At 47.4% G+C, this 57671-nt stretch carries 53 protein-coding genes (1 of these 53 running past the window's edge); 48 read left to right on the top strand and 5 right to left on the bottom strand.

Annotation, left to right across the window (positions count from 1 at the left end; all coding sequences use genetic code 11):
• The 13 genes from OCV96_RS14635 to OCV96_RS14575 form a co-directional block, all read left to right on the top strand.
• A protein-coding gene (locus OCV96_RS14635) for a homocysteine S-methyltransferase family protein (RefSeq protein ID WP_262594806.1) crosses the window boundary here: on the top strand, positions 1-1549 show its 3' portion. It extends 968 nt beyond the left edge of the window; the window shows 1549 of its 2517 coding nt (coding positions 969-2517); its start codon lies beyond the left edge, outside the window; it ends in the stop codon at positions 1547-1549.
• A gap of 52 nt (positions 1550-1601) precedes the next feature.
• A complete protein-coding gene (ilvB, locus tag OCV96_RS14630) occupies positions 1602-3218 on the top strand; it encodes a biosynthetic-type acetolactate synthase large subunit (protein ID WP_022312896.1) in 1617 nt (538 codons plus the stop codon).
• Between the two features lie 21 nt (positions 3219-3239).
• Positions 3240-3728 carry an acetolactate synthase small subunit gene (ilvN, locus tag OCV96_RS14625; protein WP_022312897.1) on the top strand — a complete coding sequence of 163 codons (489 nt, stop codon included), beginning with the start codon at positions 3240-3242 and terminating at the stop codon, positions 3726-3728.
• Positions 3729-3854: 126 nt separating this feature from the next.
• The gene (ilvN, locus tag OCV96_RS14620) at positions 3855-4373 is read left to right on the top strand and encodes an acetolactate synthase small subunit (RefSeq protein WP_022312898.1); all 519 of its coding nucleotides are present in this window, start codon (positions 3855-3857) and stop codon (positions 4371-4373) included.
• Positions 4374-4467: 94 nt separating this feature from the next.
• A complete protein-coding gene (gene ilvC, locus OCV96_RS14615; RefSeq protein ID WP_118503785.1) occupies positions 4468-5487 on the top strand; it encodes a ketol-acid reductoisomerase in 1020 nt (339 codons plus the stop codon).
• Positions 5488-5740: 253 nt separating this feature from the next.
• The gene (locus OCV96_RS14610) at positions 5741-7546 is read left to right on the top strand and encodes an ABC transporter ATP-binding protein (protein ID WP_262594785.1); all 1806 of its coding nucleotides are present in this window, start codon (positions 5741-5743) and stop codon (positions 7544-7546) included.
• 122 nt (positions 7547-7668) lie between these two features.
• Positions 7669-8295: a Holliday junction branch migration protein RuvA gene (gene ruvA / locus OCV96_RS14605; RefSeq protein WP_118503787.1), complete on the top strand. Its 627-nt coding sequence runs from the start codon at positions 7669-7671 to the stop codon at positions 8293-8295.
• A 15-nt stretch (positions 8296-8310) separates the two neighbouring features.
• Positions 8311-9300, top strand: a complete 990-nt coding sequence (gene ruvB / locus OCV96_RS14600; protein WP_262594784.1) for a Holliday junction branch migration DNA helicase RuvB — start codon at positions 8311-8313, stop codon at positions 9298-9300.
• Positions 9301-9426: 126 nt separating this feature from the next.
• On the top strand, positions 9427-9828 hold the full coding sequence (locus OCV96_RS14595) for a cell division protein ZapA (protein WP_022312903.1): 402 nt from the start codon (positions 9427-9429) through the stop codon (positions 9826-9828).
• Positions 9829-9900: 72 nt separating this feature from the next.
• Positions 9901-12126 (top strand): peptidase U32 family protein, encoded by a 2226-nt coding sequence (locus OCV96_RS14590; protein ID WP_262594783.1) that lies wholly within the window; start codon positions 9901-9903, stop codon positions 12124-12126.
• A gap of 19 nt (positions 12127-12145) precedes the next feature.
• The gene (locus OCV96_RS14585; RefSeq protein WP_262594782.1) at positions 12146-13471 is read left to right on the top strand and encodes an FtsW/RodA/SpoVE family cell cycle protein; all 1326 of its coding nucleotides are present in this window, start codon (positions 12146-12148) and stop codon (positions 13469-13471) included.
• Complete coding sequence (locus OCV96_RS14580; RefSeq protein ID WP_262594781.1) at positions 13458-14957, top strand: peptidoglycan D,D-transpeptidase FtsI family protein; 1500 nt, start codon at positions 13458-13460, stop codon at positions 14955-14957. The genes OCV96_RS14585 and OCV96_RS14580 overlap by 14 nt, the downstream gene beginning before the upstream one ends.
• A 20-nt stretch (positions 14958-14977) precedes the next feature.
• Positions 14978-15418 (top strand): NUDIX hydrolase, encoded by a 441-nt coding sequence (locus OCV96_RS14575; RefSeq protein WP_022312907.1) that lies wholly within the window; start codon positions 14978-14980, stop codon positions 15416-15418.
• A gap of 25 nt (positions 15419-15443) precedes the next feature.
• On the opposite strand, the gene OCV96_RS14570 is transcribed toward OCV96_RS14575, so the two are convergent.
• Positions 15444-16496 carry an HD-GYP domain-containing protein gene (locus OCV96_RS14570; protein WP_118503793.1) on the bottom strand — a complete coding sequence of 351 codons (1053 nt, stop codon included), beginning with the start codon at positions 16494-16496 and terminating at the stop codon, positions 15444-15446.
• A gap of 124 nt (positions 16497-16620) precedes the next feature.
• On the opposite strand from OCV96_RS14570, the gene OCV96_RS14565 reads away from it, so the two are divergent.
• The 5 genes from OCV96_RS14565 to OCV96_RS14545 are packed head-to-tail and all read left to right on the top strand — an operon-like array spanning position 16621 to position 19123.
• The gene (locus OCV96_RS14565; RefSeq protein ID WP_117466318.1) at positions 16621-16944 is read left to right on the top strand and encodes a hypothetical protein; all 324 of its coding nucleotides are present in this window, start codon (positions 16621-16623) and stop codon (positions 16942-16944) included.
• Positions 16938-17903, top strand: a complete 966-nt coding sequence (locus tag OCV96_RS14560; protein ID WP_262594780.1) for a DUF2953 domain-containing protein — start codon at positions 16938-16940, stop codon at positions 17901-17903. The genes OCV96_RS14565 and OCV96_RS14560 overlap by 7 nt, the downstream gene beginning before the upstream one ends.
• A gap of 23 nt (positions 17904-17926) precedes the next feature.
• Entirely contained in the window at positions 17927-18352 is a 426-nt protein-coding gene (locus OCV96_RS14555) for a GerW family sporulation protein (RefSeq protein WP_022312911.1), read from the top strand.
• 55 nt (positions 18353-18407) lie between these two features.
• Positions 18408-18551 (top strand): hypothetical protein, encoded by a 144-nt coding sequence (locus OCV96_RS14550; RefSeq protein ID WP_022312912.1) that lies wholly within the window; start codon positions 18408-18410, stop codon positions 18549-18551.
• A gap of 11 nt (positions 18552-18562) precedes the next feature.
• Complete coding sequence (locus OCV96_RS14545; protein ID WP_117466314.1) at positions 18563-19123, top strand: hypothetical protein; 561 nt, start codon at positions 18563-18565, stop codon at positions 19121-19123.
• A gap of 87 nt (positions 19124-19210) precedes the next feature.
• On the opposite strand, the gene rpmB is transcribed toward OCV96_RS14545, so the two are convergent.
• Entirely contained in the window at positions 19211-19396 is a 186-nt protein-coding gene (gene rpmB / locus OCV96_RS14540; protein WP_022155072.1) for a 50S ribosomal protein L28, read from the bottom strand.
• Between the two features lie 262 nt (positions 19397-19658).
• Here rpmB and OCV96_RS14535 point away from each other — a divergent pair, with 262 nt between their 5' ends.
• From OCV96_RS14535 to OCV96_RS14490, 10 genes are all read left to right on the top strand, one after another.
• Positions 19659-20018 (top strand): Asp23/Gls24 family envelope stress response protein, encoded by a 360-nt coding sequence (locus tag OCV96_RS14535; protein ID WP_022312913.1) that lies wholly within the window; start codon positions 19659-19661, stop codon positions 20016-20018.
• Positions 20019-20031: 13 nt separating this feature from the next.
• Positions 20032-21714, top strand: a complete 1683-nt coding sequence (locus OCV96_RS14530; protein WP_022312914.1) for a DAK2 domain-containing protein — start codon at positions 20032-20034, stop codon at positions 21712-21714.
• A 525-nt stretch (positions 21715-22239) separates the two neighbouring features.
• A complete protein-coding gene (recG, locus tag OCV96_RS14525; RefSeq protein ID WP_262594779.1) occupies positions 22240-24303 on the top strand; it encodes an ATP-dependent DNA helicase RecG in 2064 nt (687 codons plus the stop codon).
• An 88-nt stretch (positions 24304-24391) separates the two neighbouring features.
• Positions 24392-25261, top strand: coding sequence for a DegV family protein (locus OCV96_RS14520; RefSeq protein WP_227064432.1), 870 nt, complete (start codon positions 24392-24394; stop codon positions 25259-25261).
• 151 nt (positions 25262-25412) lie between these two features.
• Entirely contained in the window at positions 25413-27335 is a 1923-nt protein-coding gene (locus OCV96_RS14515) for a DNA gyrase/topoisomerase IV subunit B (protein ID WP_227064433.1), read from the top strand.
• A 46-nt stretch (positions 27336-27381) separates the two neighbouring features.
• Positions 27382-29622 (top strand): DNA gyrase/topoisomerase IV subunit A, encoded by a 2241-nt coding sequence (locus OCV96_RS14510; RefSeq protein ID WP_227064434.1) that lies wholly within the window; start codon positions 27382-27384, stop codon positions 29620-29622.
• A 31-nt stretch (positions 29623-29653) separates the two neighbouring features.
• The gene (rsmD, locus tag OCV96_RS14505; protein WP_118505217.1) at positions 29654-30202 is read left to right on the top strand and encodes a 16S rRNA (guanine(966)-N(2))-methyltransferase RsmD; all 549 of its coding nucleotides are present in this window, start codon (positions 29654-29656) and stop codon (positions 30200-30202) included.
• Positions 30203-30222: 20 nt separating this feature from the next.
• A complete protein-coding gene (gene coaD / locus OCV96_RS14500; protein WP_227064435.1) occupies positions 30223-30732 on the top strand; it encodes a pantetheine-phosphate adenylyltransferase in 510 nt (169 codons plus the stop codon).
• A 14-nt stretch (positions 30733-30746) separates the two neighbouring features.
• A complete protein-coding gene (locus OCV96_RS14495; RefSeq protein WP_022313509.1) occupies positions 30747-31346 on the top strand; it encodes a hypothetical protein in 600 nt (199 codons plus the stop codon).
• Between the two features lie 77 nt (positions 31347-31423).
• The gene (locus OCV96_RS14490) at positions 31424-32860 is read left to right on the top strand and encodes an N-acetylmuramoyl-L-alanine amidase family protein (protein ID WP_227064436.1); all 1437 of its coding nucleotides are present in this window, start codon (positions 31424-31426) and stop codon (positions 32858-32860) included.
• Here the strand turns inward: OCV96_RS14490 and OCV96_RS14485 are convergent.
• Positions 32815-33771 carry a nucleoside recognition domain-containing protein gene (locus tag OCV96_RS14485; protein ID WP_227064437.1) on the bottom strand — a complete coding sequence of 319 codons (957 nt, stop codon included), beginning with the start codon at positions 33769-33771 and terminating at the stop codon, positions 32815-32817. The genes OCV96_RS14490 and OCV96_RS14485 overlap by 46 nt on opposite strands.
• A 75-nt stretch (positions 33772-33846) precedes the next feature.
• On the opposite strand from OCV96_RS14485, the gene OCV96_RS14480 reads away from it, so the two are divergent.
• The 9 genes from OCV96_RS14480 to hisIE all read left to right on the top strand — a co-directional run bounded on the left by OCV96_RS14480 (position 33847) and on the right by hisIE (position 41990).
• Positions 33847-34557: a pseudouridine synthase gene (locus tag OCV96_RS14480; RefSeq protein ID WP_118669112.1), complete on the top strand. Its 711-nt coding sequence runs from the start codon at positions 33847-33849 to the stop codon at positions 34555-34557.
• An 18-nt stretch (positions 34558-34575) separates the two neighbouring features.
• Positions 34576-35160: a hypothetical protein gene (locus tag OCV96_RS14475; protein WP_117465691.1), complete on the top strand. Its 585-nt coding sequence runs from the start codon at positions 34576-34578 to the stop codon at positions 35158-35160.
• A gap of 26 nt (positions 35161-35186) precedes the next feature.
• On the top strand, positions 35187-36209 hold the full coding sequence (locus OCV96_RS14470) for an RluA family pseudouridine synthase (RefSeq protein ID WP_227064438.1): 1023 nt from the start codon (positions 35187-35189) through the stop codon (positions 36207-36209).
• 18 nt (positions 36210-36227) lie between these two features.
• On the top strand, positions 36228-36764 hold the full coding sequence (locus tag OCV96_RS14465) for a Holliday junction resolvase RecU (protein WP_227064439.1): 537 nt from the start codon (positions 36228-36230) through the stop codon (positions 36762-36764).
• 119 nt (positions 36765-36883) lie between these two features.
• Positions 36884-38029, top strand: a complete 1146-nt coding sequence (gene hisZ / locus OCV96_RS14460; RefSeq protein ID WP_117465689.1) for an ATP phosphoribosyltransferase regulatory subunit — start codon at positions 36884-36886, stop codon at positions 38027-38029.
• A complete protein-coding gene (gene hisG / locus OCV96_RS14455) occupies positions 38029-38685 on the top strand; it encodes an ATP phosphoribosyltransferase (protein WP_118505207.1) in 657 nt (218 codons plus the stop codon). The genes hisZ and hisG overlap by 1 nt, the downstream gene beginning before the upstream one ends.
• A 49-nt stretch (positions 38686-38734) precedes the next feature.
• The gene (gene hisD, locus OCV96_RS14450) at positions 38735-40027 is read left to right on the top strand and encodes a histidinol dehydrogenase (protein WP_118505205.1); all 1293 of its coding nucleotides are present in this window, start codon (positions 38735-38737) and stop codon (positions 40025-40027) included.
• Positions 40028-40060: 33 nt separating this feature from the next.
• Complete coding sequence (hisB, locus tag OCV96_RS14445; RefSeq protein WP_022313519.1) at positions 40061-40648, top strand: imidazoleglycerol-phosphate dehydratase HisB; 588 nt, start codon at positions 40061-40063, stop codon at positions 40646-40648.
• Between the two features lie 55 nt (positions 40649-40703).
• A complete protein-coding gene (hisIE, locus tag OCV96_RS14440; protein WP_262594778.1) occupies positions 40704-41990 on the top strand; it encodes a bifunctional phosphoribosyl-AMP cyclohydrolase/phosphoribosyl-ATP diphosphatase HisIE in 1287 nt (428 codons plus the stop codon).
• On the opposite strand, the gene OCV96_RS14435 is transcribed toward hisIE, so the two are convergent.
• Positions 41968-42267 (bottom strand): hypothetical protein, encoded by a 300-nt coding sequence (locus tag OCV96_RS14435; protein ID WP_262594777.1) that lies wholly within the window; start codon positions 42265-42267, stop codon positions 41968-41970. The genes hisIE and OCV96_RS14435 overlap by 23 nt on opposite strands.
• Before the next feature lie 212 nt (positions 42268-42479).
• Between OCV96_RS14435 and OCV96_RS14430 the strand changes: the two genes are divergently transcribed.
• Genes OCV96_RS14430 through OCV96_RS14405 form a run of 6 tightly spaced genes read left to right on the top strand, consistent with a single transcriptional unit; the run spans position 42480 to position 49566 of the window.
• Positions 42480-43430, top strand: a complete 951-nt coding sequence (locus OCV96_RS14430; RefSeq protein ID WP_262594776.1) for an AAA family ATPase — start codon at positions 42480-42482, stop codon at positions 43428-43430.
• On the top strand, positions 43427-44563 hold the full coding sequence (locus OCV96_RS14425; protein ID WP_022313523.1) for a DUF58 domain-containing protein: 1137 nt from the start codon (positions 43427-43429) through the stop codon (positions 44561-44563). The genes OCV96_RS14430 and OCV96_RS14425 overlap by 4 nt, the downstream gene beginning before the upstream one ends.
• 26 nt (positions 44564-44589) lie before the next feature.
• The gene (locus OCV96_RS14420; RefSeq protein WP_262594775.1) at positions 44590-45783 is read left to right on the top strand and encodes a hypothetical protein; all 1194 of its coding nucleotides are present in this window, start codon (positions 44590-44592) and stop codon (positions 45781-45783) included.
• Between the two features lie 22 nt (positions 45784-45805).
• Positions 45806-47680 (top strand): TIGR03960 family B12-binding radical SAM protein, encoded by a 1875-nt coding sequence (locus tag OCV96_RS14415; RefSeq protein ID WP_262594774.1) that lies wholly within the window; start codon positions 45806-45808, stop codon positions 47678-47680.
• Positions 47681-47731: 51 nt separating this feature from the next.
• Positions 47732-48463, top strand: a complete 732-nt coding sequence (locus OCV96_RS14410) for a TIGR03936 family radical SAM-associated protein (protein WP_262594773.1) — start codon at positions 47732-47734, stop codon at positions 48461-48463.
• The gene (locus OCV96_RS14405; RefSeq protein ID WP_227064446.1) at positions 48460-49566 is read left to right on the top strand and encodes a ribonuclease E/G; all 1107 of its coding nucleotides are present in this window, start codon (positions 48460-48462) and stop codon (positions 49564-49566) included. The genes OCV96_RS14410 and OCV96_RS14405 overlap by 4 nt, the downstream gene beginning before the upstream one ends.
• 44 nt (positions 49567-49610) lie before the next feature.
• On the opposite strand, the gene OCV96_RS14400 is transcribed toward OCV96_RS14405, so the two are convergent.
• Positions 49611-49835 (bottom strand): helix-turn-helix domain-containing protein, encoded by a 225-nt coding sequence (locus OCV96_RS14400; protein ID WP_119623712.1) that lies wholly within the window; start codon positions 49833-49835, stop codon positions 49611-49613.
• Between the two features lie 302 nt (positions 49836-50137).
• Between OCV96_RS14400 and OCV96_RS14395 the strand changes: the two genes are divergently transcribed.
• The 5 genes from OCV96_RS14395 to OCV96_RS14375 all read left to right on the top strand — a co-directional run bounded on the left by OCV96_RS14395 (position 50138) and on the right by OCV96_RS14375 (position 57558).
• A complete protein-coding gene (locus OCV96_RS14395; protein ID WP_227733584.1) occupies positions 50138-50716 on the top strand; it encodes a TetR/AcrR family transcriptional regulator in 579 nt (192 codons plus the stop codon).
• 56 nt (positions 50717-50772) lie between these two features.
• Positions 50773-53217 (top strand): glycoside hydrolase family 2 protein, encoded by a 2445-nt coding sequence (locus OCV96_RS14390; RefSeq protein WP_227733585.1) that lies wholly within the window; start codon positions 50773-50775, stop codon positions 53215-53217.
• A 67-nt stretch (positions 53218-53284) separates the two neighbouring features.
• Positions 53285-54643 carry a glycoside-pentoside-hexuronide (GPH):cation symporter gene (locus tag OCV96_RS14385; protein ID WP_227733586.1) on the top strand — a complete coding sequence of 453 codons (1359 nt, stop codon included), beginning with the start codon at positions 53285-53287 and terminating at the stop codon, positions 54641-54643.
• Positions 54644-54646: 3 nt separating this feature from the next.
• Positions 54647-57049, top strand: coding sequence for an alpha-galactosidase (locus OCV96_RS14380; protein WP_227733587.1), 2403 nt, complete (start codon positions 54647-54649; stop codon positions 57047-57049).
• Between the two features lie 158 nt (positions 57050-57207).
• Entirely contained in the window at positions 57208-57558 is a 351-nt protein-coding gene (locus tag OCV96_RS14375; protein WP_227733588.1) for a hypothetical protein, read from the top strand.
• Positions 57559-57671 lie beyond the last annotated feature (113 nt).

Here is a 57671-nt window from a genome sequence, read left to right as displayed (position 1 = left end):
TGACGGCTTTTTTGTTGTGGGAGAACGTATCAATCCTACCGGCAAGAAAGCACTTCAGGCACAGCTTCGTGAGGGCAGCTTTGAAAAGGTGATACAGTTTGCCGAAGAACAGGAAGCCTGCGGTGCCAAGGTACTGGATATCAATATGGGCATGAGCGGTATCGACGAGAAAGCCAGCATGCTTCGGGCTCTGGAGGAAGTCAGCGGTGTCACGAACCTGCCTCTTTCCCTGGATTCCAGCTACGTGGAAGTCTTAGAAGCTGCACTGCGTAATTATCCCGGACGTGCTCTGGTCAATTCTGTATCTCTGGAGACGGAAAAATTTGAAAAACTACTTCCCATTGTAGCCAAATACGGTGCTATGTTTATCCTGCTTCCTTTGTCGGATGCGGGACTGCCCAAGGATATAGAAGAGAAGAAAGAGATTATTCACAAGATTTATGACCGGGCACTTTCTCTGGGAATGTGCAAAGAAGATATCGTGGTGGACGGTCTGGTGGCAACGGTAGGTGCCAATCCGAAAGCTGCACTGGAAACGTTGGAGACCATCCGCTATTGCAAAGAGAACGGTTTTGCCACGATCTGCGGTCTGTCCAACATTTCCTTCGCCATGCCGGAGAGAAGTTTTGTTAATACCGCATTCCTGACGCTGGCAATTCAGGCGGGACTGACCATGGCTATTGCCAATCCTTCCCAGGAACTTCTGATGAGCTGTGCTTTGGCTGCGGATCTGCTGTTGAACAAAGAAGAAGCCGCTCTTCGCTATATCGAGTACGCCGGTGGCGTCAGGGAGCGCAGAGAAGAGAAAGAAGCGGAACTGGCAAAAAAACTGGCACTGCTGGAAAATCAGGGAACAACCGCCAAGACAGGCACTGCCGGCAATGCCGCCAAAGAAGCGACTGCTGATAACGGTCCGCAGATCAATGAAATGCAGGACAAGCTGAAGACGGCGGTACTGAAAGGCAACCGTAACGGCATTGTAAAGATCACGAAGGAAGCATTGGAAAGCGGAGAGAAACCTGCGGAGCTATTGAATCAGGTACTGCTCCCTGCCATTAATCAGGTAGGTGAATTCTTTGATCAGGGCAAGTATTTTCTGCCGCAGCTGATTGCCAGTGCGGAAGCCATGAAGAATTCCATCGAGGTGCTGGAACCGTTGCTGCAGACCGGAGGCACCGGAGAAGAAATGCCGGTGGTGGTCATTGCCACGGTGGAAGGAGATATCCATGATATCGGCAAGAATCTGGTGGCACTGATGTTAAAAAACCACGGATTCCATGTGATCGATCTGGGCAAGGATGTGCCGCAGGCGAAAATTCTGGAGTCGGCGAAAGAACATCATGCGGAATTTATTGCCCTGTCAGCACTGATGACCACCACCATGCAGAGAATGCGGGAGATCGTGGCAGCCGCAAAAGAAGAAGGCATCACCGCCAAGATCATCATCGGCGGCGCTGTCATTACGCAGGAATATGCGGATGAGATCGGTGCCGACGGCTATTCCAAGGATGCGGCGGATGCCGTGAAACTGGCCAAAAGCCTGATGTAAAAGAGTCTGAAACAACAGAAATAATGGAGTATAGATAAAGGAGCAAAGCAAAATGATTGGAGCAGATGCGATTATTAAATGTCTGGAAGCAGAGGGGGTAAGTACTGTTTTCGGATATCCCGGTGTTGCCATATGTCCTTTTTTCAACAGCATTCTGGATTCTGACATCAAAACGGTGTTGATCCGTACAGAACAGAACGCGGCCCATGCGGCCAGCGGTGTTGCCCGTATGACCGGAAGACCCGGTGTATGTGCGGTGACCTCCGGCCCCGGTGCCACCAATGTGATCACCGGTATTGCCACGGCATTTGCTGACAGTATCCCCATGATCTGCATTACCGGTCAGGTCAACAGTGAACTGCTGGGCAGTGATGTGTTCCAGGAGGCGGATATTACCGGCGCCGTGGAATCTTTTGTAAAATACAGCTATCTGGTGAAAAATGTAAATGATATTCCCAGAGTGTTCAAGGAAGCATTTTATATTGCCAATACCGGTAGAAAAGGGCCGGTATTGATCGATATTCCCATTGATATCCAGAATGCAACGATCAAAAATTTCCATTATCCGGAAGAAGTGAATCTACGTACCTACAAGCCTACCGTAAAAGGACATGCCGTGCAGATCAAGAAGGTTATCAAAGAGCTGGAGCGGGCGAAACGTCCCATTATCTGTGCCGGAGGAGGAGTCCTGCTCAGTGAGGCCGAGGAGGAGCTGCGCAGCTTTGCGGAAGAACACGGTATTCCCGTGGTGTCCACCATGATGGGTATCGGTGTTATGCCTACCGAACATCCGCTTTATTATGGAATGGTGGGCAATAACGGTAAGACTTATGCCAACCGTGCCATGAATGAATCGGATCTGCTGATCATGGTGGGAGCCAGAGTGGCAGATCGCGCGGTCAGTCAGCCGGATCTCATCACAAGAAACAAAGTGCTGGTGCACATTGACGTGGATCCTGCGGAGATCGGCAAAAATGCGGGTCCTTCCATTCCACTGGTAGGTGATGCAAAACACATCTTCCAGGATTTTCAGAAAGAAGAATTTGACTGTAACTACGAGGAATGGCTCACTACATTGAATGAATATCGCTCTACCATGGAGAAGAAGAGAACCCCTAATCCCGATTATGTGGATCCTGCAGCATTTATCACAAGACTTTCCGAGAAGATGCAGGAGGACGGTGTCTATGTGGCGGACGTGGGACAGAATCAGATCTGGTCCTGCGGCTATCACATTGTGAAAAAAGGCAAATTCCTGACCTCCGGCGGTATGGGAACCATGGGTTATTCTATTCCGGCAGCCATGGGAGCCAAGACAGCGGCCATGGATAAGCAGGTTATTGCGGTATGCGGTGACGGTTCCTTTCAGATGTCCATGATGGAGCTGGCTACGATCAGACAGCACAATATCCCGGTAAAGATCATCGTGCTAAAGAACAATTATCTGGGTATGGTAAGGGAATACCAGCACTATACCTACAAAGATCATTATTCTGTCGTGGATCTGTCCGGAAGCCCGGATCTGGAGAAATTATCTGCGGCCTATGATATTCCGTATCTGCGATTGAACAACATGGAACACGTGGATGAGATTCTGGACGCTTTTCTGGCGGAAGACAATACCATGCTGTTAGAATGTCTGATCGATCCGATGGATCTGGTAAAATAACGGAAGGGAGCTGTACTTAAAATGAAGAGAATATATTCCGTATTGGTAGAGAACCGTTCCGGTGTTCTGTGCAAGGTAGCCGGTCTGTTTTCCAGAAGATGTTTTAATATTGACAGCCTTGCCGTGGGAGAGACCGATGACCATGCAGTTTCCTGTATGACCATTGTAAGCTCCGGTGATGAGCGTACCCTAGAGCAGATTGAAAAGCAGCTGAATAAGAAACTGGATGTCATCAAAGTGAAGACTTTGTCCCAGGAACAGTGCTATACCCGGGAATTAATGTTATTAAAAGTTAAATATAACAAGAATAATCGTAGGGATATTATAGAAATCTGTGACATTATGAAAACAGAGATCGTAGATATGTCAAAACACTTTATGATGCTGCAGATTTGCGATGCTCCGGAGAAAATCGACACTCTGATCAAGATGCTTCAGACCATCAGTATTGTGGAAGTAGCTCGAACAGGAACCTTGGCATTATCAAAATGCACAGAAAATGATGATTAAAATACATCAATCATAATGTTAAATTCACTAATTGACATTCTGCAGTCATCTTGCTATATTAAGAATACAGTTGCTGCTCCGTCAGGGAGGACGGCTGTAGAAATACGAAAGGTATGGTAGATATTCATGCAGAAAAAAGTATTTCAGCTGTTAGTTGACAACACTTCAGGTGTGTTGAGCCGTATTGCCGGATTGTTTTCCCGTCGCGGTTACAACATCGAAAGTATTACGGCAGGTGTGACCGCCGATCCCCGTTTTACCAGAATCACCATTGTGACATCGGGAGATGACGATATTCTGGAACAGATCGAGAAGCAGGTGGGAAAGCTTGTGGATGTCCGGGATATTAAGGAACTGGACCCGGATGACAGCGTGTACCGCGAACTGGTACTGGTCAAGGTGAAAGTAGATCCCGAAAAGCGTCTGGAGATTCGCCAGGGGGTAGAATTCCTTGCCAACAATTTCCGTGCGAAGATCATTGATGTAGGTGCGGAGAATCTGATCGTTGAATTTACCGGTAATCACAGCAAGGTCAATGCGCTGATCCAGCGTTTTACGGAAGAGTACGAAGTGCTGGAGCTTGCCAGAACCGGTATCACAGGTCTGGGAAGAGGTATCGAGAACGTTACCTATATTGAAGATTGAGGACTGACAGGCGTAAGACCTCACACTTTATGTTAGCTCTAGGGAAGATCCCTATCAGTTATAAATTTTATGTCTCATAACGGAGGAGAAGAAAATGGCTAAGATTTTTTATCAGGAAGATTGTAATCTCTCTTTATTAGAGGGTAAGACTATCGCAATTATCGGCTACGGCAGCCAGGGTCATGCACATGCACTGAACCTGAAGGATTCCGGATGTCATGTTATCATCGGTCTGTACGAGGGCTCCAAGTCCTGGGCAAAGGCTGAGGCACAGGGGTTCGAAGTATTCACCGCTGCAGAAGCTGCAAAGCGTGCTGACATCATCATGATCCTGATCAATGATGAGAAGCAGGCTGATCTGTACAAGAACGACATCGAGCCCAACCTGGAAGAGGGCAATATGCTGATGTTCGCTCATGGTTTCAACATTCATTTCGGATGTATCGTACCTCCCAAGAACGTTGATGTTACCATGATCGCTCCCAAGGGACCCGGACATACCGTAAGAAGTGAGTATCAGGCTGGTAAGGGTGTTCCCTGTCTGATCGCTGTAGAGCAGGATGCAACCGGTAAGGCTCAGGATCTGGCACTGGCTTATGCACTGGGTATCGGCGGCGCAAGAGCAGGCGTTCTGGAGACCACTTTCAGAACCGAGACCGAGACCGATCTGTTCGGTGAGCAGGCAGTTCTGTGTGGCGGCGTATGTGCTCTGATGCAGGCTGGTTTCGAGACTCTGGTTGAGGCTGGTTACGATCCCAGAAATGCATACTTCGAGTGTATCCATGAGATGAAGCTGATCGTAGATCTGATCTACCAGAGTGGTTTCGCAGGCATGAGATATTCTATCTCCAACACCGCTGAGTATGGTGACTACATCACCGGCCCCAAGCTGATCACCGAGGAGACCAAGAAGACCATGAAGAAGATCCTGTCCGATATTCAGGATGGTACTTTTGCTAAGGAATTCCTGTTAGATATGTCTCCCGCAGGCAAGCAGGTTCACTTCAAGGCTATGAGAAAGCTTGCTGCTGAGCATCCTTCCGAGAAGGTCGGCGAAGAGATCCGTAAGCTTTACAGCTGGAACAACGAGAGTGATAAGCTGATCAACAACTAATCAACTGTAAAAAATCCAATGCTATGACAAAAGGGCTGTGTAAGAATGTAAAAGTTCTGACACAGCCTTGTTTTGACAAAAAATCAGTTGTTTTCAAAGGAAAACCGCAAAAACAAACTGGAAAATACATATTAATTGCGATAAAATGAATAAGTAAGCCCGAAAAATAGAAACGTGGCATTGAAACATGAAACAGATCTGTGGACAGGAAAAGACATAAATGCGCAGATCACGGAAAGGCATGAAAAGCGGTATGAAAGATTTTGAAGCAAAAACCTCTCCCAGGCAGAAAATGGATACCGAAAGCTGGTTTATCGAATGTTACCGGAACAATCAGGGGCATCCTCTGCGGACGTTAATGCATCTGTACAAGGGAAATTATCATAAATTTGTTCTGGCAGTCATCTGCTTTTTTGCAAAGCATGCCTGCGTCTGGGTACTGCCGATCATTACAGCCAATATCATCAATGATGTGACATCCCACAACCCGGATACTTTTCGGAACATTATTTTTTACAGTATTCTGGAAGCAGGGCTGATCCTGCTGAACATTCCGATGAACTATCTGTATACTTCCTACAAGAGTCTGGCCACCCGCTATGCGGAGACGGGACTGAGGAAAGCATTGATCCGAAAGCTTCAGCAGTTATCCATTTCCTATCATGTGGAGACTCAGTCCGGGCGATTGCAGTCCAAGATCATGCGTGACGTGGAAGCGGTAGAGGGGCTTTCCACACAGTTATTTTTAAGCATTCTGAACATTGCGCTGAATATCGGTGTGGCGCTGGTGGTCACCATCAGCAAGAGCCGGATCGTATTTATCTTTTTCCTTTTGACCACACCGGTAGCAGCCATCACCATGGTCACTTTCCGGAATATCATGAAAAAGCGGAACACTGAATTCCGTAAGGAAATGGAAGAGACTTCCGCCAGAGTCATGGAAATGGTGGAACTTGTGCCTGTGACCAGAGCACATGCCCTGGAGGACGAAGAAGTGGCAAAAATGAGCGGCCAGCTTTTTGCTGTGGCGGAAAAAGGCTACAAACTGGATCTGATCCAGGCATTGTTTGGCTCGGTGGGCTGGGCAGTATTCCAGATCTTCCAGGTGATTTGTCTGGCATTTACCGGATATCTGGCCATTGGCGGCAAAATTCAGGCAGGCGATATCACATTGTACCAGAGTTATTTTGCCACGGTAGTCAATCAGGTGTCCTCCATCGTCACCCTGCTGCCTACCATTGCCAAGGGTATTGAATCCGTCAATTCCATCGGTGAAGTATTGTTATCTGAAGATATCGAAGATAATGAGGGCAAGGAAAAACTGGAACAGGTGACCGGTACTTTTGATTTTGAGGACGTATGTTTCCATTATAAAAATAACGAACATAATGTATTGAACCATCTGAATCTTCATGTGAAATCGGGAGAGACTATTGCACTGGTGGGAGAATCCGGCGCCGGAAAGTCTACGATCCTGAATCTGGTCATCGGTTTTAATCAGGCGGAAAGCGGAAAAGTCCTGATCGATGGCAAGGATATCAGTAAGATCGATCTACGCACCTACCGAAAGCACCTGGCTGTAGTTCCCCAGACTTCGATCCTGTTCTCCGGAACGATCCGTGACAATATCACTTACGGTTGCGAAAATGTGTCGGAGGAAGAACTGCAGAAAGTGATCAAAGCTGCCAATCTGTCGAATCTGATTGCATCACTGCCTAAGGGTCTGGATACCATGGTGGGAGAGCACGGCGGCAAACTTTCTGGCGGTCAGAGACAGCGTATCTCCATTGCCAGAGCACTGATCCGGAATCCGAAGGTGATCGTACTGGATGAAGCCACCTCGGCTCTGGACAGTATTTCAGAAAAGCTGATCCAGCAGGCGCTGAACAATCTGACAGAAGGGCGTACCACCTTTATCGTGGCCCACAGACTGTCCACCATCCGGGATGCCGACAGGATCGCGGTCATTGCAGACGGTCGCTGCGCAGAGTACGGCACTTATGAAGAACTTATGGCTCTGCAGGGAGAATTTTATCAGTTGAAACAGATTCAGAGCTGATGGAAATCAGAAAACAGAAAAGTTGCTTGAAACATATGTTCGGCTATGGTATGATAAACATATCGTAGCCGATTTTTACAGGTTACTATTTGCAGGACAGGAAAGACGAGGACTTAGTATATATGTTTGCATATGTGAATGGCTTTTTGGAAGATGCCACGGTAGATAACGCTGTGATCGATGTCAACGGATTTGGCATCAATGTAAGGATTTCTGCGGATACAGCCTCCAGGCTGCCGGGAATCGGAGAAGAAGTTCGGCTTTACACTTATACCTATGTGAAGGAAGATGCCTTTTTACTATATGGTTTTCTCTCCCGAAGTGATCTGGAAATGTTCAAGCTGTGCATTACAGTCAGCGGAATCGGTCCCAAGGGAGCGCTGGCAATATTATCGGTCATGGATGCAGATGCTCTGCGGTTTGCCATTATGTCCGGGGATGCCAAGGCAATCTCCAGGGCCCCGGGAGTGGGAGCCCGGACGGCGCAGCGCCTGATTCTGGAATTAAAAGATAAGCTCTCCATTGATGATACACTGATCTCCAGAGAGATCGCCGCAGGCGGAGCCCAGGGAATCCTGACTGCCGGCAGCCTGCACATTGACAGTGAGAAGAAAAAGGAAGCCGTGGAAGCACTGGTGGCACTGGGATACGGACAGGCAGAGAGCCTCAAGGCTGTCAATGCCCTTGAGGATGTGGAGACCATGGATTCCGGCGCGATTCTGAAAGCTGCCCTGAAAAAATTGTTTTAAGGAACCGGATAAATTATGCCTAGAAGAATGATAGAGACAAATATCACAGAAGAAGATATCAAACTGGAAGGCTCTCTGCGGCCCCAGACACTGGACGACTATATCGGCCAGTCCAAGATCAAAGAGAACCTGAAGGTGTATATTACCGCAGCAAAGCAGCGCGGAGATGCACTGGACCATGTGTTGTTCTATGGACCTCCCGGACTGGGCAAGACCACGCTGGCAGGAATCATAGCCAACGAAATGGGTGTGCATATGAAGGTGACCAGTGGCCCTGCGATTGAAAAGCCCGGTGAAATGGCGGCGATCCTGAACAATCTGGAGGAGGGAGATCTGTTATTCGTGGATGAAATCCATCGGCTGAACCGTCAGGTGGAAGAGGTACTGTACCCGGCCATGGAGGATTACTGCATCGATATTATGATCGGAAAGGGTTCCAGTGCCAGATCTGTGCGTCTGGAGCTGCCGAAATTCACTCTGGTGGGAGCGACCACCCGTGCCGGACTTCTGACTGCACCTCTGCGGGATCGTTTCGGCATGATCCATCATCTGGAATTTTATACCATAGAGGAATTACAGCAGATCATCATGCATTCCGCCCGGATCCTGGACGTGGAGATCGAACTGGCCGGAGCAAGGGAAATGGCCAGAAGAAGCCGCGGTACACCGAGACTGGCGAACCGGATCTTAAAACGTGTCCGTGACTTTGCACAGGTTAAATACGACGGGATCATTACCGAGGAGGTAGCCAGAACGGCATTGGATCTGATGGATGTCGATAAGATGGGACTGGACCATATCGACCGCAATATTCTGGTCACGATCATTGAGAAATTCGACGGAGGTCCCGTGGGGCTGGATACCCTGGCAGCTGCCATCGGTGAAGATGCCGGTACGATAGAGGATGTCTACGAACCCTATCTGATCAAGAACGGATTTCTGAACAGAACACCCAAAGGCCGTGTAGTCACAGATCTTACCTATCATCATCTGGGACTGAATTGATACGTGCAGCTTACGAAATTTTACTTGCCACCCTATACATTCTGATATATAATAAATCTTGTATTATATTTTTGCGTAAATGGCATATATTGTGTTTTTCAAAAGAGTGTTAAGAGGGGTGTGGAGATGTCACCTAAGACAGATACAGAAGTGATCATAGGCGGAAAAGTATTTACTTTAAGCGGCTATGAAAGTGAAGATTATATGCAGAAAATTGCTTCCTACATCAACGGAAAGATTACCGAATACGGGAAGCTGGACGGCTTTCGCAGACAACCTCTGGATAAGCAGAACATTCTGCTCCAGTTGAATATTGCAGATGATTATTTTAAAGCCAAGAAGCAGATCTCCATTCTGGAGGAAGAACTGCAGGGCAAGGAAAAAGAGCTTTATGATCTGAAGCATGAACTGATTTCAGCACAGATCAAACTGGAAAATGCAGAAAAGCAGGGGAAGGAACTGCAAAAGCAGTTAAATGAAGACGCCAAGAAGATTGTACGTCTGGAGACAGAATTAAAAGACAAATAAATTGATAGCTGTCCGTTTTCGGGCAGCTATTTGCTTATATGAATCGAATGTAATAGAGGAAATCTGAAATCTATGAAAGCAGCAAAAAAAGTAGAATTACTGGCACCTGCCGGAAATGCGGAAGCCTTTTACGGGGCTATCCATGCCGGTGCGGATGCTATATATCTGGGTGGCAGCCGTTTCGGGGCCAGAGCTTATGCGGAAAATTTTTCGGAAGAAGAACTGGTTGCCTGCATCCGGTATGCTCATCTTTTTCAGCGAAAAGTATATCTGACGGTAAACACACTGGTAAAAGAATCGGAATTTTCCGGACTGTATGAATATGTATTGCCCTATTACCGGGCCGGACTGGATGGGGTGATTGTCCAGGACATGGGAGTATTTGCATATCTCAGAGAACATTTTCCAGGGATGGAACTCCATGGAAGCACTCAGATGACCATTACAGGGGAATATGGGGCAGCTTTTCTGAAGGAACAGGGGGCCTGTCGTGTAGTTCCCGCCAGAGAGCTGAGCCTTGCGGAGATCCGCAGGATCAAGGAAGTCACAGGGCTTGAGATCGAATGCTTTATCCATGGAGCCATGTGTTATTGCTATTCCGGACAGTGCCTGTTCAGCAGTATTCTGGGGGGCAGAAGTGGCAACAGAGGACGTTGTGCCCAGCCTTGTCGCCTGCCCTATACCACTGGAAAACATCCGAAGGAATGTTATCCTTTAAGCCTGAAAGATATGTGTACCATTGAATATATTCCGGAGCTTCTGGAGGCAGGGATCGACTCCTTTAAGATCGAAGGCCGTATGAAGAAGCCGGAATATGCCGCCGGAGTTACGGCAATTTATCGCAAATATATTGACCGGTATTATGCGGATTCCAAAGCTCCTCAGAAGATTTCTGCGGCAGATATGCATACGCTTTCCTGCCTCTATATTCGCAGTGAGAGACAGGATGGTTATTATCACAAGCACAACGGCGGGGAGATGGTGACTCTGGACAGCCCGGCTTACAGCGGTAGTGATGAGACTTTGCTTCAGAATATCCGGAAGGAGCATCTGGAACACAGGCTGACCCTTCCGGTATCCATGCAGGCTGAATTCCTGACCGGGGAGACCGCAAAATTGTATTTGTGGACCGGAGAGAGTGCCGTCACCGTAGAAGGGAATGTGGTAGAAGAAGCTTTCCGACAGCCCATCACACAGGAAAATATAGCAAAACAGCTGGGGAAACTTGGCGACAGTCACTTCCATCTGGAGGACTCCCTCGGAATCCGGGTAAGTGACAATGCTTTCTACCCGTTAAAAGCTATCAACGAGTTACGCCGAAAGAGACTTTCCCTGCTGGAAGAGCAAGTGATCCTTGCAAACGGCTTCCCTTATGAGAGAACTTCCGAAAAAGTTCCGACACTGGCTGACGATGGTGATTTTCGGAAAAACGATAGTATAAAGTCTCAAAAATCCGATGAAAAATGGGCTGTCACGATACGGACCCCGGAACAATGGCAGGGCTTTTGCGGTTCATCCTTCTGGAAAGATCCGGTCAGAACCGCCGGACAACTCAGACTCTATCTGGATGCGGATTTCCTGTTACAGGATCCGTCCGCTGCGGAGAAGATTTTGAGAAGCCTTACTGAAAAAGAGATCCAATCTGTGATCGCTCTGCCGAAGATCCTGCGCCTGCGGGATGGGCAGTATCTTGAAAAATTACGGAAATTGCTGCTGGAAAATCTGGCATATATAAATGGCTTTCAGGCAGCAAACATGGAACATATCGCGTTATTAAAACAATGGAATTTTACCGGAAAAGAAATCTATGGGGATCATAGTCTGTATCTCTGGAACCGAACCAGCCGGGATTTCTGGAAGGCATTCTTAGACGGCTATTGTCTGCCGTTGGAGCTGAATGCCGCAGAGCAGAGAGACATTCTGGATCCTGCGTTTCCTGCGGAAAAAGTAATATACGGCAGGATCCCTATGATGGTCACCGCCAACTGCGTGCAGAAGACCACTGACCGGTGTCAGCCGCAGGAGAATCCGAAGGCATTGGATCTGATCGACCGCTATCATAAAAGATTTCCGGTTCAGCGGAATTGTACCCACTGTTTTAATGTGATCTATAACAGTGTTCCGCTTTCCTTGCACAAGGAATTATGTAAATGGAGCGGCCTGGTGACCGGACGGTTGGATTTTACCACGGAAAATGAGACCGAGACTTTGGAAGTCCTGGAGTATTTTGCCGGTACCCGTAAGGAATTGCCCTATGGGGAATATACCACCGGTCATGAAAAACGTGGAGTAGAATAGACAGAAAGGTTTTGGATTCATGCAGGAATATGTGATTGAATTATCCAAATATTTTATCGCCTTTTTTATGGTGTTATATACGGCAAGCTGTTTTTATACCTTTCGGTATCCGGTGGGAGAGAAGCATCGTGGAGTATTTATTTTACAGGATCTTTTGATGTTTCTGGTGCAGGTCCTCTGTTTTCTGAACCTGTCCCTTGTCAGCGGAGATTTTCAGTATTTGTTTTTCTTTGCATTTATACTGATCTTTCTGTTTGCTACGATCACGATGGTATCGCTGATCTACGAGAATATTAACAGGCTTTTGCTGAATAATATGTGTATGCTTCTGGGAATCGGTCTTTGCATCGTATCGAGATTATCTTTTGACAAGGCCATCCGGCAATATGTGATCGTACTGGTATCTCTGATCTTTTCCCTGCTGGTTCCGTATCTGCTGGGAAAGATCCACTTTTTTAAGAAGATCACCTGGCTGTATGCCACGTTGGGAATTGCGCTGCTCAGTACGGTGCTGATCCTGGGAGAGGTGACCCATGGTTCCAAGATTTCATTTTCCCTGGGAGGAATCACGTTCCAGCCTTCGGAATTCGTCAAGATCCTGTTCCTGTTCTTTCTGGCGGGAGCGTTGTGGGAAAATGTCTCCTTCCAGAGAGTCGTTCTGACGGCGATCATTGCGGGAGCCCATGTGGTGATCCTGGTAGTATCCAAGGACCTGGGAAGTGCTTTGATCTTTTTCGTTGGCTTTGTTTTTGTGGTTTTTACTGCCACAAGAAATTATCTGTATCTTCTGGCAGGACTTGTCGGCGGAGGTGCGGCTTCTTATCTGGCTTATCAGCTGTTCGATCATGTACGGGTCAGAGTACTGGCCTGGCAGGATCCCTGGAAATATATTGACAATAAAGGCTATCAGATCACCCAGTCATTATTTGCCATCGGCAGTGGAAGCTGGTTCGGCATGGGACTGTTAAAAGGTAATCCCACAGCGATTCCTTATGTGGAAGCGGACTTTATCTTTTCTTCCATCTGCGAGGAACTGGGCGTGATCTTCGGAATATGTCTGATCCTGATCTGTGTCAGCAGTTTTCTGGAAATGATGCGGGTGGCAGTATGCATTCATGACAGATTCTATCAGCTGATCGTATACGGCATCGGTATTATGTATATTTTCCAGATATTCCTGACCATTGGCGGCGGTACCAAGTTCATTCCGCTGACCGGAGTGACACTTCCTTTCATCAGCTATGGAGGAAGTTCCGTCATGACGACCATGATCATGTTTTTCATTATACAGGGAATCTATATTCGCCTGCAGAAGGAAGGAGAGCGCAGAGGTGGCAGAAAATAAGGCGCAGAATACGCAGAAAAATACACAGAAAAAAGATGCCGACCGCAAAAAGGACGCCCGGAACAGAAAACGTATGGGCAACCAGCGGGAAATCTGGCTTTCTGCCGGAAGCATCGGTGTCCTGTTCTTGTGCCTGTTGGTCTATCTGGGTCATTTTGTGGCAACCAGCGAACAGGATATGATCAACAACAGTTATAATTCCCGTCAGCAGATTCTGCTGTCCCGCAATTACCGCGGATCCATTTATTCCAGGGATGGGGATGTTCTGGCAGAGACGATACTGGATGCGGATGAAGAGGAGACTCGAAACTATCCGTATAAGAATCTGTTTTCTCATATCGTAGGTTATTCCACCCAGGGACGCATGGGAGTGGAGGCTCTGGCCAATTACTATCTGATCAACACCAATACCTCCCTGAGCAATAAAGTGAAAAACGATACTGCCGGGAAAAAGAATCCCGGAGATAATGTATATACCACACTGGATGTCCATATCCAGCAGGTGGCCAACGACCAGCTGGATATTTACCGTGGTGCCATCATTGTAACGGAAGTGTCTACCGGCAAGATTCTGGCAATGGTGTCGCATCCCGATTTTGATCCGAATACCATTCCGGAGATCTGGGATGATCTGATCGACAATGATTCCAGTACAGTACTGTTGAATCGCGCCACCCAGGGACTTTATCCGCCCGGATCCACCTTCAAGATCGTAACGGCATTGGAATATATCCGGGAGAATCCCACCACGTATCAGAATTATTCTTATAACTGTAATGGTTCTTTCCGGGTGGGAGACAGCAAAATCAGTTGTTATCACGGTTCCAGTCACGGACAGGTCAGCTTTCAGAAGTCCTTTGCAAAATCCTGTAACTCGTCCTTTGCCAATATTGGAATGAGCCTGGACAGAGAGGCTTTTCAGGAGACACTGAATGACCTTTTGTTCAATAAAGATCTGCCACTTACGTTGAATTATGCCAAAAGCTCGGCTATCGTCTCCGAAAGTACACTTTCCGCGGAAATGATGCAGACCTCCATCGGTCAGGGTAAGACCCAGATCACACCGGTGCATCTGAATATGATCACCTGTGCCATTGCCAACGATGGTGTTCTGATGAAGCCCTATGTCATTGATCATGTGGAAAATGATGAAGGTACTGTGGTAAAAAGCTTTAAGGCATCGGAATACGGCCGTCTGATGACAGAGGACGAATCTGCGATTCTGAAACAGTTGATGACCGATGTTGTGGAAGAGGGAACTGCTTCCAAGTTAAGAGGTTTAAACTATACGGCTGCCGGTAAGACAGGTTCTGCGGAATACAATAATATCAAAGGTGACAGCCATGCCTGGTTTACCGGTTTTGCTCCCGCAGAAGACCCGGAAGTCTGTGTCACCATTATCGTAGAGGGTGCAGGAAGTGGCGGTGATTACGCAGTTCCCATTGCAAGACGTCTGTTTGATGCTTACTTCAACCAGAAAGAGTGATCGGAGGAGTCAAAAGAATCATGATAGAGGCTACCAGTTGCGGTGGCGTTGTGATCTTCCGTGGGAAGATCCTGCTGCTGTATAAGAACATTAAGAATAAATATGAAGGCTGGGTATTGCCGAAGGGTACCGTCGAAGCCGGGGAGACCCATGAGGAGACCGCACTCAGGGAAGTGCTGGAGGAAAGCGGTTCCAAGGCATACATTGTAGATTATATCGGCAGAAGCGAGTATTCTTTTACCGTACCGGAAGATGTGGTGGAGAAGGAAGTCCACTGGTATCTGATGGGAACGGACAGCTATTACAGCAAGCCCCAGAGAGAAGAGTATTTTGTGGATTCCGGCTTTTACAAATATCATGAAGCATATCATCTTCTGAAATTTGCCAATGAAAAGCAGATTCTGGAAAAAGCCTATGCGGATTATCAGGAAAGAAAAAGGAATAATCAATGGAAAAATTGATTATTCCTGCTTTTCTGAAATATTTTTAAACATTCTTGACGATTTCCAGATCTGGTCTCTGCAAGAGATCTACAAATTCGTTTTTATCATTTTTTAAAATGGGACGGGAGTATTTGTTGGGATGAATGATCAGTACTTCCCAGATGCTTCCGTCATTCAGTTCCACGCTGGTTCCGATCTGGGCATCTGCAATACGTTTCATGATCGGCATCAATAATTCCACGTCATATTTATCCAGACTCTTTTCGAAATTCCCAAGAATCTGTAACGGTGTCAACGCATTACGGTAGGTTCTGGGAGACGCCATGGCAATATAGGCATCAATAATGGCAATATACCTTGCGAAGACATCAATTCTCTGTCCGGACATATGGTAAGGATAGCCGCTGCCATCGAGTCGTTCGTGATGCATGATCACAGCATTTTTCACATGCTCATTCAGATCCTGATTACGTACGGTGGTATAACCGACTACAGGATGAGTCTTGATAACTTTGAATTCTTCATCCGTCAGTTTGCCGGGCTTCCATAACAGTTCATAGGGCAGCTGCAGCTTGCCGATATCATAATAGAAACCGCAGAGAATCAGGGTATTTTTCTCTTCTTCGCTCATTCCCAGCCAGTCAGCGAAGGTCCCCGCCAGAAGAGCGGCATTCAGTCCCTGGGTATAGGTGAGTTCATCCTCACTGGGCATCAGATTGTACAGATAGTCTAACAGTACCGGGCCGGAAGTAATATAATAATACAATTCGTTGTAAATTGTCAGCAGAATAATATCCGCCGGTTTTCTTCCCATGATCAGCAGTTGTTTCATGGCTAATTTATATTGTCCCAAAAACAACGGATAAGCACGTTCGAATGCTTTGAAATTAGAATCAAAACGAATCTTAGCATAATGTGTAGTGGCGAAATCAACATCTTCCATTATGGTGACACATACCAGATTGTACCGTTTCAATTTCTCAATGATCTGCGGAGTGATGGTGGTTCCTGCAGGGTAGATCACACGATCCTGATCCAGAATGTCCTCCCCCAGGACCATATCCGGCTGTAACTCCATTTTCGTAATAACCTTCAAAGCTGTATCCTCCTCATTCGTACTAATTCAAGTATAAAATATCATGCTAAAAAGTCAAGTAACAAAATTGTAATATAAAGGAAACTATGCTATACTAGGAGAAAAAGATTTAAGGAACTTGTGTATGGCAGGAAAGCTGAAGTTTGCGCAAAATCTCTATCTTGGAGAGGGCATCGCGCCGGAAAAACTGGATAAACTAAAAAAGAGGCTGAATAAAAAGCCTCTTCTGGCCAATGTATATCTGATCACTCCGGCCAGAAATCCCGCGGATCAGCTGGATATTTTTGATGCCAGACAGTTGGTACAGCCTCATTATAAGGACGAAGAATTTCTCGTTCTCGGTATGGCTTCCGGCTACGAGGATGCGCTGCAGCTGATCGAACGGATCACCGGAGAGTGCCTGAAAGCCAGAGGGGACTGTAATCTGCGGGAGTATTTACTATGTTGACGATTCTTTTTAAAATATTGAGTATTCTTGGGATCGTGCTTCTGATCCTGTTGGAAATCGCACTGGTGGTAATTTTCCTGGTTCTGTTCTTTCCGATTTCTTACAAAGCTGCCGGAAAGCGGACGGCAGAGGAATTCTTTATCACCGCGAGAGTAAAATGGCTGTTCGGTCTATTGCGGATGAACTGCGATTATCCTGATCCCGGGAAAATTTGCGTAAAGTTTTTATTCTTTACGCTATATGATTCTTCCGTAGAGAAGCCGGAGAAAACAGACCGGACATCGACGGAAACGACAGGGAACGAGAAAACACCCGCTTCTGCGGAGCAGACAACAGAAGAACATACCCCGGAATCTGTCGGGACGCCTAAGCTGGTCGAAGCAGAAGATCCCACGGCATTCTCGGCAACGGCCGCAGATGTTGAGTCTGCTGCGGAAAGGGAGGATTCCAGAATCCCGGAAACGGGAACGCCGGAGCCAGCGGGAGAAGCTCCCGGGAAGACTACGGATCGTCTGTACGCATTTTTTACAAGAATCCGGTACACAGTCCGAAAGATTTGTGATAAAATCAAAAATATTCTGGAAAACATTGCATTTTACAAGAACCTGTGGAATGACCCGGATACCCAGGGAATTTTGAAACATGCCGGGAAACGTTTCGGACATATCTGGAAGCGGCTGCGCCCGAGAAAGCTTACGGTCAATGCCACGGTCGGCACCGGTTCTCCGGATACTACGGGATATCTGTATGGTATCTACGGAATGGTGCTTCCGAAGCTGGGAAAGGGGATCTGCATTACCCCGGATTTTGAACAGGCGATTCTGGAAGGGGATTTCAAGGCTTCCGGACATTTTACCGCGGCCTGTGTATTATTCCATTCCGTCCGACTGCTTTTAGATCGGCGATTACGGGAATTGTTGCATAAAATCAGACAATATCAGAAGACACAGAAAAAATAACAGTGTAAAACAGGAGGTTTGTTATGGCAGACAAAGAGAATCAGTTTCAGGGCGTTGTAGAATCCCTGTTGAAGGGTATGGATACCGTGTTATCCACTAAAACCGTAGTCGGTGAGGCTACAAAGATCGGCGATACGATCATCCTGCCACTTGTGGATGTCACCTTTGGTGTCGGTGCCGGAGCCGGCAATAATTCTGAGAAAAAATCCGCATCCGGAGCCGGAGGCTTAGGCGGTAAGATGACCCCCAGTGCGGTTCTGGTCATCAAAAACGGTTCCACCAAGCTGGTAAATATCAAGAATCAGGATACAGTCACCAAGATTCTGGATATGATTCCCGATATCGTAGATAAATTTACCCAGCCGAAGGAAAAAGAAGAAATGTCCGATGCGGAAGTGGTAGATATCGCATTTCCTGAAGAGGAAGAGAAAACTACAGAAGACAAGTAATATTTAAAATACTCTGCATATAATAAAGTGAGAACAGTCTGGATCCGTTTGATAGATGAAGAAGATCATTGGTCTGATACTCTTTTTTGTGGCTGTCGGCATGCTGCTCATGCTTGTGATCCATAACCGTTTTATCGGCTTGATCATGGTAGCACTTTTATTATTTGCAGGGTATTATCTTTTCTGTGGTTGCGAGTAAGAGGGTGCAGTATGATTGATTGGGAAGAGGTCATTAAGGCAGAGAGTACCGAAGAACTGAAAGAAATAAAACTGTGGCTTTTCCAGGAAAATATGCGTCTGAAACAGGAACGCTCAGAGCTGGAGCAGGAGCGTACGGAACTGGAACAGGCCCGGAACAAATTTCTGGATGAGCGGGTGAAACTGCGGGACGAGCTGGATGAATTAAACCGCCGTACAATCATGGAACGGAAACGGCTGAAGGAAGAGAATCTGTTTTTTGAGAAGAAAATGGCCATTTTACAGGAGGGGTTCCGACAGCTGGAAGAAGACCGGAAGAAGTTCGAACAGGAACGGCAGATACTCATAGAGGAAGCCAGAGAACAGCAGGCCACAGGGCAGGATCCCGGAGAAGGCAGTTTTACAGCGGTACAGCTTTTATTCCGGGGAGTCAATAATCCGCTGGCTTTACGGAAGAGATACCGGGATCTGATCAAGATCTTTCATCCGGACAACCTGTTCGGTGACGGTGAACTGGCCGGACAGATCAACAAGGAATATCTGAAACGGAAACAGGAAGAGCGGTTCTGGTAACTGCATGGAAAATTACAAGCAAAAAATTAAGCCAGAAATGATGAATTTCATTTCTGGCTTTTTAAAATCCAATATTATCGCAGAAGATTAAGCTCTTTCAACTTTACCAGATTTTAAGCAGCTGGTGCAGACATGCATTCTTCTAGCTCCGCCGTTAACCTTGCACTTAACGCTCTTAACATTAGAGTTCCAAATTGCGTTGCTTCTTCTATGAGAATGGCTTACGTTGTTACCAAAATGAACGCCCTTACCGCAAATATCACATTTAGCCATCTTGACACCTCCTCGATCTAACGCGCATCTTACGCTTACTTTTAAACAAATTTTTTCAATAAAATACATGTGAAATGCTCACAACATTGATATATTAACAGAAAACCAAAATAAAAGCAAGCAAAAAATATTTATTTTTTTTATTTTCTTGTTTCTTTTTCAAAGGAAAGCTGTTAAAATACATTTATATATGTCTGAACTGTAGATTTTCAGGCAGACATATCGGAAGAAACAAGTGATCCGAATATGAAGGAGGTTCTATATGAAAGGTTCTTCTATGAATACCCATATGGGAAATATTGTCATTGATAATGAAGTCATTGCACAGTATGCCGGCAGCGTGGCGGTAGAGTGCTTTGGTATCGTAGGTATGGCCGGAGTCAGCATGAAGGATGGTCTGGTAAAGCTGCTTAAGATGGACAGCATCACCAGAGGCATCAATGTGTCCCTGGACAACAATAAACTGGTTCTGGACTTCCACGTGATCGTAGCTTACGGCGTCAGCATTCTGGCTGTCACCGACAATCTGATCAGCAACGTAAAATACAAAGTGGAAGAGTTTACCGGTATTGAGATCAAAAAGATCAACATCTTTGTTGAAGGTGTAAGAGTGATTGATTAAGGAGGAAGTAATTGTGGCTTTACAACAAATCGACGCTAAGATGCTTTCCAAGATGTTCTTAGCCGGCGCCAAGAATTTAGAGAATAAAAAGGAATGGATCAACGAACTGAACGTATTCCCCGTTCCTGACGGAGATACCGGAACCAATATGACCATGACGATCATGTCTGCTGCAAGAGAAGTGTCCGCACTGGGCGAGGATGCAGATATGGCTGCCCTGTGCAAGGCTATTTCCAGCGGTTCCCTGCGTGGTGCCAGAGGTAACTCCGGTGTTATCCTGTCCCAGCTGTTCCGTGGCTTTACCAAGAGCATCAAGGAAGAGCAGGTTCTGGATATTCCTGTTCTGACCCGTGCATTTGATAAAGCGGTGGAGACCGCATACAAGGCTGTTATGAAGCCGAAGGAAGGTACGATCCTTACGGTAGCAAGAGGTGCTTCCGATAAGGCAAAGGAGCTGTGTGAAGATGGTGCAGAGGATCTGGAGCAGTTTTTAGGATCTGTGATCGAACATGCCCGTTACGTACTGAGCCAGACGCCTGAGATGCTGCCCGTATTAAAGCAGGCAGGCGTAGTGGATTCCGGCGGACAGGGTCTGGTAGAAGTTTTAAGTGGTGCGTATGACGCATTCTTAGGTAAGGAGATCGATCTGACCGTAGCTCCCGCAGCTACTGCGAAGGCAGAGGATACCAAGAGTTCTCTGGAAGTACAGGCAGAGGCAGAGATCAAGTTCGGTTATTGCACCGAATTCATCATTCTGTTAAATAAGCCTTTCAACGTAAAAGCAGAGATGGATTTCAAGGCATTTTTAGAGTCCATTGGTGATTCTATCGTATGTGTTGCGGATGACGATGTGGTCAAGGTACATGTACATACCAATGATCCCGGTCTGGCTATCCAGAAGGCATTGAAGTATGGTGCATTATCCAACATGAAGATCGACAATATGCGCTTAGAGCATCAGGAGAAGCTGTTCAAGCTCTCCGAAAAAGAAGCAGCGCAGAAGAAAGCGGAAGAAGAGAAGGCTGCACAGCCTCCCAAGGAAGTAGGATTTCTGGCAGTCTCTGTAGGTGACGGCCTGAGTGAACTGTTCAAGAGCCTCGGTGTGGATTATATCATCGAGGGCGGACAGACCATGAACCCCAGTACGGCTGATATTTTAGATGCAGTGGACAAGGTAAATGCAAAGACCATTTTTGTCCTTCCGAATAATAAAAACATCATTCTGGCAGCCAATCAGGCAGCGGAACTGATGACTGACAAGGAGCTTTTAGTCATTCCCACCAAGACCATTCCTCAGGGTATCACTGCTGTGATCAACTTTGTTCCTGAGCTGTCTGTGGAAGAGAATGAAGAGACCATGCTTCGTGAGATCAAGAATGTCAAGACCGGCCAGGTTACCTATGCGGTACGTGATACCGTGATCGATGACAAGGAGATCAAGAAGGATGACTTCATGGGTATCGGTGATCAGGGTATTGTAGCCGTTGGCACCGATATGGTAAAGGTGACCCGTGATATGATCGCCGAGCTGGTAGATGAGGATTCCGAACTGATCAGCGTATACTATGGCTGTGATGTAGCAGAAGATGCTGCCGAAGCACTGCGTGCAGATCTGGAAGAGGCTTATCCTGCATGCGATATTGAACTGCAGTATGGCGGACAACCTATTTATTACTATACTGTTTCTGTAGAGTAAATGGAAAGTTAGTTAAATACATTGGCAAAATCCACGAACTCCCGGAGCATGCGATACACATGTCTCGATGTAAGGTCTCCGGATGTGAATTTTCTACGAAAAGTGATGAGTAGTTCTCGTCATGACGGGGCCGCCTACAGTCGACATCCATGTCGACAATCGGCTGACGCGGACATCGTGTCCGCTTTCCCCCTGCCTTTCAGCACTTTTCTAGAAAATATCAACATCCTCCGACAAACATCTTCGACATGGCACCGCATACGCCGGGAGTTCTACGTTTTGGAAAGCTTTCAAAAACCCGTAGCCCCGGCTGGGTATAAGAATAAGCAGTGCCGTAAGCAGACGTCGGTACCATAGCGTCCCAGGGGACGCATTGCGGTCGTACTGTGACCGCTTATGTACCGCTACGCTCTGCGACAGGAGCGCATCGTACTAAAGTACGAGCGTGCCGCGTTTCTTATACCCTGCCAAGGGCTACGGGGATATTTCGCTAAATTTCAATTTAAATAGAAAAGAGGGACTGGGATGAGTGATGCAATACCTGTGAACAGAATAAAAGGTGTGGGAGAGAAGACGGCGGCTCTGTTTGGTAGGATCAATGTTTTTACCGTGGAGGATCTGATCGGACATTATCCCAGGGATTACGAGACTTACGATGCTCCGGTATCCATCCGGGAGGTGTCTGCCGGCAGTGTGCAGGCCATCTATGGGCAGATTACGGCCATTCCCAATGTGAAGAAGGTCCGGAATCTGTCGATCCTGAACGCTGTGCTGACGGATGACAACGGAGATTCCATTCAGCTAACTTTTTTCAATATGCCATTTTTAAAAAAGGTGTTAAAACCCGGCGGATTCTATCTGTTCCGTGGTCTGGTACAGCAGAGGGGCACTCATAAGATCATGGAGCAGCCCAGAATGTTTACCTGGGAGGAATATCAGAAAAAATCAGGTCGGCTTCTGCCCAGATATGCCCTGACCAAAGGACTGACCAACCAGATGGTGCAGAAGTCCGTAGCCCAGGCACTGGAATATTATCCCCCGGAAAAAGAATATCTGCCGCAGTCCGTATTGCAAAAAATACCCATGCTTTCCCACAGGGAAGCTGTCAATTCACTGCACTTCCCGGAAAACCGGGAGGAACTGCTGGCAGCAAGGAACCGTATCGTATTCGAAGAATTCTTTTCTTTTTTACTGGTTCTTCGGAAAAATAAAGATCTGGCGGCGAAGACGGAGAATCATTTTCCCATGTATGAGACCGCGGATACCGTAAGATTTCTGGAGCAACTGCCGTTCCCGCTGACAAAAGCCCAAAAAAAAGTCTGGGGTGAGCTCAGGGAGGATATGGGAAGTCCTTATGCCATGAACCGTCTGATTCAGGGAGATGTCGGCTCCGGTAAGACAATCCTGGCAGTGCTGGCACTTCTCATGTGTGCGGCTAATGGTTATCAGGGAGCAATGATGGCCCCTACTGAAATACTGGCAGTCCAACATTTTGAGACCATTTCAGGCTATATAGAAAAATATGGAATTGCTTTCCGTCCGGTGCTTCTGACAGGCTCTATGACGGCGAAGGAGAAACGGGAGGCTTATGCAAAAATTGCTTCCGGAGAGGCTAACCTGATCATCGGAACCCATGCGCTGATCCAGGAAAAAGTGGAATATTCTTCCCTTGCGCTGGTAGTAACGGATGAACAGCACCGCTTTGGTGTAAGGCAGAGGGAGACATTAGCCGCCAAAGGGAGTGAGCCTCATGTGTTAGTTATGAGTGCTACGCCGATTCCCAGGACATTGGCCATTATTCTATATGGGGATCTGAAGGTCTCTGTCATTGATGAACTTCCTGCGAATCGTCTGCCGATCAAAAACTGTGTTGTAGGGACTTCCTATCGACCTAAGGCTTATGAATTTATCGCAAAAGAGGTGGCTGCCGGCAGACAGGCTTATGTCATCTGTCCTATGGTGGAAGAAGGGGAATCGGAAGACCTGGAGAATGTAGTGGATTATACAGAGAAGCTCCGGGCAGTTCTGCCTCCTTCCGTACAGGTGGCTTATCTTCATGGGAAAATGCGTCCGGCAGATAAGAACCGTATTATGGAAGAGTTCGCTGCTAAGGAGATCGATGTCTTAGTCTCCACCACGGTAATTGAAGTAGGCATCAATGTTCCCAATGCCACAGTGATGATGGTGGAGAATGCGGAGCGTTTCGGTCTGGCACAGCTGCATCAGCTGCGTGGGCGTGTGGGACGTGGGGAATTCCAAAGCTATTGCATTTTTATCAGCACTTCCGAAGCCAAAGAGACCATGGAACGATTACAGATCCTGAACCATTCCAACGACGGTTTCCATATTGCTTCCGAGGATCTGAAACTGCGAGGTCCGGGAGATATCTTCGGCATCCGGCAGAGCGGTGAATTTGCATTTGTACTGGGTGATATATATACAGATGCAAATATTTTAAAAGAGGCTTCAGATGCCGTGGAACAGTTGCTTGTATCCGATCCGGAGCTGACAGATGACGACAGCCGAGCATTGGTGAACTATTTCAAAGAACATACCGCAGTAAATGTTGTTGACTTTCGGACCATCTGACAGTAAAATTATTTTTATGTTCAAAGTTTTATACTTAGGATCAGATAATTTATGTTAATTTATGCAAAGGGAAGGTTTAGATACCAGAATGTCAAAAATCGCAATTGTAACCGACAGTAACAGCGGAATTACACAGGCAGAAGGAGCCCGTCGCGGAATCCATGTTCTGCCCATGCCTTTTATGATCGATGAAGTCACATACTATGAAGATATTGACCTGACACAGGAGCAGTTCTATGAAAAGCTGAAATCCGGTGCCAATATTGCCACCAGCCAGCCGTCTCCTGACAGTGTCACCAGCCTGTGGGACAAGCTTTTACAGGAATATGACGAGATCGTACACATTCCTATGAGCAGCGGTCTGTCCGGTTCCTGTCAGAGTGCCATGGCCTTTGCGGCAGATTATGATGGCAGAGTTCAGGTCGTGAACAACCAGCGGATCTCCGTAACCCAGCGTCAGTCTGCGTTGGATGCCCTGCAGCTTGCAGCAGCCGGTAAAGACGCGGCCCAGATCAAAGAATTCCTGGAAAATGATAAATTCAACAGCAGTATCTATATTATGCTGGACACCTTGTATTATCTGAAAAAAGGCGGACGGATCACTCCGGCGGCCGCAGCCATCGGTACAATGCTTCGCCTGAAGCCGGTGCTGACCATTCAGGGTGAAAAGCTGGATGCCTTTGCAAAGGCCAGAACCACCTCGCAGGGCAAAACCATGATGATCAATGCTATTAAGAAGGACATCAACGAGCGTTTCGGCGGCATGACGGAGGACAAGCACATCTGGCTGCAGATTGCTTATACCCACGACAGAGCCGCAGCAGAGCAGTTTCGCACCGAGGTAGAGGCGGAATTCCCCGGCTACGATATTCATATCGATCCACTGTCCTTAAGTGTTGCCTGCCACATCGGCCCCGGTTCCCTTGCACTGGCATGCTGTAAAAAAATCAATGTGTAATTTTCAATGATTCTGTTACTCCCGGAAAGTAGTATTCCGGGAGTTTTCATTATCTTATCTGTTTCCCCCATCCCTTGTATTTTTTACTTTTCCAAACACAAAATCTATGGTATACTTAAGACAATAATGTGTTGATAAGGAGTTCCATTTCATGGCAAAAGACAATAATTATGATGCGTCAAGTATTACCGTTCTGGAAGGTCTGGAAGCGGTAAGAAAAAGACCCGGAATGTATATCGGCAGCGTCTCCACCAAGGGACTGAATCATCTGATCTACGAGATCGTTGATAACTCTGTGGACGAGCATCTGGCCGGATATTGTGATACGATAAAGGTGACACTGGAAGCCGACGGCTCCGCAACCGTGGAAGATAACGGACGTGGTATTCCCGTGGGAATGCACGAAAAAGGAATCAGTGCGGAGCGCCTGGTATTCACGACTCTTCATGCCGGCGGTAAATTCGATAATTCCGCCTACAAGACCAGCGGTGGTCTGCACGGCGTAGGTTCCTCTGTGGTAAATGCTCTTTCCACAAAGTTGACTGTAAGAGTCAAGAGTGGTGGCTTCATCTATGAGGACCGTTATGAAAGAGGTATCCCCGTGATGGATCTGGTGGACGGTCTGCTTCCCGTAGTGGGCAAGACCAGAGAGACCGGTACGACCATCAATTTCCTGCCGGATGATACCATCTTCGACAAGACCCGTTTCAAGGAAGATGATGTTAAGAGCCGTCTTCATGAGACCGCTTACCTGAACCCGAAGCTTACGATCATTTTTGAAGATAAAAGAAAAGAAGAGCCGGAGAAGGTCGCCTATCATGAGCCGGAAGGTATCATTGGCTTTATAAAGGATATGAACCATTCCAAGGAGACCGTACATGATGTCATTTTCTTTTCCGGCGAGAGCGAGGGAATCTCTGTGGAAGTGGCCTTCCAGTATGTGAATGAATTTCATGAGAATGTACTGGGCTTCTGTAATAACATTTACAACTCTGAAGGCGGTACCCACCTTACCGGCTTTAAGACCCAGTTCACCAATGTGATCAATACCTATGCCAGAGAGCTGAACATTTTAAAGGAAAAGGATGCAAACTTTACCGGTGCCGATGTCCGGAACGGAATGACGGCAGTGGTATCCATCAAGCACCCGGATCCCCGTTTCGAAGGCCAGACCAAGACGAAACTGGACAACCAGGATGCCGCCAAGGCCGTGGCCAAGGTGACCGGCGAAGAGATCGTCCGGTTCTTCGACCGCAATCTGGAGACTTTGAAGAGCATTATCGGCTGTGCGGAAAAGGCAGCCAAGATCCGTAAGACAGAGGAAAAAGCCAAGACCAATATGCTGACCAGGCAGAAGTTCTCCTTTGATTCCAACGGAAAACTTGCAAACTGCGAGTCCAGAGATCCCTCCAAGTGTGAGATCTTCATCGTAGAGGGTGACTCTGCGGGCGGCAGTGCCAAGACTGCCAGAAACCGTATGTATCAGGCCATCCTTCCGATCCGCGGTAAAATCCTGAACGTAGAGAAAGCCAGCATTGACAAAGTACTGGCCAACGCCGAAATCAAGACCATGATCAACGCTTTCGGCTGCGGATTTTCCGAGGGCTACGGCAACGATTTCGATATTAGTAAGCTGCGCTATGACAAGATCATTATCATGGCGGATGCCGATGTGGATGGCGCACATATTTCCACGTTGCTGCTGACCTTATTCTATCGTTTCATGCCGGATCTGATCTTCGAAGGCCACGTATACATAGCAATGCCTCCCTTATATAAGGCCATGCCCTCCAAGGGAGAAGAAAAATATCTGTATGATGATAAGGCACTGGAAAAATACCGCAAGACCCACAAGGGTCCCTTTACCTTACAGCGATACAAAGGTCTGGGTGAGATGGATGCCGAACAGCTGTGGGAGACCACACTGGATCCGGAACGCAGATTGTTGAAATTAGTAGAGATCGAGGATGCCCGCATGGCTTCCGAGATGACCGAGCTTCTCATGGGAACAGATGTACCGCCCAGAAAAGCCTTTATTTATGATCACGCTACAGATGCGGAATTAGACATCTAGTATCGTAAGATCCTGAAATGTAATGTCAGAAAGGCGAGGACCAAAAATGGACGACAGCAGAATCATAAAAACAGAATACTCCGAGGAGATGCAGAAATCGTTCATCGACTATGCCATGAGCGTTATTATCGCCAGAGCTTTGCCGGATGTCAGAGACGGTCTGAAACCGGTACAGCGCAGAACTCTCTACGATATGCACACACTGGGGATCCGTTACGACCGCCCCTACCGTAAAAGTGCCCGTATCGTAGGTGATACCATGGGTAAATATCACCCCCACGGCGACAGTTCCATCTATGAGGCACTGGTAGTCATGAGCCAGGATTTCAAAAAGGGCATGCCCCTGATCGACGGCCATGGTAACTTCGGCAACATTGAAGGAGATGGTGCCGCAGCCATGCGTTATACCGAGGCAAGACTTCAGAAGGTGACGCAGGAAGCTTTTTTGGCAGATCTGGACAAGGATGTGGTAGACTTTGTTCCGAACTTCGATGAGACGGAAAAAGAGCCGTCCGTACTGCCGGTAAAGATTCCGAACCTGTTGGTTAATGGTTCCGAAGGTATCGCCGTAGGCATGGCCACCAGCATTCCCCCTCATAATCTCGGGGAAGTCATTGACGCCGTAAAGGCTTATATGCTCAATAATGAGATCACAACAAAAGAACTGATGCGTTACCTGAAGGGGCCGGATTTTCCCACCGGCGGCATCGTTATCAATAAGGATGAACTGGAAGACATCTATGAGACCGGAACCGGCAAGATCAAGCTGCGGGGCAAAGTGGAATTCCAGAAGGGAAAAGCTGGAAAGACCAATGTAGTGATCACCGAGATCCCCTATACCATGATCGGTGCCAATATTGCGAAGTTTTTATCCGACGTGGCCGCTCTTTCCGAGACGAAGAAGACACAGGATATTGTGGATATTTCCAACCAATCTTCCAAGGAAGGCATCCGTATCGTCATCGAACTTCGTAAGGATGCCGATCCCGAGAACTTTGTAAATATGCTCTATAAAAAGACTCGTCTGGAGGATACCTTCGGTGTCAATATGCTGGCTATCGCAAACGGCAGACCAGAGACTATGGGCTTAAAGCAGATCATCAAGGCCAATGTAGACTTCCAGTTTGAAGTGGCTACCAGAAAATATACCAATCTATTGGCCAAGGAGCAGGAGCGCAAGGAGATTCAGGAAGGTCTGATCAAGGCCTGCAATGTGATCGATCTGGTCATTGAAATTTTACGCGGATCCAAGGATCGTGCCATGGCAAAAGCCTGTCTCGTAGAGGGTAAGGTCGATGGCATCAAGTTCAAGTCCAAGGAATCCAGGATCATGGCAGCCCAGCTGATGTTCACCGAGAAACAGGCCAATGCCATCTTAGAGATGCGTCTGTATAAGTTGATCGGTCTGGAACTGGAAGCACTGATCAACGAACACGAAGAGACCATGGCAAACATCTATCGCTATGAGGATATTCTGGACCGCAGAGATTCCATGGCCCAGGTCATCATGAATGAACTGGACGGATTCAAGAAGGAATACAGCCATCCCCGCAAAACTGTCATCGAGAACGGACAGGAAGCGGTCTACAAGGAAAAAGAACTGGAAGAGATGGATGTCGTCTTCCTGATGGATCGTTTTGGCTATGCCAAAACCGTGGATGTCTCTACTTACGAGCGGAATAAAGAAGCCGCAGATGCAGAAAATAAATACATCTTTACCTGTAAAAATACCGGAAGGCTCTGCCTGTTTACCACCACCGGACAGATGCACACTATCAAGGTGCTGGACCTGCCTTACGGCAAGTTCCGTGACAAAGGCACGCCCATTGACAACGTGAGTAACTTCAGCCAGAAGACCGAAGAGATCGTCTATATCACCAGTCAGAAGGAACTGAATCTGTGTCAGGTGATTTTTGCCACTGCACAGTCCATGTTGAAGGTGGTAGATGGCGGAGAGTTCGATGTGACCAAGCGCACCGTTGCAGCCACGAAGCTGGCGGAGGGCGACAGCATTGTCAGCGTTACGGCTCTTACGGATCAGCGGAATATCGTATTACAGACAAAGGCCGGTTTTTTTCTACGCTTTGCCGTAGATGAGATTCCCGAGAAGAAAAAAGGAGCCATCGGCGTCCGCGGCATGAAACTGGGCGACGGTGATCAGGTGGAAAATGTATATTATACGAAGAATGCCGTAGAGACCACCATTGAATATAAGGGCAAGGAACTTGTCCTGAACAATCTGAAGCTTGGAAAGCGCGACAGCAAGGGCACCAAGGTCAGAGTATAACAAAGTCAGCTTAGAAAACGGAGAAAAATATATGAGAGTCATAGCAGGAACTGCAAGAAGTCTGCCGTTAAAGACACCAGAGGGAATGGATACCAGACCCACTACCGACCGGATCAAGGAAACCCTTTTTAATATGTTGCAGACCTATATTCCCGATTGTGTATTTGTAGATATTTTCAGTGGCAGTGGCGGCATCGGCATCGAAGCATTAAGCCGCGGTGCCAGAAAAGCCTATTTTATTGAAAATGCGCCGAAAGCCCTGGCATGTATCGAGGACAATCTGGCATTTACGAAAATGAAAGACCGTGCTATAGTATTAAAACAGGATGCCTGCGCAGGACTGACGGGCATCTATGAAAAGCACGTAGATGTGATCTTCATGGATCCACCCTACGATCAGGAGCAGGAGCGCAGAGTCTTAGAGCAGCTGCGCTATGCCAAATATGTCTCCGAAGAGACTCTGATCCTGGTAGAAGCCTCTCTGCATACCGATTTCTCCTATGCGGAAGACTTAGGGTTTGAAGTGATCCGTGAGAAAAAATACAAAACCAACAAGCATGTGTTCCTTCGTAAGAAGTAACACTGAAAGGCATGATTTTTATGAAAAGAGCTGTTTACACCGGAAGCTTTGATCCCGTCACCAACGGACATATGGATATCATAAGGCGGGCATCCGAAATATTTGATGTTCTGATCGTCAGCATTTTGAACAATAAAGAAAAGACACCGTTGTTTTCTGTAGAGGAACGTGTTAAGATACTAGAAGAAGCCACAAAAGATCTGCCTAATGTGCAGATTGACAGTTTCAGTGGGCTTTTAGTGGATTATGCCAGGGAAAAAGATCTGCATGTTATCGTAAGGGGCTTACGCGCCATTACGGATTTTGAATATGAACTGCAGATGGCACAGACCAACCGGATGTTGTCCCATGGCAAAATTGATACGGTATTTTTGACCACCAGTCTGGAATATGCCTACCTCAGTTCTTCCGCCATCAAGCAGATTGCAAGTTTTGATGGAGATATCACCCCTTGTGTTCCGGATTTTGTGGCGAAACTGATCTACGACAAATATCGCGAGAAAATGCTTTCAGAGCATAGTGATGTGTAAATAAGGAGAGTTTCATGAGCAGCAGAATCGAACAGTTAATTGATGAAATAGAAGAATACATCGAGGGTTGCAAGCCGAAGTTCATGTCCAGTACCGAAATCATCGTGAATAAGGATGAGATTGATGAGTTACTGCGGGAACTGCGTATGAAGACCCCGGATGAGATCAAGCGCTACCAGAAGATCATCAGCAACAAGGAAGCCATCCTAAACGATGCCAAAGCCAAGGCAGAAGCATTGATCAACGAGGCTACCGTGCATACCAACGAGCTGATCAACGAGCATGAGATCATGCAGCAGGCTTACGCCCAGGCCAACGAGGTCGTTACCATGGCCAGTAAGCAGGCCCAGGAGATTCTGGACAATGCCACTATTGAGGCCAACAATGTCAAATCCGCTGCCATGCAGTACATGGATGATATGCTGGCACATCTGGAGAATATTATTTCTTCCTCAACACAGCAGGCCAGCGCCAATTACGATGCTCTGATCGGCAATCTGAACCAGTATCGTGACATCATCCAGTCCAACCGCAGTGAGCTGCACCCCGTAGATGAGGATCTTGATGACGTAGATACTGCTGCGGATGCCGAAGACAATCTGGACGTTATGTAAAGCATGTCCAAACAACGAGTACGAAAAACCAGTTTTCTGCTGAAAGCTGGTTTTTTAAAAATAAAGGAATACGATAAATGAAAGTATGGAAAAAGCAAAAAGGGCTGTTAGTCAGGACAATGATCTGTGCGGTCAGTCTTGCGGCAGCCTGTTTTTATGGAAATTCCCTGCCTGCACAGGCGGCTCCCAGAGCGCAGGAGACCGGAGAAAGGGTTGTCATTGTCATTGATCCCGGACACGGCGGTGATAACGAGGGAACGCTGGAAGGCCCTGCACAGGAGAAAAAAATGACCATGGTGACCGCGCTGGCCATGTACGAGGAACTGACAAAATACGATAATGTGGATGTCTATCTGACTCATACGGATGATGTGACCATGTCTCTGGCAGACCGGGCACAATTTGCTGCAGACCGGAATGCGGATTTCCTGTTCAGTATTCATTACAACGCTTCCATGGATCATGATCTGTTCGGATCCGAAGTCTGGATCTCTTCCGTACAGCCTTACAACGCTTACGGTTATCAGTTCGGCTGGGAACAGATGCAGCAGATGCAGGACATGGGACTGTTTCTACGGGGAGTCAAGACGAAACTTAAAGATAACGGTGATGACTATTACGGAATTATAAGAGAAAGTACCTCCAGATCCATTCCCTCCGCCATCATCGAGCATTGTCATGTGGATGAGAGCAGAGACACTCCTTACTGCCAGACAGAAGAGGACTGGAAGAAATTCGGCAGGGAGGATGCTTTGTCTGTTGCAAAATATTTCGGATTATCCAGTGCAAGTCTTGGTGTGGACTACAGTGGAGAGGCAGACGCTCTTCCGGAAGTCTCGCTGCAATCCATTCTGCCTGCCACTGTGCGGGACAAGACCGAACCGGATATCTGCCAGCTGACTTTGCAGAATGCAGACTATGAGACCGGAGAAGTCTCTCTGGAAGTGACGGCAGCCGACTATGACTGCCCCATGATGTATTACGATTACAGTACCGATGGAGGCAGGACTTATTCCGAACTGCTTCCCTGGCCGGGACTGGATATTATGGCCGGGACCTATCCCGATACCTTCACATTTTCCGTGACCTTCACAAAGGGGGAACAGCCGGTGATCACCGTCCGCGGTTACAATCAGGCGGATCTGTTCACAGAGAGTGATCCTGTCACCTTTGCACAGCCTTTTATTGATCAGGAAAAAGCTGCCGAAGAGGCATTACAGGAAAGTCTTGCGGCACAGGAGGCAGCAGAAGCTTCCCGGGCTGCAGAGGAACAGATCACAGAAGCTGGCAGTTCCGTGATCACCATGGCCGATGCCGCCGGAAATACTCCGGTGCCTTCCGAAAAAAGTCCGGAAGTGAATTTCGGTGTTTTTCTGGTGATCTGTGGGATTCTGGTAGTGCTGTTGTTACTGGTCTTTTTGTTATACCAGATCCAACAGGGCAGACACAGAAAACGAAGACGGAAAAATCAAAGCAGAAAAGTATCCGGAGATAACAGAAACCATCCCAGATAATAAGCTGCAGTAAGCACTGTCAGTACCATTTTATGAAGGATGTAGGACTTGAGAGAAAGCCCTGTATTCCGGATACAGCTTCCGGTCTGGGCAATACAGCTTAAGCCACCAAAGGGCAAAAGCAATAGTGCATACAAAGGACATTTGTCTCCAAGAATTTTCAGACCCCCACTGATCTCCCAAAGCGGTGCATAGCGGAAGCTGTCGGAAACCAGAAGCCTTGGCAGAAGGTTCAGCAGATTGAAAAAGATCATGTAGCCTCCCAGCTGTAAGATGCTTCTTCCTGCTGCTGTAATGGCATCATCCAGGGCATCCGGCAGAGATATGGCAGGAAGGGGAGCCGGACCGGCCGGTTCCAAAAACTTCGCAGCATTATCTCTTCCAAAAGATTGGTCTGTTTTCTCCGAAATCCGATTTTTGTACACGCTATAACGAAGGGAAATGCCATATAGCAAAGGAACGCCGTACATACCAAATACATAAGGGAACAGCAGCTTCCTATGCAGTAGTGGCAGTACAAATCCCAGGAAATAGACTGGTCCCAGATTGTTGCAGAAGGCCAATAGATATTGTCCTTCCTCCGAAGAAAGTTCCTGTCGGTTCCGTAAATCCGCAATCGTCCGGGCACCCATGGGAAATCCGCACAAAAAGCCCACCAGGATCACATAGATTCCCGGTCCTGGCAGGCGAAAGATTCTTCCAAACAAAGGCTTTACCGGACGGATCAGGCTGTCCGTCATGCCCATACGGATCAAAGTGCCGGACAGGATCATAAACGGCAGAAGCACAGGCACCATTTTTTCGTACCAAAGATTTAATCCCAGGGCAGCATAGGCAAGGCTCAGGGAAGAATGAGTCAGAATACAGCCGGTCATTAGAACAAAGAAACAGATTCCGAATATTTTTTTCATGGCTGTCTGCCTTGAAAGGTTTGTATACTATATGCCGATGAAGAAAAATTAAGTCTAAGAAAGAGATCAAAGCCCATGCGGTTGGATAAATTTTTATGCGATAACAATATTGGCACTCGAAGTCAGGTGAAAGAGTACATTAAAAAAGGTCAGGTGACAGTAAACGACCAGATAATCAAAAAGCCGGAGACAAAAGTCAATGAAGAGACCGATACGGTGGTCTGTCAGGGACAGCCGATCCATTATAGGAAATATGTCTATTATATGTTAAATAAGCCGGAGGGGGTTGTCTCTGCCACCAACGATAATACAGCCCCAACCGTGGTAAGTCTCCTTACTGTCCCGGAACAAAAGGATCTGTTCCCGGTAGGGCGTCTGGACAAGGATACCACGGGATTGCTGCTCCTGACCAATGACGGTGCTCTGGCCCATGATCTGTTGTCACCGAAAAAACATGTGGATAAGACCTATCTGGTAAAGCCGGAAAAGCCGCTTTCCGCAGAAGATATCCACCGGTTGGAAAACGGGCTTGACATCGGTGATGAGAAACCGACAGCCCCGTCCAAAGCCAGACTCACAGAAAACGGTGATCTGTTATTGACCATTCATGAAGGCCGGTTTCATCAGGTAAAACGGATGTTGCAGGCGGTTGATAATCAGGTACTTACACTGGAGCGGGTAAGCTTCGGCCCCCTGTCCCTGGATCTTTCCCTGCAAAGAGGGGAATACCGGGCATTGACGGAAGAAGAGATCGAAGTCTTGTCTGGCTCTGGAAAGAAATCATAAATAAAGGAGTTATTTTTCATGCAATTCAAAAGAATGTTTACCACTGATGCCTATAGAGGAACCCGCGGGTATCTCCGCACACAGAAAATTTATGAGATTTTAAGAACCGTGCTTTATTTTGCCATCTCTCTGTCTTTGTTTATCGCCGGATGGGTCAGCACCGGAAGCCGTGAGAATCTCCTGACCATCGTGGCGGTACTGGGATGTCTTCCGGCCTGCAAGAGTCTGGTAGAAATGTTCATGTTCCTGCGCTACCGGGGCTGTGACGAGCAGGTAGCTGCAAAAATCGCAGCACATACAGAAGGCCTTACCACTCTCTACGATATGGTATTTACTTCCTATGAGAAGAATTATGTTATCTATCATCTGACAGTCTGCGGTAATACGGTCTGTGGCTACACCACGGATCCGAAATTTGCGGAACAGGCTTTTTACAAGCACATTCAGGACATTCTGAAAAAAGACAATTACAGAGAAGTCTCTGTGAAAATATTTAACGATCTGGACAAGTATCTGACAAGATGTGATCAGTTAAAGGAGCTTTCCTCACAGCCGGAACTGTCTGCCGGGATCTGCCAGACCTTAAAGAGCGTATCTCTATAACTTACTTCTCAAAAGGAGGGTGTCCTATGCAGTTGCTTACCATTGGCAAAAATCAGGCGGGACAACGTCTGGACAAATTTTTAAAAAAAGCGTTACCTAATGCAGGCACCGGATTTTTATATAAGATGCTTCGCAAGAAAAACATTACGTTGAACGGGAAAAAGGCTGAAGGTAAAGAAATCCTTGCCCCGGGAGACGAGGTAAAATGCTTTTTCTCTGAGGAAACTTATGCCTCTCTGTCCGGTGCCGGGGCAGCGGAAGATACTTCCGATTACCGTAAGGCTTACCGTTCCTTAAAGGATATCAGCGTTCTTTATGAGGATGAAAATATCCTGTTGCTGAATAAACCTGCCGGAGTTCTGACCCAGAAAGCCAAACCGGAAGATCTTTCCCTGAACGAATGGCTGATTGGCCACCTGCTGGCTGCCGATGCCATAAAAGAAACCGATCTTGCCACTTTCCATCCATCGGTCTGCAACCGCCTCGACCGCAATACCAGCGGTATCGTATTGTGCGGAAAGACGCTGGCCGGTTCCCAGGCACTCAGCCGGATCATCAAGGATCGTTCCGTAAAGAAATATTATCAGACCGTCTGTAAGGGCAAGATTTTACAGGAAAGCACCCTGGAAGGCTATCTGTACAAGGACGAACGCACCAATACGGTACAGGTATTTCCAGATATGGCGGAGGCTCCGGAAGATGCTTCCTTTATAAAAACAATCTACACTCCCAGTGCGGTGGCTGGGGAATATACCCTGCTGACCGTAGAACTGGTCACCGGCAAAACCCACCAGATCCGCGCCCATCTGGCCAGCACCGGACATCCGTTACTTGGTGACACCAAGTACGGAGACAGCAAATTAAATCGCAGGATGCAATCGGAATACTCTCTGCACCACCAGCTTCTGCATGCCGGAAGAGTGTGTTTCCCGGAAGAAGCGGAAGGACCTCTTGCAAAGGTGAGCGGTCAGACTTTTGACGCACCGCTTCCCCATAAATTTGCAGAGATCTTACAGGCTCTGAATCTGACACCGGATTCCGCCTGCTAGAAAGGAAAACTAAGAACAATGGCAACATGGAATACCAGAGGGCTTCGTGGATCTACTCTGGAGGATATGGTCAACCGCACCAATGAAAAATATGCCGAGGCCGGTCTGGCCCTGATTCAGAAGATACCCACCCCCATTACCCCGGTCAAAATGGATAAGGAGAACCGCCAGATCACCCTGGCCTTTTTCGAACAGAAGAGTACCGTAGACTATATCGGTGTCGTACAGGGCATTCCGGTCTGCTTTGATGCCAAGGAATGTGCGGTGGACACCTTTTCACTGCAAAATATCCATCCCCATCAGGTGGAGTTCATGCATCAGTTCGAGAAACAGGGGGGTATCGCCTTTTTCCTGATATTTTACAGCCATAAGGATCTGTTATATTACCTTCCCTATGAAATGCTCCGCTTTTTCTGGGACAGGGCACAGGAGGGCGGCCGGAAAAGCTTCCGTTTCGAGGAACTGAACCCGGAATATATTATCCCGAAGCATCAGGGAATCCTGGTTCCCTATCTGGATATTCTGAAAAAGGATCTGGAAGACCGGGAGGAATAATAAATAATAATTTCTTGACAGCGGAGAGGTCTCCTAGTATACTACAAATAGTTTCACATGCTACTATGATAATATGGTAGCACGTTAATATATTAAAGTATATGAATTGAGGAACACTTATGAACAACAGACTTTTACATACGCCGGAGGGCGTCCGGGACATTTACGGCAAAGAATATGCAAAGAAGCTGGCTATAGAACAGAAACTGCAGCAGGCGATCCATTGTTTCGGTTACGAAGATATCCAGACCCCTTCCATTGAGTTTTTCGATGTTTTCTCCAAGGAGATCGGAACCACTCCCAGTAAGGAGCTGTATAAGTTCTTTGATAAAGAGGGTAATACGCTGGTGCTGCGGCCAGACTTTACGCCGTCCATCGCCCGCTGTGCAGCGAAGTATTTTATGGAGGAAAAGGTGCCGCTTCGTTTCAGTTACAACGGCAATACGTTTACAAACACTTCCAATCTGCAGGGTAAATTAAAAGAGGTGACCCAGATGGGTGCAGAACTCATCGGAGATCCTTCCGTAGAGGCGGATGCCGAAGTAATCAGTATGGTGATCGAAGCTCTGAAAAGCGCAGGACTGACCAGATTCCAGGTGACTATCGGTGAGGTGGATTATTTCCGCGGCCTCTGTGAGGAAGCCGGTCTGGATGAGGATACGGAAAAGGAACTTCGTTCCTGTATCTCCGGCAAGAACTTTTTCGCTGCCCAGGAATTACTGGAGCAGAAGCAGATCCCCGAGCCTTATCACAGCATTCTGTTAAAGCTGGCGGATATGTTCGAAAATATAGAGTCTCTGGAGGCTGCCAAAGCACTGGTTAAAAATGAAAGATCCTTACAGGCGATTGCAAGACTGGAAAAGTTAAAAGAACGCTTAGAGCAGTACGGTGTGGCGGAATACATTTCCTTTGATCTCGGAATGCTCAGCAAATATCAGTATTATACCGGCGTTGTCTTCAAGGCTTACACCTACGGTATCGGTGATGCCGTGGTAAAGGGTGGCCGTTACGACAATCTGCTTCGGAAATTCGGCAAGAATGCCGCAGCTATCGGTTTCGTCATCGTCATTGACGACCTGTTGGAAGCATTATCCCGCCAGAAAGTGAATATCGATATTCCCGCTTCCGGCAAAACCGTGTATTACCGGGCAGGAGACGAGGCAGATTATCTTGCGAAGCTTTCCGAAGTCATAACCCTGAGGAAAGAAGGGATTCCCACCGTGCTTTCCCCCGAGATCACAGAGAACGAGGAGGCAGATCAGTAATGAGTGAAGAAAGATATCTTACGTTTGCTCTGGGAAAGGGCAGACTTGCCAAAAAGACACTGGAGCTTTTCGAACAGATCGGCATTACCTGTGAAGAAATGAAGGATAAAGATACCAGAAAGCTGATCTTCGTCAATGAAGAATACAAATTACGCTTTTTCCTGGCAAAGGGTCCCGACGTTCCCACCTATGTAGAGTATGGTGCTGCTGATATCGGCGTGGTCGGCAAGGACACCATTCTGGAAGAAAACCGGAATGTCTACGAAGTGCTGGACCTTGGCTTCGGCAAATGCCGGATGTGTGTCTGCGGTCCTGCTTCCGCCAGAGAGTTGTTGAAACACCATGAGCGGATCCGGGTAGCCAGCAAATACCCCAATATCGCCCGAGAGTATTTCTATAATAAAAAGCATCAGACCGTAGATATCATCAAATTAAACGGTTCTGTAGAATTAGGGCCGCTGGTAGAGCTGTCTGACGTCATCGTGGATATCGTTGAGACCGGTTCCACCTTAAGGGAAAACGGGCTGGAGGTTCTGGAAGAGGTATGTCCTCTGTCCGCCCGTATGATCGTCAATCCGGTGAGTATGCAGATGGAAGCCGACCGTATCCGCAAGCTGGTGGGTGCGATCCGGGAGCAGTTAAAAATACAGGCCTGACCGAGACGATAAGCATCGTCATAAAAAGTATTTAAAGGAGAGTACCGTCATGAGAATCGTAGCATTGGATAAAGAATCAAAGCAGAGTATTTTGAACGACCTTTTAAAGAGAAGTCCGAACAATTATTCCCAGTATGAGAGCACTGTAAACCAGATCATCGAAAAAGTCCGTGCCGAGGGTGACAAGGCATTGTTCGATTATACCTTACAGTTTGATAAGTTCGCTTTAAGCGCAGAGAATATCCGTGTCACAAAGGAAGAGATCGCCGAAGCCTATGCACAGATGGATGAGAATCTGATCGATGTGATCAGACAGTCTGCGGAAAACATCCGCGCTTTTCACCAGAAGCAGCTTCGTAACAGCTGGTTCGATGCCAAGCCCGACGGTACGATCTTAGGCATGAAGATCACCGCCATCGAAAGAGCCGGTGTCTATGTCCCCGGCGGTAAAGCCGCTTACCCTTCCAGCGTACTGATGAATGTGATCCCCGCCAAGGTAGCCGGTGTGGATGAGATCATTATGACCACCCCTCCCGGAAAAGACGGTAAGGTCAATCCCGGAACTCTGGTCGCCGCTGATATTGCAGGCGTGGATACCATCTATAAGGTCGGCGGTGCCCAGGCTATCGCAGCCATGGCTTTCGGAACCCAGTCGGTACCTAAGGTCGACAAGATCACCGGTCCCGGTAACATTTTCGTAGCTCTTGCCAAAAAAGCTGTTTATGGCTATGTCAGCATTGATTCCATTGCGGGTCCCAGCGAGATCCTGGTACTGGCAGATGAGACCGCTACCCCCAGATACGTTGCAGCAGATCTGCTGTCTCAGGCAGAGCATGACGAACTGGCAAGTGCCATTCTGATTACCACTTCGAAGGAACTGGCGGAAAAAGTCTCCGAGGAAGTGGACGGCTTCGTAAAAGTACTGGAGCGTGCTCCCATTATCCAGAAGTCTCTGGACAATTACGGCTACATTCTGTTAGCCGACAACATGGAAGATGCTATTGATGCCGCCAACGCCATTGCTTCCGAGCATCTGGAGATCATTACAAAGAATCCTTTTGATACCATGACCCGTATCCGCAATGCCGGTGCGATTTTCCTGGGAGAGTATGCTTCCGAACCCTTGGGTGATTATTTTGCAGGTCCGAACCACATTCTGCCCACCAACGGTACCGCACGGTTCTTCTCCCCGGTAAACGTGGACGACTTCATCAAGAAGACCAGTATTATCTCTTATTCCAGGCAGGCACTGGAAAAGGTGCACAACCAGATCGAGACCTTCGCCAAGAGTGAAGGCTTGACCGCACATGCAAACAGTATTAAAGTTAGATTTGAAGATTAATCATTTCCTCTGGGAAGGGAGTCATCGGATATTATGGAACGAATTGCAACTGTGACCCGTACAACGAAAGAGACCGATATTGCCATCACCTTAAATCTGGACGGCACCGGAAAAGCGGATCTGTCTACCGGCATCGGATTTTTTGACCATATGCTGGACGGCTTTGCGAGGCACGGCTTTTTTGACCTGGAATGCAAGGTGAAGGGCGATCTGCAGGTGGACGGTCACCACACGGTGGAGGATACCGGCATTGTCTTCGGTGAAGCTATCAAAAAAGCGGTAGGAGACAAGAAGGGCATCAATCGTTACGGCTATTTTATTCTGCCTATGGATGAGGTACTTGCTTTGTGCGCCGTTGACTTAAGCGGCCGGCCTTATCTTAATTTTGAATGTGAATTTACTGTACCGAAGGTAGGTGAACTGGATACGGAGCTGGTAAAGGAATTTTTCTATGCCGTATCCTACAGTGCCGGAATGAACTTACATATCAAAATGTTGTCTCCGGGCAATAATCACCATATGATCGAAGCCATGTTCAAGGCATTTGCCAAGGCGCTGGATCAGGCCGTTTCCTATAATCCGAAGGTAACGGATGTTTTAAGTACCAAAGGAAGTCTGTAAAAAATACGTGCCTGCGGCATAGGCTTTGCAGGTATAGAAAGACGTGAGGATTACTATGATCATCAAGAAATTTGTTCCCTGTATTTATTTATATCATGAGCATGCGGTGCGGAATCTTACGGATACCACCATCGTGGATACGGATCCCGTCCGTCTGGCAGATTATTACTGTGAGCACAATGCGGATGAGCTGATCGTTTTCGATATGTCCGAAGGTGACGCGGAGCATGATGCCGCACTGGATATCATCAAGGAGATTTGTACCAGGGCGGAAGTGGATGTCATCGGTGCCGGCAATGTCAAGCGTATGGAGGACATTAAGAAATTACTTTATGCCGGATGTAAAAAAGCAGTTCTCGACTATGAGAAAGAGAGTAATATTGAGATTACCGAAGAGGTCTCTCTGAAATTCGGTAAGGACAAGATTCTGATCTCATACAACGACCCGTCCGTTCTGGAATTACATAAGGAGAAGATTGAGAAATATATCTCTGCCATGATCCTGATGAACCCTCATCAGATCCGGGAGACTCAGGCCATTCTTTCCCTTCCGTTTTTCGTGCAGATCAATCAGGTGGCATTGAATAAATTGCTGGAGATTTTTGCTTATGAGAATGTCTGTGGTGTCACCGGCAATACGATAAATGACAATGTGAAAGAGATCATAGCCCTGAAGGATCTGTGCCGGGAGAACGATATTCCCATTGAATCCTTCCAGGCTGCCTACAAGTGGGAAGACTTCAAAAAGAACAGTGACGGCATGGTACCCGTTATCGTACAGGATTACCGGACACAGGAAGTTCTGATGATGGCTTATATGAATGAGGAAGCCTATGAGCAGACCCTGAAGCTGGGCAAGATGACCTACTACAGCAGAAGCCGTCAGGAATTATGGCTGAAAGGTCTGACCAGCGGTCATTACCAGTATGTGAAGGAACTGGTGGCGGACTGTGATATGGATACAATCCTTGCGAAGGTATCTCAAGTGGGCGCTGCCTGCCATACCGGAAGCAGAAGCTGCTTCTTCAACGAGATCACGAAAAAGGATTATGAGGAAAGCAACAATCCCTTACAGGTATTCGAGGAAGTCTTCGATGTGATCAAAGACCGCAAGGTCCACCCCAAGGAGGGTTCCTATACCAATTACCTGTTCGACAAGGGCATTGATAAGATTCTCAAGAAACTGGGCGAGGAGGCAACTGAGATTGTGATTGCCGCCAAAAATCCCAACCCCAATGAGGTCAAATATGAGATCAGTGATTTCCTGTATCATATGATGGTCCTGATGGCAGAAAAAGATGTCACCTGGGAAGAGATCACTACAGAGCTTGCGAACCGTTAACCGCTGTTTCCACCCAGGTCTTAAGATAAGTGCCGTAATCTTCGTCAGTGATATAGTGCAGCACCTGATCCATGGAGATCCCGGCAAAGCATTTGCCTTTTTGATCCAGCAATATGATCGTCAATAATAATACTCCGGCCAGAGCAAGGCGGATTTTGAACGTACCGGTATCGGAAGATGCGGCAGGTTCCGAATCGTTTTGCTCTGGCCGTATTTCTGCCTGTCTGCGCATCTGCTGTAAGAGTTCTTCCTTATGTCTGTGATCATGTTTTTCCATGCTCTTTTACATTCCTTTCTGGTATCTGCAATCTTCGCAGTTCATATTTATGTGCCTTTTGGTACTGGCAGAACTTAAGTTTATAAGGTATAATGATAACTATTCAGAGCCATGTAAGCATTTCGTAAATATTCGTCGAATACTTGTATTCGTAAGAATATTTTGGAATGCTTATAGGGCGAGTAAACTTCATGAGCAAAAAGGTAACAATTATGGCTGAACAAAACGGAAAAGAATTAGCATCCAGAATACAAAACAATATTCAAAAAGTCCTGGTCGGAAAAGAGGAAGTGACAGAACTTCTTCTGACGGCCTTAATCGCTGACGGACATGTACTATTAGAGGATGTCCCCGGCACCGGCAAAACGAAGCTGGCCAAGGCACTGGCAAAATCTTTAAATGCCCAGTTTTCCCGGGTGCAGTTTACCCCGGATCTGTTGCCCGGTGACATTACCGGCATCAATGTCTATGACAGACAGAAGAATGAATTCACCCTGCGAAAGGGGCCGGTATTTACCAATATTTTACTGGCAGACGAATTGAACCGTGCCACCCCCAGAACCCAGGCAGGACTGTTGGAATGTATGGAAGAGCGTCAGGTAACCATCGAGGGTGTCTCTTATACACCGGGTGAACCCTTCTTTGTCATTGCCACAGAGAATCCCATCGAAAGTGCCGGCGTATTTCCTCTGCCGGAAGCGCAGTTAGACCGTTTCCTTATAAAACTGTCCATGAACCTTCCCACCAAAGAAGAGGAACTGAGGATTCTGGAATTGTACATGGAGGAAGATCCCCTGAAAAGCCTGACTGCCGTGGTCTCTCTGGAGGAACTTCTGGCTGCCCGGGCAGAGGCTGCGAAGATTTTTGTTCATCCCTGCATCCGGGAATATATGGTACAGATTGCAGAAGCCACCAGACGGGCAGACGGTATTCTGGCAGGCGTCAGTCCCAGAGGAACCCTTGGGCTTTTACGCTGTGTCAAGGCCTATGCTTATCTGCAGGGACGTTCCTATGTGATTCCGGATGACGTTCGTACCTTGGCTGTTCCGGTGCTGGCCCACAGACTGGTATGCAGCTTCGGTTCCGATACCGGCTCCGCAGCAGGCAGAATGGAAAACATCCTTTCCACCGTTCCTGTTCCCACAGAAAGGTTTGAGCCATGATACAACTGCTGGGAATCATTGTCTTTGCCCTGCTTCTGTATCTGGGGCAGAAATATGTATACGCCAAAATATGGCAGCGGGATCTGAAGGTTTCCCTTTCTTTCCGGGAGGATGGCATCTGGGAAGGACAGGAGAGCGAGCTGTCGGAGATCATTGAGAATCGCAAACGGCTGCCCCTTACCATGTTGAAGGTCAAATTCCAGACTGACAGACATCTGGTGTTTGCCGATACCAAAGGCTCCCGGACCACGGATCGCTATTACCGCAATGATATTTTCCAGATCGGGCGTCTGGAGAAGGTCACCAGAGCGCTGCACTTTACCGGCGGAAGAAGAGGTTATTACACCATACAGGAGGCGGATCTTGTCGCATCCGATCTGTTCCTGACAGCACAGTATACGGCTACGACACCCATCGAACACTGCAGTCTCTATGTGTACCCGAAGCCCTTTTCCCATCCGGATTTTAAACGGTCTTTAAAACAGTTAAACGGAGAAGTTCTGACAAAACGACATCTTTTGGAAGACCCTTTCGAATACCGGGGCATTCGGGATTACCAACCACAGGATGACTTAAAAAGCATCAACTGGAAAGCCACGGCCCGTACCGGGGATCTGAAGGTAAACCAGAAAAATTATACCTCCCAGAAATCCGTTCGGATTTTTGTGAACTTAGAGGACACCGGTATTCTGAAAAAAGAGGACTGCGTGGAAGCCTGCCTGCAGATTGCCACGGCACTGTTATTGCTGTTTCTGGAACAGGGGATGCAGGTTGCCCTGTATTGCAACGGTATTGACACAATCAGTGGAGACCCTTGTATTCTGGAAGCCGGCGGCGGAGTCAGACAGCGGAATGTCTGTCTGCAGACGCTTGCAAGAATCGATACGGCTAAACCGGTACAGTCTTTTTCCGAGCTGTTTGCCGCCCGTATGTCCGATGCGTCCAATGCGCTCTATACCTGCTTTGTATCACCCAATGCCTATGAAGACTTTGCAGCATTACTTCTGCAATATCAGGAAAAACACCCGGATATGAAATGGTTTTATCCTTATTCCGAAAGTACACCTCCTGATCCCGGGGAAGCGTTAAAGTCTTTGATCACTTTTATCTCCCTACGGGAAGAAAGCGTCTGAATGTGAAAGAAATTTTGACTGATCTAATGAATCAATTATGTTTTTATCCCCTGGCGCTGACTGCGTCCACGTTGTTGGCCGCGCTGGCTCCCGCGAGCCGTCCGTCCTTGGCTTTGTGGATGCTCGGAGCGCTGCCGGTGTTTTTTCTGTATTACGCCAGAAAACGCTGTAAGCATCTGTCGGTATTGCTCCTTCTGCACGGACTGGTACTGGCATGTTTTTATATCATTCCGGCAGCCAACGGCGTAAACCGTGGTATCCGGCTGTTGGTAGGTGCAGGCTTTGTGATCTATTCCCTCTGGCTGCGTTTTCGGACGGAGGACTTTGCTTCCGATCCGCTGCCTCTGCCGTTAGCCGCCGGAATTGCCTTTTTGTGTCTTTTTCTGCAGCATTATCAGGGAAACAACGTCTGGGATCTCTATTATCGTATGAGTCTGATCCTGGTGTTTTTATTGTATGCTGTCATTTTGTTTTTGCAGTCCTATGAGGATTTCCTTACGGTAAACAGGCTGAGTACCGGCAAGATCCCGTTTCAGGAGATCTTTCGTTCCGGGCTCCACAGCACCGCAGCCTTCGTGCTGTTATCGGGGCTTCTGCTCCTGGCAGTGTCACAGTTTGCCTGGTTAAAGCCCTTGTTGCAGTTACTGCGAAACGGTCTGGCTGCGATTCTTCGTTTCCTGTTCGGACTGCTCCCCATGGATTCCGGGACAGAAGCGGTAGTGGTGGAACAGCAGGCAGGCGGTGGCGATATGCCTCCCATGGAAGCGAAAGATCCTTTTATTTTATGGGTCATTCTGGAATATGTGGCCATGATCGCACTTTTGATCGTCTGCGTATTTCTGCTGTACCGCGGAATTCGAAAGCTGATCACATTTCTCAGGGACAGAATGCAGTTTTCCCTCCCCGGCACTGTTTCTGAACAGCCGGAGAGCATGGACAAGCGGGAACACCTGGAGGCTGCCCCGGAAAATACTGCCGCAAAGCAGAAGCAGAAATGGTTTTCTTTTGCTTTCTTAGATGCCGGCCAGAAGATAAGGCGGATGTATCAGAAAAAAATAAATGCCAGCGGGCTTGCAAAGATGAGCCTGCCATTTTATACTGCTAGAGATGCCGAAAAATCGCTGGATGTGGAAGGAATGGCTGAAATCTATGAAAAAGCCCGTTATTCCGATGTTCCCTGCACAGACGGAGATGTCCGGCAGATGAAAAATTATATGTAAAAATCAATAACCTGAGGTAAATATGAACGAAAAGTTAGCGTTAAATGATGATATTCTGATGAAGATCGAAAAACCGGCCCGCTACATCGGCAACGAAGTCAATGCCGTAGTGAAGGACAGGGACAGCATTGATGTCCGTTTCTGTATGTGCTTCCCGGATGTCTACGAGATCGGTATGTCCCACCTGGGAATCCAGATCCTGTATGGCATGCTCAATTCCTGGGATGATGTCTGGTGTGAGCGTGTGTATTCTCCCTGGGTGGATCTGGATGAAATTATGCGTAAGGAGAACATTCCGCTGTTTGCCCTGGAGAGTCAGGATCCGATAAAAGACTTCGACTTTTTGGGAATCACCATTCAGTACGAAATGTGTTATACGAATATTCTGCAGGTTCTGGATCTGGCGGGGATCCCGTTGCTTGCCACCGAACGTGGAGAGGACTGTCCCATCGTTATCGGCGGCGGTCCCTGCACCTATAATCCTGAGCCCATTGCCGATTTCTTTGATATTTTCTATATCGGAGAAGGCGAGACCCAGTACCGGCCGCTGATCGATCTCTATAAGAAATGCCGGACGGAGAAGACAGGCAGAGAAGAATTCTTACGCCGGGCGGCAAAGCTGCCGGGAATGTATGTGCCCCGGTTCTATGAGACCACTTACCATGAAAATGGCACCATTGCTTCCTTTCGACCTACGGAAGAGGGAATTCCCGCAAGGATCCGCAAAGAGCTGATAACGGATATGACCGACAGCTTTTATCCTATGAAGCCGGTAGTTCCTTATATCAAAGTCACACAGGACAGAGTCGTTCTGGAGATTCAGAGAGGCTGTATCCGCGGCTGTCGTTTCTGTCAGGCAGGACAGCTGTATCGTCCCGTCAGAGAAAGGGATGTGGAAGTTCTGAAAAAGTACGCCATGGAAATGTTGAGAAACACCGGTCATGAGGAGATTTCCTTAAGTTCCTTAAGTTCCAGCGATTACAGCAAGCTGCCGGAGCTGATTGACTTTCTGATCGAAGAGTGTGATAAGAGACATATCAATATCTCTCTGCCGTCTTTACGTATCGATGCCTTTTCTCTGGATGTCATGAGCAAAGTACAGGATGTGAAGAAATCCAGTCTGACCTTTGCTCCGGAAGCCGGCAGCCAGAGACTGCGGGATGTCATCAATAAAGGACTCACTGAAGAAGTGATCTTACAGGGTTCCGCCCTTGCCTTCGAAGGCGGCTGGACCAGAGTCAAACTGTACTTCATGCTGGGACATCCCACGGAAACCGAAGAGGATATCCGGGGAATCGCTGAGCTTTCCAACAAAATTGCGGCCACTTTCTTCGATACGGTGCCGAAGGAGAAACGTGTCAACGGCAGAGTGCAGATTGTTACCAGTACCTCCTTCTTCGTGCCGAAGCCCTTTACGCCATTCCAGTGGGCGCCCCAGTGTACCAAGGAAGAGTTCGTGGAAAAGGCATATCTGACCAGAAAGGCCATTTCCGAGCAGCTGAACCAGAAGAGCATCAAATACAACTGGCACGAAGCGGATGTCAGCGTTCTGGAAGGTGTTCTGGCCAGAGGTGACAGAAAATTGTCCCAGGTGCTTTTATATGTCTATAACAAGGGCTGCTTCTACGATGCCTGGAGTGAGTATTTCCACAACGATGTCTGGATGGAAGCTTTTGAAGCCTGTGGTCTGGACCCGGATTTCTATTCCCACAGAGAACGGCCTCTGGACGAGATCCTGCCCTGGGATTTCCTGGACTGCGGTGTATCCAGAGCTTTTCTGGAGAGAGAATGGCAGAAAGCGAAAAACGAGACGATCTCACCGAACTGCAAACAGGCATGTCAGGGCTGCGGTGCCGCCAGATTCGGCTGCGGTATCTGTGTGGAGCCCAGAGGATGATTGCCACAACAGACATCGGAAGTATAGATTACGGAGTTAAGAAGAAACATTATGAAATTAAGAATCAAGTTTAGAAAATATGGTCCCATTCGTTTTATCGGACATCTGGATGTGATGCGCTTTTTCCAGAAAGCCAACCGCAGAGCGGAGCTGGATGTTGCTTATACCGGGGGCTTCAGCCCGCATCAGATCATGTCCTTTGCCGCACCTTTGGGTGTGGGACTGACCAGCAACGGAGAATATATGGACCTGGAAGTGCATTCCCTGACCTCCTGTGAGGATGTAAAGCAGCGGTTGAATGCCGCTTCCGTACCGGGAATCGAGATCACTTCGGTGAAAATTCTGCCGGACAAGGCCGGCAATGCCATGGCCAGCGTTGCTGCCGCCGGATATACGGTAGCTTTCCGGGAGGGCAGAGGGCCTCATTTTGATCTGGGCTCCGCGGTGGATCGTTTTCTTGCAAAAGATGAGATCCTCATTACCAAAGAGACAAAAAAGGGAAGCCGGGAGATCAATTTAAAAGAAGGTATCTATGAGATGAAGGTGGTGGAGTCCGAAAAGCTTTATCTGCTGGTGGATGCCTCCAGTGCCGGAAATATCAAACCCATTCAGGTCATTGAAGCATTATTTTCCGAAAATGGTGAGACCCTGCAGGAAAATGCCCTTCTGGTCAACAGAGAAGAGACCTATCTGAGAAACGAAACAGACGCCCTTCTCCCCCTGGATGCCATAGGTTTCGACAGTGAGGAAGCTTACAGGGCAGCTTCCGGTGACACGGAATGAGCCGCAGTCTCACCGGCGGACGACCGGCCAGAGAAAAAGAAGTAAATCAGATCCGTAAATCCACGGATTGCACGGAGGGAAAACTGATCTTCACCTGTCTGCGGGAACGCAGGGCAGCTCTGCTTGTCAATGCCCGGGGCGTGGCTGCTATACGCGTACTGCGGTCAGATGCCAGTAAGATCGGTGGCATCTATCTGGGGAAAATACAGAATGTGGCAAAAAATATTGATGCCTGCTTCGTGGAGATCCTGCCCGGAGAATTGTGCTTTCTACCCCTGCGGGAAGCAGGTGCGGCGTATCTGACCAATCGTAAGGCAGACGGTACCTTGAAAGCTGGAGACGAGCTGGTAGTCATGGTCACCAGAGATGCCCAGAAGACAAAGCGTGCCTCCGCCACTGCGGATCCTGCCCGGATGAAGCAGCTGCTTTGTAAAAACGGGAGCACCCCTGAGAACGCTTCTGAAGCCCTTCAGAGCCTTTTGGAACAGGCAGACCATAAAGTGTACTTCACCTGCCTTTTGAAGCCTTCTGAGGCCGTTTACGAGGTTCTGGAGCAGATGGCGGATCCTTCGGAATATTCTGAGATCCTTACCGATGATCCTCAGATCTATCGTCAGCTGTCGGAAGGAGATCACCCTTTGTTAAAACAAAAGTCCATTCGGTTCTACGATGATCCAGCGATCTCTTTACGCCTGCTGTATTCTCTGGAGCGCGGCATGGAGGAAGCACTGGATACGAGAGTCTGGTTAAAATGCGGAGGGTATCTCGTCATCGAGCCTACGGAGGCCATGACGGTGATCGATGTCAATTCCGGTAAAAACGAAGCGAAAAAAGCAGGAGAGGACACCTATTATCAGGTAAACCTGGAGGCTGCCGAAGAAGTAGCCAGACAGCTGCGCCTGCGGAATCTGTCCGGTATCATCATTGTGGACTTCATCAATATGGCGGAAAAGGAACGGCAGAAGGAGTTACTGGAGACATTAAAGAATCTGACCGCAGGGGATCCCCAGCATCCCCGCATCGTGGATATGACGCCTTTAGGATTGGTGGAGATCACCCGCAAAAAATCTCATCCCACGCTAGCAGAACAATTCAAGAGATAATAAAATTAAACAAAAGAGGTATCAGACTTTTTTTCTGATACCTCTTACTGTTTTTGTTCGGTTTCTTTTGCATCCGGCACATATACCATGATGTCCTCGATCCGGCAGTCCAGGATCGTACAGAGCCGGTTTAAAATCATTGTTTTTACTACCATATTGCTGCGCAGGCGTTGCAGCTGCGCTTTATCAATTCCATAATCTTTGATCAGAGAATACTGGCTGATCCCCCTTTTTTTCAAGGTATCCCATAACGGATCATACTTTATCATGACAAACCTCTATCTATAAAATCTTTGCATCCCTCTCTTGTATTTTAAAATCCCATGGAAAAAATGTTCTCCGGAAAAAGAATGCATCATGAAAAACTATTTATAGACTCTGTCATTCACCAGTCAACCGTTTTGTTGGCTGGTTTTTTGTTATATTTCACAATTCTCGGAAACTCTTTTTGGCAAAAACGTTTCTTGAATCTTTTTTTCAAAAATGCTACCCTGTTTTTATAGGAAACCACAATTTACTTTTCAGTTTCCATACTGCAATTACAATCTTACCGAACGGAGGAATAGAAGCGATGAATACCACAGAAGGTCTGCAAAAAAATATTCTCGACGCCACCCTGCGTGTCTTCGATCAAAAAGGGCTGAAATTCACAATGGATGATCTGGCGAAGGAACTCTCGATCAGCAAGAAAACCATCTATACCGTGTACGATGATAAAGAAGCACTATTTCTTGCCATGGTAGATTATATCTTTGACTCCATCAAGGAAAGCGAGCAGATGATCCTGACCGATCCTTCCCTCAGTGTAGTGGAAAAACTGCACCGCATCCTGGGAGTGCTGCCGGAAGGTTATCAGAATATCGATCTTCGAAAATTATATTCCCTCCGGGACAAATACCCGAAGATCTACCAGAAGGTAGAACTCAGACTTTCCACTGGCTGGGAGCCTACAATCCAGCTGATCGAGATGGGCATGGCTGAGGGCAGCATCCGCCCGGTTCCCATCTGTCTGGTGAAAATGATGTTAGAAGCTTCCATTGAGCAGTTCTTCCAGAGAGATATTCTCTCTCGAAATCAGCTGACTTATGCAGATGCCCTGAAGGAAGTTGTGGAAATCCTCATGTATGGCATCGTACAGAGATCAGAATGAGGCAATGGAATAATCCAGAATTAATCCATAATATCCCAAAGAAAGAGGAACGAACCATGAATCAGAAGATCTATTTAAGCGAAGACTGGCTTTTTAACGAGAACTTTCAGGAGGGGATGACTGCAACAGAATACCCGGAAGAGACCCTGCAGCCCGTCCGAATTCCTCATACCTGTAAGGAGACCCCGTTTCACTATTTTGACGAATCTCTCTACCAGATGGTCAGCGGCTACAGACGCCATCTGCATATTCCGACCGAATGGCAGGGCAAGCGGATCCTGCTCACCTTCGAAGGGGCCGGTCATGACAGTACCGTCTATCTCAACGGCAGTAAGGTGGGAGAGCACCATTGCGGCTACACCGCCTTTACTGTAGATCTGTCGGCATATGCGAACTACGGACAGGACAATGTGCTGTGTGTCCGGCTGGACAGCAGAGAAGACTTAAATGTGCCTCCCTTCGGTTACGTGATCGATTATATGACCTACGGCGGCATCTACCGGGATGTATATCTCGAAGTAAAAGACCAGATTGCCCTTGAGGATATTTTCGTACACACGCTGATCACACCGGATGAGGCTCAGGTAACTTCTGAAATCACTTTTTATGAAGTTGCAAAAGACCTTAATGTCAGACAATATTATATGTTAAAGAGCGATGCTGTAATGTCGGGTGTGGTATCAGATGTAACATCAGATAATGGCTGGCAGTTTCTCTGCGAACAGAATGTCCCCACAGGCACTACGGCTGAGACCACGTTTCGTATTCAGGGAACGATTCCACATCCTTTTTTGTGGGATACCGAACACCCTCATCTTTATCTGTTAAAGACCCAGCTCTGGCAGGGAGAACAGCTTCTGGACGAAGCAGAGGTCACCTTCGGTATCAGGGATGCAGTTTTTAAAAAAGACGGCTTTTACCTCAATGGCAAAAAACTGCGGATCCGGGGTCTGAACCGCCATCAGAGTTATCCTTATGTAGGCTATGCCATGCCGGAGAGCATGCAGAAGCTGGATGCGGATCTGTTAAAAAAAGAGCTGGGGCTGAATGCCGTGCGGACTTCCCATTATCCCCAGAGTCATTATTTTCTGGAGCGGTGCGACGAACTGGGACTTCTGGTCTTCACAGAGTTTCCCGGCTGGCAGCATATTGGAGATGACACCTGGAAAGCACAGGCGGTGGTCAATGCAGAGGACATGATCCGTCAGTACCGCAATCATCCTTCGATTATTTTGTGGGGTGTACGGATCAATGAATCCCCGGATGATGATCCGTTTTACGAAAAGACCAATGCCGTGGCACATAAGCTGGATCCCATGAGACCTACCGGCGGTGTCCGGGCTATTAAGAAAAGTCATCTGTTGGAGGACGTCTATACTTATAACGATTTTCTGCACGACGGCGAGACTCCCGGCTGTGACCCAAAGAAAAAGGTCACTTCCGATACCGACAAGCCTTACCTGATCAGCGAATACAACGGACACATGTATCCCACAAAAGCCTTCGATAATGAGGAACGCCGCAGTGAACATGCGATCCGCCATGCCAACGTACTGGATGCCGTAGCGGAGCAGGAGGATATCGCCGGAAGCTTCGGCTGGTGTATGTTCGACTACAATACCCATAAGGACTTCGGAAGCGGTGACCGGATCTGTTATCACGGTGTCATGGATATGTTCCGTAATCCGAAGCTCGCAGCTTCCGTTTATGCCTGTGAACAGGATGAGATCCCCGTGCTTCAGATCACCTCCTCCATGGATATCGGAGAGCATCCCGGCTGCAACCGCGGAAACCTGTATATTTTGTCCAATGCCGACAGTGTGAGAATGTATAAAAACGACCGTTTTATCAAGGAATACCGGCCAGAAATGTCCCCTTATAAGCATTTAAAGCACGGTCCCATTCTCATCGATGACTTTATCGGTGATACTTTGGAGAAGAACGAACGGTTCCGTCCGAAACATGCGAAAGAAATGGCGGATGCCATGAATATCGTGGCCAGAGGCAGTCTGAACCATATTCCGAAGAGATTGTATCCTACCGCCTTAAAGTTGGCACTGCTGTATCATATTGATTTTGCGGAGGTGACCAGGCTGTATACGAAGTACATCGGTGACTGGGGCGGTACGGCTACCGTATACCGTTTTGACGCTATCAAAGACGGCAAAGTCGTAAAATCCGTCACCAAAGAGCCGGTTCGGGAAATCCGGCTGGAAGCAGAAGCGGATCATACCATTCTGACGGAACAGCACAGCTATGATGTGGCACTTGTGCGGATCCGTGCAGTGGATGATCATGGAAATGTGCTTCCCTTTTATCAGGAGCCGGTTCGTCTGATCGCGGAAGGTGACATCTCCATCATCGGACCTGACACCATTGCTTTACAGGGAGGCATGGGCGGAACTTATGTTAAGAGTACGGGAAGATCTGGTCAGGGAGCTTTGCTGTTGCAGTCACAGACGGCAGGGGAAGTACGGATACCTTTTCAGATTAAAATTTAATGATTTAATGGTTTCATTTGAGAGTTAGATTTCAAAGGATTTCATAAGAAAGGATCAGGGTTACATTATGAGTTTAAGTGGAAAAGAAAAGTTTTCTTATGGACTGGGTGCGGTCGGCAAGGATATGGTGTATATGCTGTCCGCCAGCTATATTTTGTATTATTATCAGGATATTTTAGGCGTGAACGCTGTAGCCATGGGTATCATTCTGCTGGTTGCAAGAGTGTTCGATGCATTTAACGATCCCTTCATGGGCATCATCGTGGCAAAGACCAGGACCAGGTGGGGGAAATTCCGCCCCTGGCTGATGATCGGCACAGTGACCAATGCCATTGTTCTGTATCTGATGTTCTCGGCACCGCCTGCACTGGATGGCAATGGACTGGTAGCTTATGCGGCAGTCACTTACATTCTCTGGGGTGTGACCTATACCATGATGGATATTCCCTTCTGGTCCATGATACCGGCATTTACTCACAGCGGAAAAGAACGTGAAGGATTGTCTACGCTGGGACGTTCCTGTGCCGGTGTCGGCTCTGCCATCATCACCGTGATCACCATGCTTTGTGTCAATGCCCTGAGCGGAGGAGAAGAGAGGGTAGGATTTTCCCGGTTCACCCTGATCATTGCCGTGCTGTTCGTGATATTTATCGCCGTTACCTGCATTAATATCAAAGAAAAATCTACAGTAGATGTGGATGCTCCTTCCATCGGGCAGATGTTCAAGGCGTTAATTCAGAACGATCAGGCTATGGCAGTGGTAATTACCATTGTACTGATCAACTGCGCGGTCTATACCACCTCCAATCTGGTAATTTATTTCTTCAAATACGATTTTGGCGGAGATACCTGGTATAATTCCTATACCCTGTTCAACACCTTCGGTGGAGCGGTACAGATTCTCGCCATGATGCTTCTGTTCCCGTTATTTCGTAAGTTTATGAGTACCATCCGTATTTTCTATGTCAGCTTCCTGATGGCAATCGCGGGATATGCCGTATTGCTGCTTTTGTGCTTTACAAATATGAGTAATGTATTTTTACTGTTTATTCCAGGCTTCCTGATCTTTGCCGCCAATGGTATGCTGACAGTACTGACTACCGTATTTTTGGCCAATACCGTAGATTACGGTCAATGGAAAAATCATCGCAGAGACGAGAGTGTCATTTTCTCCATGCAGACCTTCGTGGTAAAACTGGCTTCCGGTGTTGCTGCGTTAGTGGCTTCTCTGTGCCTGAACCTCTGTAACTTAAGCTCAGATACCAGCGATGCAGTGTCAACTGCAGGAGCTTCCGGAAGCTCTGTGGTGGGACTTCGTATGACAATGACACTGTTCCCGATTCTGCTCCTTGTCATCGGTGTCATTTTCTTTCATAAAAAATATAAACTGACCGAGGAGCGGTTAAAAGAAATTCAGGAGGTTTAAAGCATGATTCAGACGGTAAAAGATTCCGATACAAGACCATGGTTCTTTTTACAGACAGCCCACACAACCTACGGAATGCGTGTCATGGAGACCGGACATTTAGAACATCTGTATTACGGAGAACGGATCACTGTAGATGCACAGGATTCCGCCTCCTGCGTGCCTCTTATCATACAGAGAGCTTTCACTCCGGGAAACACATGTACCTACGACAGGGAACATCCGCAGATCTCCATGGAAGATATCTGCCTGGAGGTTGGTACGTTGGGAAAGGGAGATATTAGAGAACCTTTTCTGGAAGTAAGATTTGCTGACGGAAGTGTCACCTCTGACTTTACTTTTGATTCCTATAAAGTTATTACTTTAAAGGAAAGAGAACAGTGCCTGCAGGATTCCGGACTCCCTCACAGTTATTCTGAAACGGAAACGGATTCCGCGGAATGCCTTCAGATTGTTTTGCAGGATGTTACGAATCGTTTGGAGTTGCAGCTGTTTTATACCGTATTCGAAGAATGTGATGTCATTACCAGGAGTGCACGGCTGATCAACCATAGTGACGCAACTGTCACATTGGATCGATGTCTCAGTGCACAGTTAGATCTGACAGAGGATTATTCCGTGATCACTCATTTCAGCGGTGCCTGGGCAAGAGAGATGCACAGAGAACAGATTTCCTTACGTTCCGGCAAATTTGTAAATGCCTCTTATACAGGAACCTCTTCGAACCGCTCGAATCCTTTTATGATCCTGGGTCATAAGAACACCTGTGAGACTTTTGGCTCCTGTATCGGTTGCAATCTGATCTACAGTGGAAATCATTATGAAGCCCTTGAGAAAGACTCTTATGGGAAATTACGTTTTGTAAGCGGTATAAATCCCAGAAGCTTTTCCTGGGAACTGACTTTGGAAGCGCACTTTGATACACCGGAGGCTGTTTTAAGCTATTCTTCGAAGGGGTATGGCGGACTCAGCCGACAGTTACATTCCTTTATCAGAGAGCATATTGTGCGGGGTGCCTGGAAGAAAAGCCCCCGTCCGGTTCTGTTAAACAGTTGGGAAGCCTGTTATTTTAAGATTGATGAGAGAAAGCTGATGCAGCTTGCAAAAGCAGGCGCAGATGTCGGCATCGAACTGTTCGTCATGGATGACGGATGGTTTTCCGGCCGGAATGACGATACTTCCTCCCTGGGAGACTGGGAACCGGATCCGAAGAAGCTGCCCGGAGGAATTGCTTCCCTCAGTAAAAAAATCAAAGCCCTTGGGGTGGATTTCGGTCTCTGGGTAGAGCCGGAGATGATCAGTGAGAACAGCCGTCTCTATCAAGAACATCCCGACTGGGCAATGACGATTCCGGGACATCCCCACTCTGAGGGGCGCAATCAGCGCCTTTTGGATCTGTGCAATCCCGAAGTACAGCAATATGTAATAGATTCCATGACGAAGGTATTTTCCTCCGGAGACATCCGTTATGTGAAGTGGGATATGAACCGTATTTTCAGTGATATTTATTCCCCTTATCTGCCGGCTGTGAAACAGGGAGAGACGGCACATCGTTATGTACTGGGACTGTATCACATTATGGATGAACTGACCGCACGTTTCCCTGAGATTCTGTTTGAAGGCTGCAGTGCAGGTGGAAATCGTTTTGATCTGGGAATATTAAGTTATTTCCCGCAGATCTGGGCGAGCGATAATACTGACGCACTGTGCCGTACCGGCATTCAGAACAGTTACAGCTATGGATATCCCTTATCGGTATTTACAGCACATGTGTCATCCTGTCCAAATCATCAGACCTTAAGGATCACGCCCCTTGAGACCCGTTTTCAGGTGGCTTCCTTCGGTGTCTTAGGATATGAATGTAATTTAAAGGATCTGTCCGGAAGTGACCTCAACGCAATCCGGGAGCAGATTGCACTTTATAAAAAATGGCGGGATGTTTTCCAGTTTGGAACCTTTTACCGTGGAACAGAAAACGAAGCTTCTGACTCGGAAACCTTATCCTGGACCTGCGTGTCCCCGGATGGCAGAAGAGCAGTGGGGCTGTTCTTCCGGCGCCTGGCAGTTCCGAACCAATCCCATGACTGGTATCGCCCGGTGGGATTACTTCCGGATGTGAAATATCATTTCTACGGCAGGAATATCAAATACAATCTGAAAGACTTCGGAGACCTTGTGAACACCGTTTCTCCGGTTCATATCAAGCAGGGATCTGCATTGCAGGAGATTCTTTCGCGATTCGTGAATATGGATGGCGAAAAAGAAGACCTGACTGCTTACGGAGATACCCTGATGCGTGCGGGTATTGCCCTGAAACCCGCTTTCGCCGGTACCGGATATAATTCCGACACCCGACTGTTCCCGGATTTTTCCTCCCGAATTTACTTTATGGAAGCAGTGGAATAAAATAATAATGCTTTTTTTATGTACCGACCACTTTCGTTAGACCTGAAAACTAACGAGGGCGGTCGGTATTGTAATAATCAGAGAGAGATGATATTGTATATTATATAGATAGCTTAACAAATCGGAAGTTATAAGAAGTGGAAAAGGAGGACAAGTTAATGATAAAAAAAATAGCCATTGTACCCTATGTAACTAATGGGAGAAATTCACAGGTTGGACATGATGGACATTTTAATATTTTTAAAAAAAAGAGAAGTACTGTATTAAAAGAAAATTTACAGTCTGTAATTAAAGCAAAAAATTGGGAAGCGGAAGTAATTGTTGATGTCAATCACGGAGATTTACAATCGCTGAAACGAGAAGGAGTAAACTTGTTTTTAATTCCAGAAGATATTGCTAGGTATATAGACTACAGCAGTGTTAGTAAAGATGAGTGTTTCAAATTAACACATGATGAATATGAAAGAGGAAATATAGATAGAGTAGTGAAATACATAGAAGAAAATTGAAACATAATCTCTTAGAGGAGCTTATCAAATTCTTTAGGCTACAATCAATAGCGGCGTAAACGAAAAAGCAGTCTTACGTTATAGAAAACTGCCCTTTCGTTTGCGCTGCGTTT

It is taken from the genome of Waltera acetigignens (assembly GCF_025567015.1).
GTDB classification, from domain to species: Bacteria; Bacillota; Clostridia; order Lachnospirales; family Lachnospiraceae; genus Acetatifactor; species Acetatifactor acetigignens.
This window is presented reverse-complemented; position numbering and strand designations above follow the sequence as displayed.

Coding starts and splice junctions, on each gene's coding strand:
- ilvB (WP_022312896.1), top strand. CDS start 1,602: ATGATTGGAGCAGATGCGATTATTAAATGTCTGGAAGCAGAGGGGGTA.
- ilvN (WP_022312897.1), top strand. CDS start 3,240: ATGAAGAGAATATATTCCGTATTGGTAGAGAACCGTTCCGGTGTTCTG.
- ilvN (WP_022312898.1), top strand. CDS start 3,855: ATGCAGAAAAAAGTATTTCAGCTGTTAGTTGACAACACTTCAGGTGTG.
- ilvC (WP_118503785.1), top strand. CDS start 4,468: ATGGCTAAGATTTTTTATCAGGAAGATTGTAATCTCTCTTTATTAGAG.
- OCV96_RS14610 (WP_262594785.1), top strand. CDS start 5,741: ATGAAAGATTTTGAAGCAAAAACCTCTCCCAGGCAGAAAATGGATACC.
- ruvA (WP_118503787.1), top strand. CDS start 7,669: ATGTTTGCATATGTGAATGGCTTTTTGGAAGATGCCACGGTAGATAAC.
- ruvB (WP_262594784.1), top strand. CDS start 8,311: ATGCCTAGAAGAATGATAGAGACAAATATCACAGAAGAAGATATCAAA.
- OCV96_RS14595 (WP_022312903.1), top strand. CDS start 9,427: ATGTCACCTAAGACAGATACAGAAGTGATCATAGGCGGAAAAGTATTT.
- OCV96_RS14590 (WP_262594783.1), top strand. CDS start 9,901: ATGAAAGCAGCAAAAAAAGTAGAATTACTGGCACCTGCCGGAAATGCG.
- OCV96_RS14585 (WP_262594782.1), top strand. CDS start 12,146: ATGCAGGAATATGTGATTGAATTATCCAAATATTTTATCGCCTTTTTT.
- OCV96_RS14575 (WP_022312907.1), top strand. CDS start 14,978: ATGATAGAGGCTACCAGTTGCGGTGGCGTTGTGATCTTCCGTGGGAAG.
- OCV96_RS14565 (WP_117466318.1), top strand. CDS start 16,621: ATGGCAGGAAAGCTGAAGTTTGCGCAAAATCTCTATCTTGGAGAGGGC.
- OCV96_RS14560 (WP_262594780.1), top strand. CDS start 16,938: ATGTTGACGATTCTTTTTAAAATATTGAGTATTCTTGGGATCGTGCTT.
- OCV96_RS14555 (WP_022312911.1), top strand. CDS start 17,927: ATGGCAGACAAAGAGAATCAGTTTCAGGGCGTTGTAGAATCCCTGTTG.
- OCV96_RS14550 (WP_022312912.1), top strand. CDS start 18,408: ATGAAGAAGATCATTGGTCTGATACTCTTTTTTGTGGCTGTCGGCATG.
- OCV96_RS14545 (WP_117466314.1), top strand. CDS start 18,563: ATGATTGATTGGGAAGAGGTCATTAAGGCAGAGAGTACCGAAGAACTG.
- rpmB (WP_022155072.1), bottom strand. CDS start 19,396: ATGGCTAAATGTGATATTTGCGGTAAGGGCGTTCATTTTGGTAACAAC.
- OCV96_RS14535 (WP_022312913.1), top strand. CDS start 19,659: ATGAAAGGTTCTTCTATGAATACCCATATGGGAAATATTGTCATTGAT.
- recG (WP_262594779.1), top strand. CDS start 22,240: ATGAGTGATGCAATACCTGTGAACAGAATAAAAGGTGTGGGAGAGAAG.
- OCV96_RS14520 (WP_227064432.1), top strand. CDS start 24,392: ATGTCAAAAATCGCAATTGTAACCGACAGTAACAGCGGAATTACACAG.
- OCV96_RS14515 (WP_227064433.1), top strand. CDS start 25,413: ATGGCAAAAGACAATAATTATGATGCGTCAAGTATTACCGTTCTGGAA.
- OCV96_RS14510 (WP_227064434.1), top strand. CDS start 27,382: ATGGACGACAGCAGAATCATAAAAACAGAATACTCCGAGGAGATGCAG.
- rsmD (WP_118505217.1), top strand. CDS start 29,654: ATGAGAGTCATAGCAGGAACTGCAAGAAGTCTGCCGTTAAAGACACCA.
- coaD (WP_227064435.1), top strand. CDS start 30,223: ATGAAAAGAGCTGTTTACACCGGAAGCTTTGATCCCGTCACCAACGGA.
- OCV96_RS14495 (WP_022313509.1), top strand. CDS start 30,747: ATGAGCAGCAGAATCGAACAGTTAATTGATGAAATAGAAGAATACATC.
- OCV96_RS14490 (WP_227064436.1), top strand. CDS start 31,424: ATGAAAGTATGGAAAAAGCAAAAAGGGCTGTTAGTCAGGACAATGATC.
- OCV96_RS14485 (WP_227064437.1), bottom strand. CDS start 33,771: ATGAAAAAAATATTCGGAATCTGTTTCTTTGTTCTAATGACCGGCTGT.
- OCV96_RS14480 (WP_118669112.1), top strand. CDS start 33,847: ATGCGGTTGGATAAATTTTTATGCGATAACAATATTGGCACTCGAAGT.
- OCV96_RS14475 (WP_117465691.1), top strand. CDS start 34,576: ATGCAATTCAAAAGAATGTTTACCACTGATGCCTATAGAGGAACCCGC.
- OCV96_RS14470 (WP_227064438.1), top strand. CDS start 35,187: ATGCAGTTGCTTACCATTGGCAAAAATCAGGCGGGACAACGTCTGGAC.
- OCV96_RS14465 (WP_227064439.1), top strand. CDS start 36,228: ATGGCAACATGGAATACCAGAGGGCTTCGTGGATCTACTCTGGAGGAT.
- hisZ (WP_117465689.1), top strand. CDS start 36,884: ATGAACAACAGACTTTTACATACGCCGGAGGGCGTCCGGGACATTTAC.
- hisG (WP_118505207.1), top strand. CDS start 38,029: ATGAGTGAAGAAAGATATCTTACGTTTGCTCTGGGAAAGGGCAGACTT.
- hisD (WP_118505205.1), top strand. CDS start 38,735: ATGAGAATCGTAGCATTGGATAAAGAATCAAAGCAGAGTATTTTGAAC.
- hisB (WP_022313519.1), top strand. CDS start 40,061: ATGGAACGAATTGCAACTGTGACCCGTACAACGAAAGAGACCGATATT.
- hisIE (WP_262594778.1), top strand. CDS start 40,704: ATGATCATCAAGAAATTTGTTCCCTGTATTTATTTATATCATGAGCAT.
- OCV96_RS14435 (WP_262594777.1), bottom strand. CDS start 42,267: ATGGAAAAACATGATCACAGACATAAGGAAGAACTCTTACAGCAGATG.
- OCV96_RS14430 (WP_262594776.1), top strand. CDS start 42,480: ATGGCTGAACAAAACGGAAAAGAATTAGCATCCAGAATACAAAACAAT.
- OCV96_RS14425 (WP_022313523.1), top strand. CDS start 43,427: ATGATACAACTGCTGGGAATCATTGTCTTTGCCCTGCTTCTGTATCTG.
- OCV96_RS14420 (WP_262594775.1), top strand. CDS start 44,590: ATGAATCAATTATGTTTTTATCCCCTGGCGCTGACTGCGTCCACGTTG.
- OCV96_RS14415 (WP_262594774.1), top strand. CDS start 45,806: ATGAACGAAAAGTTAGCGTTAAATGATGATATTCTGATGAAGATCGAA.
- OCV96_RS14410 (WP_262594773.1), top strand. CDS start 47,732: ATGAAATTAAGAATCAAGTTTAGAAAATATGGTCCCATTCGTTTTATC.
- OCV96_RS14405 (WP_227064446.1), top strand. CDS start 48,460: ATGAGCCGCAGTCTCACCGGCGGACGACCGGCCAGAGAAAAAGAAGTA.
- OCV96_RS14400 (WP_119623712.1), bottom strand. CDS start 49,835: ATGATAAAGTATGATCCGTTATGGGATACCTTGAAAAAAAGGGGGATC.
- OCV96_RS14395 (WP_227733584.1), top strand. CDS start 50,138: ATGAATACCACAGAAGGTCTGCAAAAAAATATTCTCGACGCCACCCTG.
- OCV96_RS14390 (WP_227733585.1), top strand. CDS start 50,773: ATGAATCAGAAGATCTATTTAAGCGAAGACTGGCTTTTTAACGAGAAC.
- OCV96_RS14385 (WP_227733586.1), top strand. CDS start 53,285: ATGAGTTTAAGTGGAAAAGAAAAGTTTTCTTATGGACTGGGTGCGGTC.
- OCV96_RS14380 (WP_227733587.1), top strand. CDS start 54,647: ATGATTCAGACGGTAAAAGATTCCGATACAAGACCATGGTTCTTTTTA.
- OCV96_RS14375 (WP_227733588.1), top strand. CDS start 57,208: ATGATAAAAAAAATAGCCATTGTACCCTATGTAACTAATGGGAGAAAT.